Raw genomic sequence first — 57105 nt, forward strand, 5'->3', positions numbered from 1 at the left:
TACGTGGTCGTCCTCCGCCACGTCGAGCAGCGTGACCCGTAGCGGCGGCTCGGCGGTCAGGTCGAAGGTGCCGCCGGCGGCGGCCGTCACCTCCCGCTCCAGGTCCGGCGCCGCGACCGCGCGCACCGCGAACGGCACCCGGCACTCCTCAGGGGCCAGAACCCGCTGGTACGGCTCCCCGTCCACCTCGGTGAACACCGTGCGCAGCACCTCGTGCCGGGCCACCACGTCGCCGAAGGCCGCATCCAGGGCCCGCGCGTCCACCGTGCCGCGCAGCCGCAGCGCGACCGGGAGGGTGTAGGTGTCGCTCGGCCCCTCCACCTGATGCAGGAACCACAGTCGCCGCTGGGCGTAGGACACCGGCAGCGGCACGGGACGCTCGGTGACCCGGGACGGCTCCGGGCGGGCGGACGCCGCGCGCTCGGCCAGCCGGGCGGCGAGCGCGGCGATCGTCCGGGTCTCGAAGACGTCCCGCACCGAGCAGGCGGTGCCCCCGTCGCGGACCAGGGCGGCGAGCCGGGTGGCGAGCAGTGAGTGCCCGCCCAGCGCGAAGAAGTCGTCGTCGGCGCCGACGCCGGACACGCCCAGCACCTCGGCGAACACGTCGGCCAGCCGCTCCTCGACCGCGCCGCGCGGGGGCCGGGAGGTCTCCCGCGCCGCGAGCACCGGGGCGGGGAGCGCGGCCCGGTCCAGCTTGCCGTTGACGTTCGTCGGCAGCACGTCCAGCGGTACGACGGCCGCCGGGACCATGTAGTCGGGCAGGTCGGCCGCCAGGTCGCGGCGCAGGGCGGCCGGGTCCGCCGTACCGGTGACGTACGCGACCAGACGGGGTGCGCCGGGGGCGTCCTCGCGGACCACGGCCGCGGCCGAGGTGACCCCGGGCCGTGCCGTCAACGCCTCCTCGATCTCGCCGAGTTCGATGCGGAAGCCGCGCAGCTTGACCTGGTCGTCGGCGCGTCCGAGGAACTCCAGCAGGCCGTCCGGACGCCACCGGGCCAGGTCGCCGGTGCGGTACATGCGGGTGCCGGGCGGCCCGTAGGGGTCGGCGGTGAACCGCTCCGCGGTCAGGGCGTACCGGCCCAGATAGCCGCGCGCGCCCTGCGCACCCGACAGGTACAGCTCGCCGGGCACCCCGGGCGGCACCGGACGCAGCCGCGCGTCCAGGACGTGGGCGCGGGTGTTGTCCAGGGGGCGGCCGACGACCGGGGTGGCGCTGTCGGTGACCCGGGCCATGAGCGCGTCCACCGTGAACTCGGTCGGACCGTAGTAGTTGACCGTCTCCACGCCGGGCACGGCGGCCAGTTCCGTCCACAGCGCGGGCGGTACCGCCTCGCCGCCGAGCAGGAACAGCGGCGGGCGCCAGGTGCCGGCCAGCAGACCGGCGTCGAGCAGCTGGCGGGCGTAGGACGGGGTGACGTCCAGCGTGTCGATACGGTGCTCACGCACATAGGCGACCACCGCGTCCGCGTCCCGGCGGCCGAACTCGTCCAGGACGTGCAGTTCGTGCCCGGCGACCAGCCACAGCAACTGCTCCCAGGAGGAGTCGAACGCGAACGACGCCGTGTGCAGCGCCCGTACCCGGCGGCCCAGCCGCTCGGCGACCGGCCGGTACAGGGCGCGCTCGTGGTCCCGGTACAGGTTCGTCAGCCCGGTGTGGTGCAGGCCGACCCCCTTGGGGCGGCCGGTCGAGCCCGAGGTGTAGATGACGTAGGCGAGGTGGCCGGGGCCCGCCGTACGGGGGACGGGCAGGTCCAGGGCCGTGGCGAGGCGGGCCGTGAACGCCGGCTCGTCCAGCGGCAGCCGTGCCACGCCCGGCAGTTCGGGCACCGAGTCGATGACCGCGCCCGCCGTCAGCACGCACACCGGTGCCGCGTCCCGGAGCATGAACTCCAGCCGGTGCGCCGGGTGGTCCAGGTCCAGCGGGAGGTAGGCGCCGCCCGCGCGCAGGACGGCGAACGCGGCCACCACCGAGTCGGCCGAGCGCGGCAGGGCCAGCGCCACCACCGTGTCCGGGCCGACGCCCTCGGCGGCCAGCACCCGCGCCAGCCGCTCCACCCGGTCGTCCAGGCCGGTGAAGCTCAGCCGCTGCGCACCGCAGACCACGGCCGTCGCCCCCGGCGTGTGCGCGGCGCGCTGGGTAAGCAGTTCCGCCACGGTCCCCACCGGCACCGGGCGGGCGGTGGCGTTCCACTCCGCGAGCCGCTCGCGCTCCGTGTCATCGAGCAGCGCGTACCCGGAGAGGGGCAGCGCGGGGTCGGTCACGGCCTGCGCGAGCAGACGCAGGAGGCGGTCCGTCAGCCGCTCGACCGTGGGCCGGTCGAAGAGGTCGGCGGCGAAGAACACCTCCAGGTCGAGATCGTCGGCGTGGGCCGTGTCGGAGAACGTGAAGTCGAGGTCGAACTTCGTGGTGCCGGGGTCGATCCGGTCCACCCGGGTGTCCCGGCCGAACAGCCGGCGCACGTCCTGGGTGACCGTGCTGTGCGACACCATCGTCTGGAAGAGGGGGTGCCGGGCCAGGCCGCGGTGCGGGTTGACGGCCTCGACCACCGTGTCGAAGGGCAGGTCGGCGTGGTCCAGGGCGGTGAGGTCCGTGGCCCGCACCCGCTGGAGGAGTTCGGCGAAGGTGGGGTCGCCGCTCAGATCGGCGCGCAGGACCAGGGTGTTGACGAAGAAGCCGACGAGGTCGTCCAGCGCGGTGTCGGTGCGTCCGGCGACCGGGGTGCCGAGGGGGATGTCGTCCCCGGCGCCGAGCCGGTGCAGCAGGGCGGCGACCGCCGCGTGCACCACCATGAACACACTGGTGCCGCTCTCCCGCGCCAACCGCCGTATTTCGATGGCCAGTTCAGAGGGGAGTTCGCGGTGCACCATGCCGCCCGCGTGGCTCGGTTCGGCCGGACGCGGCCGGTCGGCGGGCAGCGTCAGCTCCTCGGGCAGCCCCGCCAGCGCCTTGCGCCAGTGGTCCGCCTCACGGGCGGCCGGCGAGTCCCCGGTGCCGTCGAGGAGGGCGCGCTGCCAGAGGGCGAAGTCCGCGTACTGGACGGGCAGTTCGGGGAACTCCGGGGCGGTGCCCGAGATCCTCGCAGCGTAGGCCGTCTCCAGGTCGCGCAGGAACGGGCCCATGGACCACTCGTCGCTCGCGATGTGGTGCAGCAGCACCACCAGCGCCTGCGCCCCGGTCGCCGGATCGCACAACAGCGTGACCCGGACCGGCGGTTCGGCCGCCAGGTCGAAGAGATGGCCGAGCGCCCGCTCGCTCTCGGCGTCGAAGCGCTCCTCGGCCATCACCACGACCCGCAGCCGTACGTCCGCCCGCTCGGGCGCGAGCACCCGCTGGTACGGCTCCCCGCCCGTCTCGGCGAACACCGTGCGCAGCGTCTCGTGCCGGGCCACGACGTCACCCAGCGCCGCGTCCAGGGCGCCTGGGTCCAGGGGCTCGGTGAAGCGGGCCGTGAAGGGGATGTTGTAGGCCGCGCTCGGGCCCTGCATCTGGTGCAGGAACCACAGCCGCCGCTGGGCGTGCGACAGCGGCAGCAGCTCCGGGCGGACGCCGGCCGTCAGCGGCGGACGACCCACGCTGTCCCGGCCGGCCAGCCGCTCGGCCAGCCCGGCGGCCGTACGCGCCTCGAACACGTCACGGATGCCGCACTCGGCGCCCAGCGTGCCGCGCACCCGGGCGATCACCCGCGCGGCGAGCAGCGAGTGGCCGCCGAGGGTGAAGAAGTCGTCGTCGGGGCCGACCGACGGCAGCCCGAGCACGTCGGCGAGGATGCCGGTCAGGATCTCCTCCCGGGCACCGCGCGGGGCGCGGGCCCCGGCCGTGGTCAGCCCGGACAGGTCGGGGGCGGGCAGCGCGCGCCGGTCCACCTTGCCGTTGGCGGTCAGCGGGAAGGCGTCGAGGACCACCACGGCCGACGGGACCATGTACTCCGGCAGCCGTTCGGCCGCCCGTTCCCGCAGCGTGACCGGGTCCGGCGCCTGGCCGTCGCCCGCCGGGACGACGTAGCCGACGAGGTGCCGGCTGCCGGGCACGTCCTCGCGGACGACGGCCACCGCGCGGCCCACGGTCTCCGCCGCGCCCAGCACGCTCTCGATCTCGCCGAGTTCGATGCGGAAGCCGCGCAGCTTGACCTGGTCGTCGGCCCGGCCGAGATACTCGATCCGCCCGTCCGGGCGGCGCCGCACCAGGTCGCCGGTGCGGTACATCCGGGTGCCGGGCGGCCCGTAGGGGTCGGCCACGAACCGCTCGGCGGTCAGGGCGTACCGGCCCAGGTAGCCGCGCGCGAGCTGGGCGCCGGCCAGGTACAGCTCGCCGGCCCGGCCTGCCGGGGTGTGCCGCAGGGCGCCGTCGAGGACGTGGGCGCGGGTGTTCCAGAACGGGGTGCCGATGTCGGGCGTGCCCGTGTGGTCGGGCGCGAGGTCGCTGGAGGTGGCCCAGACGGTGGCCTCGGTCGGACCGTAGACGTTGGTGACCCGGCGGGCGGTGCGGGCCAGCCGCTCGGCCAGGTCCGCCGGGACCGCCTCGCCGCCGACCAGGACGGACGTCCCGACCAGCGCCGCCGGGGTGCCGTCGGCGAGCAGCGCGTGCCACAGCGACGGCGTCGCCTGCATCACCGCCGGCCGGTGGGCGTCCACCAGCGCGGCGAGCGCCGCCGGGTCGCGTACGGTGTCCCGGTCCGCGAGGACCACGGTGGCGCCGCTGATCAGCGGCGTCCACAGCTCCAGCGCCGCGATGTCGAAGGAGATCGTGGTGACCGCGACCAGGGTGTCACCGGGGGACAGGGCCAGCTCGTGCGCCTGCATCCGCAGGAAGTTGGCGAGCGCCGCGTGCGGCACCACCACGCCCTTGGGGCGGCCGGTGGAGCCGGAGGTGTGGATCACGTACGCCGGGTGCCCGCCGTCCAGCGGCGCGAGCCGCTCGGCGTCGGCGACCGGGCTGGCGGGCAGCGCGGCGAGGGCGGCCAGGGTGTCGGGCGCGTCGAGTACGAGGGTCTCGGTGCCCGGCACGTCCGGCGCGCTCGGCGCGGCGGCCAGGGTGGTCAGCACGCACACTGGGCGGGCGTCGCGCACCATGTGGTCCAGCCGGTCGGCCGGGTAGTCGAGGTCCAGCGGCAGATAGGCGCCGCCCGCCTTCAGGACCGCCAGCAGCGCGACCAGCAGGTCCTCGGTGCGGGGCAGCGCGATGCCGACGTAGGACTCGGGGCCGACGCCGCGCGCGATCAGCAGCCGGGCGATCCGGTTCGCGCGCTCGTCCAGCTCCGCGTAGGCCAGTTGACAGCCGCCCGCGATGACGGCGGTCGCGGCGGGCTGGGCGGCGGCCTGTTCGGCGACCGCGTCCACGACCGTCCCCGGCGGCACCTCGCGGGCGGTGGCGGCGGCCGCGTCGTCCAGGGCGCGCCGGGTCCGGTCGTCCACCAGCTCGGGGCCGCCCACCGGGGTGCCGGGTCCGGCGGCGGCGAGTTCGGTCAGGAAGCGGTGGAACTCGGCACAGCGCGCGGCGAGTTGGTCCGCGTCGTAGGCGAGCGGGTTGGCGTCCAGCTCGAAGCGGATGTGTCCGTGCGCCGCGTCGTGGTACAGGCCGAGGGTGAGGTCGTGTACGGGCCCGGCGGCGATGTTGCGCGCGGTGCCGGGCGCGCCCGCGAAGTCCAGGGCGTAGTCGAAGGCCTTGATGTTCACCATCGGGCCGAGCACGCCCTGCTCCCGGCCGACGAGTCCGAGGTCGCGCCGGATGTCCTCGGCCCGGTAGCGCTGGTGGGCGCGCAGGTCGCGGACCAGGCCCGCGACCTCGGCCGTCAGCTCGCCGATGCCGGCACCGGGCCGGACCGGGACCCGCAGCGGCAGTACGTTCACCACCATCGCCGGCACCCACAGCGCCGCCGAACCCAGCCGGGACATGGCCGGCATGGACAGCAGGACGTCCCGGGAGCCGGTCGAGCGGTGCAGGAACGCGGCGAACGCCGCCGTCACCACGTCCGCCCAACTCGCCCGCGCCGCCCGGCCGATGGCGTGCAGACCGGCCGTCGCCTCGGGGGTCAGCACGACGCCGTCGCGCAGGAAGGTCTGCGAGGCGGGGTGCGCGGCACCGGCCAGCAGTTCGGGCTCGGGCCGGTCGGCGAGCCGGGACGACCAGAACTCCCGGTCCTCGGCGACCTTTCCGGAATCCCGGTAGTCCCGCTCCTCGGCGACCACGTCGGCCAGCGGACGGAACGGCGTGGGCTCCGGCTCCGCGCCCCGGACCAGGGCCGTGTACACCTGGGCGACGCGCCGGGCGACCAGGGAGAAGGCGTAGGCGTCGAGCGCGATGTGGTGGGCGCGCTGGTACCACAGGGCGCGGTCCGGGCCGACCAGGTGCAGCGCGTACGCGAACAGCGGTTCGGTGGCCGGGTCGAGGGGACGGCTCATGTCGGCGCGCATCAGCTCCAGCGCCGCCGCGTCGGGGTCACCGGCGTCCCGGTGGTCCACCACCCGCAGCACCGGGCCCCCGGGCACCTCGCCGTGCGGTGCCAGGAGTTGCCAGGGCTCGCCCGCCTCGTCCTCCTCGAACCGCACCGTGAGCGCCTCGCACTCCCGGACCGTGCGGCACACGGCCTCCTCGAAGGCGGCGACCTCGACCGGACCGTTGATCTCCACGTACTGCCCGACGTTGTAGACCGGGGAGTCGGGGGCCAGCCGCTGGCCGTACCAGACTCCGGTCTGGGCTCCCGTGAGGGGGAGTCGCCGCTGGGCACGCTCGGTCATGGGTCTCGCTCCAGGGTGGGGCGCGGCGCGATGGGGCATCGTCCGCAGGGGAGGGGCAGGAGTGCGCGGCGCCGCGGGGTCCGTACGGCGCGGTGGGCGGGTGGGAACCGGGGCGGCCGCCCGAGGGAAGCCCTTTGTCGGCAGGGGACTTGGCGGCGGGGAGGTCCCGGCCGGCCCCGATGGGTCGGAGCCTCGGCCGGTCCCGGCAGGACGGGCCCTCGACCGGTCCTCCGGCGGGGACGGGCCGGAGGACCTAGCCGGCGGTGGCCGGGACGTCCCGCTCGGGACCGGTCCCGGACGGGCCCTCGACAGCGGCCTCACCGGCCCCGGCGCCGGCAAGGGGACCGGCGTCGGTATCGGGACCGGTCCCGGTCTCGTCCTCGTCGCCCGGGAGGGTGGCCCGGCGCAGGCCCGGCACCAGGACGGCGGCCAGCACCGCGGCGACGGCGCACACCGCGCCGTTGACGACGGCCGCGCCGGCCGGGTTGAACCAGCGGGCCACCAGGGCCACTTCGGCGTCGCCGAGGACGTTGCCGGTGGTGCCCTGCGCGGTGACGACGCTGACCACGCGTCCGCGCAGCCGGTCCGGGGTGTTGTGCTGGACCAGGGCGTATTCGAGGATCTCGTAGACCGTGCCGGCGGCGCCGCCGACGGCCAGCATCAGTACGGCGATCCAGACGCTGTGGCTCAAGCCGAAGCCGATGGTGGCCAGGCCGCCGGTGAGCGCGGCGGTGAGCAGCAGCCGGCCGGGCCGCCGGTGCCGGACGACCCAGCCACTGGTGGCGGAGACGAGCACGGCGCCCACGGCCGGGGCGGTGTAGAGCAGGCCGAGGATCACGTCGCCGCCGCCGAAGCGGGTGGCGACCAGTTCCGGGAAGAGCACCACCGGCAGGTTGAACAGGACGGTGATCCCGCCGAGGCCGAGCAGTGCCCCCACCACGCGGTTGCGCAGCGCGAACTTGAAGGCCACGAGCGGGGAGCCGCCGTCCTCGCCGCTCTCGTCCGCGTCGTCGTCCGCGTCCGCGACCGGCGGCAGCGGCCGTACCCGCAGGATGAGCAGCGTGGTCACGGCGGTGGTGACGGCGGTGAAGGTGAACACCGGGCCGGGGCCGCCCGCGGCGAGCAGCACACCGCCGAGCAGCGGGGCGGAGATGGAGCCGATCTCACCGGTGAGGGAGATCAGCGCGCCGGCCGCCGGGAGCTGGTCGGGGCGTACCAGGGTGGGCGCCACCGCCATCAGGGCCGTGACGCTCACGCCGGTGGCGAGTCCGTCCAGGGCGACACAGCCGTAGATCCCCCACAGGCTGGGGTCGGCCAGGAACGCGTTGACCGCGAGTCCCGCGAAGGCCACCGCGGCGGACGCCCGTGCTCGCACGATGAGCCGTCTGCGGTCCGTGCGGTCGGCCATCCAGCCGCCCCACAGCGAGCCGAGCAGCACCGTCACGCTCATGATCATGCTGGCGACGGCGACGCTGAAGGTCGACTCGGTCAGGTCGTACACCTGCGCGGACAGGGCGACGGTCGCCATGCCGAGGCCGAACAGGGACACCACGCGGGCGACGAAGATGGCCCTGAAGTCCCTGCTGGTGCGCAGGGGTTCGATGTCGACCAGCAGGTCACGCGCCCGCACGGGGCGCTCCGGCGGGATCGAGGAGCGTGGCCCAGTCGGTCAGGGTCGGGCGCTCGGCGAGTTCGGCGAAGCCGACCTCCGCGCCGTCGGCCCGCCACCCCTCCACGAGCGTCATCATCCGGACGGAGTCCAGTCCCTGGTCGAACACGTTCTCGTCGACGGCCACCTCCTCGGCCTGGACGTAGAGCAGTCCGGCGAGGTCGTCGCGCAGGCGGTCGAGGGTGAAGGGCTGCGGTCTGGATACGTCGGTCATGGGTCTTCCTCTCCTGATCGATGTTTTTTCGTGGTGAGTTAGGTAAGCCTTACCTAACAATCATTCCTCGGTCGGGTCAAGTTCGGGACCGTGCGGCCAGGCCGGCCGGACGCATGTCGGTCCAGTGCTCGTCCACGTAGGCGAGGCAGCCCTGCCGGGAGTCCTCGCCGTGCGCGGCGGTCCAGCCCGCGGGCACCTCGGCGAACGCGGGCCACAGTGAGTGCTGGTCCTCGTCGTTGACGAGGACCAGGTAGCGGGCGTCGTCGTCCTCGAAGGGGTTGGTCGCGGGCATGGGTGATCTCCTCGTGGGGGTGGTGGGTGCGCGTGCGGATGCGTGCGGGTGTGCGGGGGAGGGTCTCGCACCGCCGCACACCGGACATTCACTTAGGTAAGGCTTGCCTAAAATTGCCCAAAGTCGGGTAGGTGTCAAGCCTGGTGGGGGCGCGTGGGCCGCGATGACCGAAGGGGGCGGCGGGGCGCACGCGGCTGTGCCGCTCGTGCCGCCCGCCACCGCAACGCGGCCCCTGGGCGGGGTCGTTGTCCGTCGCCGCCGCGGACGTTACCCGACGGCGCGCTCGGTCCGCTCCCGGACGTACGCGCCCGGGGTCCGGTCGAAGTGCCGCCGGAAGGCCAGGATGAAGCCGTTCGCACTGACGAAGCCGACCCGCGCCGCCACGGCTCCGACCTGGTGTCCCTCGGCCAGCAGGGCCAGGGAGTGGTTGAGCCGCGCCCGGGTGCGCCACTCCGAGAAGGACAGGCCGGTCTCCACCCGGAACGCCCTGCGCAGGCTGGTGGAGCTGGTGTACAGCGCCTCGGCCCACTCGGTCGCCGTCCGCGGGTCGCCCGGGTCGCGCAGCAGCGCCACGGCCACCGCGCGGGCCGCCGTGCTCGCGGGCCGGGGCAGCGGCAGCCGCTGCTCGTCACCGGCCAGTTCGGTGAAGACCGCGGCGTCCTCGGGCACGGCTCCCGAACTGCGCATCCGGGTCAGCAGCAGGCGGCGCCTGACCTCGCCGACGTGCACGACCGTCGCCCGCGTGTACGGCAGCGGGTACCGCTCCGCGTCGAAGGTCTCGCTGACCACCAGTGAGTCCGGCTCGAAGCGCGCGCTGTGCGGCACGCCCGCCGGCAGCCACAGGCCCACCGCCGGTGACAGCACGTGGTCCGTCTCCCGTGCCGTCACCACGATCCGGCCCAGCGGGACATACAGGAACTGGTGGAAGTCGTGCACGTGTGTGGGGTGGCCCTCGGTCGTGACGCCCGCGTCGTCCGCTCGTTCCGCCCGTCTGTGTCCCGGCTCCTCCGGGTCCGCGTGCTCCGTCTGCTTCGTCCGAACCGCACTCTGTGTCACGAGATCCCCCAGGTCTGCGGGGCCGGAAGACCGACCCCTGAATTCGAGGCCTGTGCCTCTGCGTTGTATTGACGCCAGGCAAGGTAAGGGTAACCTAACCTGCCGTACAACTCGTGAGGAGCAGAAGAAACCATGACATCCACGTCCCCGCCGGTGGCGACGTCGCCCCCGCCGGCCAGGACCCGCTTCTCCCGGGGCGCCGCCTGCCTGCTGCTGGCGGCGGTCGCGGTGGCGGCGACCCTGATCGCGAGCGTCGGCCTGGGCTCACGCCACATCTCCCCGCTCGACATCGTGCACATCCTGCTCCACCCGAACGGCGACGCGTACAACTCCCATGTGCTGTGGTCCGAGCGCATCCCGCGGACCTTCCTCGGGCTCCTCGTCGGCGCGGCGCTGGGCGCCGCCGGAATGATCATGCAGGCGCTGACCATGAACCCGCTGTCCGAGCCCGGCCTCCTCGGCATCGAGCAGGGCGCGGCCATGGCGGTCGTCGTCGGCATCCTCTACCTCGGAGTCACCGACCTCCAGGGCTACTTCTGGATGGCGCTGATCGGCGCCGCGCTCAGCGCCGTCCTGGTCTATCTCATCGGCACCCGTACCAACACCGGCAGTTCCACCATCGGCCTGATCCTGGCCGGGGTCGCGCTGGCCGCCGTGATGTCCTCACTGATCACGCTGATGGTCGTGCGCGACGACGCCGCCTTCGCCCATCTGCGGTTCTGGTCGGTCGGCCAACTCACCGGCCGCGCCGCGGTCCTGGACGACGTGCTGCCGTTCGCCGCCGTCGGACTGCTGCTCGCGCTGCCGCTGGGCCGCACCCTCAACATCCTCAGCCTCGGCGACGAGACCGCCCGCGGACTCGGCGTCCCCGTCGAACGCGCGCGCCTCGCCGCCGCGGCCGTCGCCGTCCTGCTGTGCGCCGCCGCCACCGCCGCCACCGGACCCGTCGCCTTCGTCGGACTCGTCGCCCCGCACTGCGCCCGCATGCTGGCCGGACCCGACCACCGCTGGTCGCTGCCGCTGTCCATGGCGCTCGGCGCCGTCCTGCTCACCGGCGCCGACACCGCCGGCCGCCTGATCATCGACCACGGCGAGATCCAGGTCGGCGTCATGACCGCGGCCGTCGGCACCCCCTTCTTCGTGTGGCTGGCCCGCCGCCGCGACCTGGTACGGGTGTGATGGCGACCGCGATCCGCAAGACCCCGCCCGCGCCCACCGTCTCCCCCCAGGCCACCGCCGCCCGGCTGCGCGCCCGGCGCCGCGCGCACAACCTGAGGACGGCCGCCGTCACCGCCGTACTCCTGGTACTGCTGCTCGGCCTCACCGCCGCCTCGGTGCTGCTCGGCGGAGTCGCCCACATCGACGCCGCCGACGTGCTGCCCGCCGCCCTCGGCCTGCGCACCGGGCTCGCCGACTACCTCATCTTCCAACTCCGCATGCCCCGCGCCCTCGCCGCGCTGCTGTCCGGCGCCCTGTTCGGCCTCGCCGGCGCCCTCTACCAGCGGCTCGTCCGCAACCCGCTGGCCACCCCGGACATCGTCGGCATCTCGGCCGGCGCCGGCGCGGGTGCCGCCACCGTGCTGCTGCTCGCCCCCGCCGCCTTCGCCTCCGGCCCGCCGCTGGCCGCGCTCGCCGGCGCCTTCACCCTGCTCGGCGCCGTGTACGCGCTCAGCTACCGGGGCGGTGTCGACACCTACCGGCTGGTCCTGGTCGGCATCGGGCTGAGCGCCGTGTGCACCGCCTACACCAACTACCTCTTCACCATCGCCGACCAGGACGACCTCGCCGTGGTGATGCGCTGGCTGATCGGCAGCACCAACGGCGCCGACTGGCCGGGTGTGCGCACCCTCGCCCTCGGCCTCGCCGGATGCCTGGCCTGCACCGCGCTGCTGCACCGGCCGCTGTCCGGCATGGCCCTCGGCGACCAGCTCGCCACCGGCCTCGGCACCCGGGTCCGGCCGGCCCGCGCCGCCGCCCTGCTGGTCGGCGCCGCCGCGGCGGCCCTCGCCACCAGCGTCGTCGGACCGATCGGCTTCGTCTCGCTGATCAGCGGCCCCATCGCCGGCTGGCTGGTCGGCGGCGAACGCGCCATCGCCCTCGCCCCGCTGGTCGGCGCGGTGATCGTCATCGGCGCCGACGTCCTCGCCCAGAACGCCCCCCTGATCAGCCCGGTGCCCACCGGGGTCCTCACCGCGCTGCTCGGCGCGCCCTACTTCGTCTGGCTGATCCTTCGGCGCAGGCAGGGAGCCGTCTCGTGAACGAACAGACCGTCACCACCGGCCCGCACGCGCTGGAGGCGCGCGGCATCACCGCCGGATACGGCGACACCCCCGTCATCGAGGAACTGTCGCTGACCGTCGAGACCGGGCGGGTCACCGCACTCGTCGGCCCGAACGCCTGCGGCAAGTCCACGCTGCTGAAGTCCATCGCCCGGCTGCTGCCCGTCGCCGCCGGCTCGGTGCTGCTCGACGGAGCGGACATCCACTCCCTGCGCACCCGGGACGTGGCCCGCCGGCTCGGCATCCTGCCGCAGTCCCCGATCGCGCCCGAGTCCATCACCGTCGGCGACCTGGTGTGGCGGGGCCGCCACCCGCACCGCCGGTTCGGGCAGCGCCGTACCGAGGCCGACGACCTGCTGATCGCCGAGGCCCTCGCGGCCACCGGCACCGCCGAGCTGACCGACCGCCCGGTCGACGCCCTGTCCGGCGGCCAGCGCCAGCGGGTGTGGATCGCGCTCGCCCTGGCCCAGGACACCCCGACCCTGCTCCTCGACGAGCCCACCACCTATCTGGACATCGCGCACCAGATCGAGGTGCTGGACCTGCTGGCCGACCTCAACGAACGCACCGGCAAGACCATCGTCCTCGTCTCCCACGACCTCAACCAGGCCGCCCTGTACGCGCACACGATCGTCGCCATGCGCGACGGCCGGATCGTGCGCCAGGGCCCGCCGGCAGATGTGCTCGACGAACGCACCGTGGCCGAGGTCTTCGGCCTGGACTGCGTCGTCGTGCCCCACCCCCGCACCGACCGGCCCCAGATCTTCCCGCTGGGCAGCCGCCACCTCATCCAGGAGAACAGAACGTGAACCGCCTTCCCAGACCAGCCGGCCGCCGCGGCGCCGTACGCACCCTCCTCGCCGTCGCCGCGGCCCTGGCCCTCGCCAGTGGCTGCTCGGGGTCCGGGGACGACAAGCCCGAGTCCAAGTCCGGCGCCGCCGACGCCGGTTCCGCGGCCTTCCCCGTCAAGCTCGGCAACGCCTGGGGCACCACCGAGGTCGCCAAGAAGCCGGTCCGGGTCGCCACCGTCTCCGACGGTGACACCGACATCGCCCTCGCCCTCGGCATCGTCCCGGTCATCACCCCGGACGCCGAGGACGGCGGCCCCGTCCCCGAGTACAAGCAGCAGGCCATCGAGAAGCTCGGGAAGACCGAGCTCAAGACGTACGACGACACCGACGGCACCGACTACGAGGCCATCGCCGAAGCCGCCCCGGACGTCATCCTCGGCGTCAACACCTGGTCGATGAACACCGACTACGCCAAGCTCAAGCCCATCGCCCCCGTCGTCACCTACGCCGACAAGAAGGACGCCGACACCCTCACCTGGCAGGACCGCCTGAAGACCGCCGCCAAGGCGCTCGGCATGACCGGCAAGGCCGAGCAGATCATCGCCGCCAACGAGAAGGCGTTCGGCGACGCGGCCAAGGCGCACCCGGAGTTCAAGGGCAAGACGTACACCTACGCGGTCGTCCACCCCGAGCAGATCACCTACGCCTCCTACGCCGACCAGGACCCGGGCGTCTTCGAGGGACTCGGCCTCACCAAGGCCCCCAACGCCAAGAAGTACAGCGCGAGCAAGAACGCCGTCAGCCTGGAGAACCTCGACCAACTGGAGGCCGACGTCCTGCTGGTCACCTACCCGTTCGGCGACAACGGCCTGGTGTCCGCCTCCGAACTGGGGAAGAACAAGCTCTTCAAGTCCCTCAAGGTGGTCAAGGGCAAGCACTACGCCGTCGTGCCGTCCGAGAACACCCTCGCCTCCGCCGTCGCCTACCCGGACGCGCTCAGCTCGCCCTGGGTCGCGAAGAAGCTGACGCCGATCCTCGCCGACGCCGTCGCCGGCAAGTAGCACCCGCGCCACCCGCCGGTGGACACCCGAACCGGCGGCCGGGCCCCCTCCCGGGGCCCGGCCGCCGGGCGGTGCCGTGCCCACCGGCCGCACCCGCGCCCCGCACCAGCGGGGACGCCCGTAGTGAGAAGGAGCCCCGCATGCCCACCCGCAGCCCCCGTTCGGTCGCCACGTTCCCCATCGTGCTCAGGGAACTGACCGTGCTGCGCGCCGAGAACATCACCCCGGGGATGCGCCGCCTCACCCTCGGCGGGGAACAGCTCCGCGCCTTCCGGCGGGACGGACTCGACCTGCCCGGGCTGCGCACCGAGGGCTTCGACGACCATGTGAAGTTCTTCTTCACCGACGAGGACGGGCGCCTCGTCCTGCCCCGGCAGAACGTCAGCAGCCTGGACTGGCCCGCCGACGGCCGGCCGGTCTCCAAGGACTACACCCCGGTCCGCTTCGACCCCGAGGCCGGCGAGATCGACTTCGACTTCGTCCGGCACGAGGGCGGCATCGCCTCCGGCTGGGCCGAACACGTCAAGCCCGGCGAGAGCGCCTGGATCGCCGGCCCCAAGATGTCCCACAGCCACCCGGAGGGCGCCGACTGGCTGCTGATCGTCGGCGACGAGACCGCGCTGCCCGCCATCGGCCGCTGGCTCGCGGAGATGCCCGAGGGCACCCGTGCCAAGGTCTTCATCGAGGTCGGCGAGGACAGCCACCGCCAGGACCTGCCCACCCGCGCCGACGCCGACATCGTCTGGCTCTCCCGCGCCGGCGCCCCCGCCGGCACCACCGACCTGCTGGAGCGGGCCGTCCGGGACACCGAGTGGCTGCCCGGCACCGTCTTCGCCTGGGTGGCCGGCGAGGCCGTCACCCTCAAGGGCATTCGCCGCCATCTGGTGACGGAACGTCAGGTGCCGCGCGAGCACCTGGACATCACCGGCTACTGGCGGCGCACCGAACCCGCCGCACCCGGCACCCCGGCGGTCGAGGAGGACGCGGAGGACGACGCCCACGAGCGGCTGCACGAGCTGACCGACCTCGCCCCCGGCTACGCCATCCGTGCCGCCGTCACCCTCGGCGTCTTCGAACTCGTCGCCGCCGGCGTCCGCGACCCGCGCGAACTGGCCGCCCGCACCGCCGCCGACCCCGCCACCCTCACCCCCCTGCTCGCCTACCTCGCCTCCCTCGACGTGCTCGCCGACGACGGGGACGGCGGCTACCGGCTCGCCGCGGTCGGCGAGGAACTCGTCGACGACGACCACTCCGCGTACGAGTACCACCTGGGCGGCGCCCAAGCCGCGCTCGACGCCTCCTTCAGCGGACTCCTGCACACCCTGCGCACCGGCGAGGCCGGCTACCGCACCCACGGCGGCGACACCCTGGCCGGCGCCATGGCCGACGACCCGCGCCTGGCCGGCACCGCGCGGGCGGCCGTCGAGGACCACGCCCGCTGGATCGCCCCCGGCGTGGCCGGCGCCCACGACTGGTCCGCCGTGTCCACGCTGACCGCGACCGGACACGGCTCGGCCACCGTCGTCAACGCCCTGGCCAAGTCCTTCCCCGCACTGCGCGCCCGGATCGCGGCGATGCCCTCCGCCCTGCGGGTGCTGCGCGAGGAACTGCTCGACACCGACGTGCTGCCGCGCGTCGAGCTGGTACCGCGCGCCTCCGGGGTACCCGAGGGCGCGCACACGCTGCTGATGTGCCGTCAGCTGGAATGGCTGGCCGACGACGACGCCGTACAGGTCCTCGCGGAGGCCGGCGCCGGGCTCGCGGCCGGCGGCACGCTGGTCCTCGTCGAACAGGTGACGCCGGCCGACGCCGACGACATCGACGCCGTCCTGCACCACCTGCGCCTCAAATGCGTCTTCGGCTCCGGCGTCCGGGACGCCGAGCACATCGCCGCCCTCGCCGAGCGGGCCGGCCTGACGGTGCGGGCCTGCCGGGACATCGGCTGGGACCACCGGCTGTGGGTCGCCGGCCGAGCGGACGGCTGACCCCGGCGACACGGGAGTACGGCCCGGTCGCGCCGCACGGCTCGACCGGGCCCCGCCTCACCCTCCGTCCAGGCTCTCCCGTGCCCAGGCCACGGCCTCCTCGAACCGCGCCACGCCGACGACCGGACACCCCCAGAACCTCACCGCCGCCTCGGGCGCCGGACTCCGCCCGCCCGCGAAGGCGAGCCCCCGGCAACGATCGCCCGGTGCCATCCGCAAGTTCTTTACCGCACGACCCATTTCTGTTCCCTGACCTCCTCCCCGAGCACCTCCGCCACGGCCTCGGTCAGCCGCGCGACCAGCAGCCGGCGGGTCTCCGGCGTGCCCCGCCACTCCGGGGACAGATGCAGTTGGACCCAGCCCACCCGCGGCGGCAACCTCGGACAGCGGGAACCAGGGTCGGCAGCCAGGCCCCGGCCGCGACCACGGCCCGGCGCACCCGCAGCGAGCCGGTCGGGGTCGTCACCTCGACGCCCCCGGCCACCGGACACAGGCCGGTGACCCGGCTTCCGGTCAGCACCCGGGCGCCCGCCGCCCGTGCCAGGTCCACGGCCGCCCGGATGGTCGCCTCCGGACGCACGATGCCCGCGCCGGGCTCCCACACCCCGATGTGGCCCTTCGGGACCGCCGTGTGCCCGGGGAAGCGTTCCTCCAGCTCGGCGGCGGACAGCGTCCGCACCTCGATGCCGTGCGCCGCGGCGGCGCGCAGCGTCCCGCCGGTGACCGGGCCGTCCGGCGGGCCGATGAGCAGTCCGCCGGAGGGGACGGACAGCTCCGCGCCCGAGGCCCGCTCCAGTTCGCCCCACAGGCGGGCCGACCGGCGGGCGAGCGGCACCAGGTCCGGGTGTTCCAGGCAGGTGATCCGGAACATCCGCGAACCGCCGTGCGAGCCGCCCCACGCGTGCCCCGGCGGATACCGGTCTACGCCGATCACGTCCACGCCCCGCACCGCGAGCTGCCACAGCGCCGCCGAACCCCAGGCGCCCAGGCCGATCACGGCGGCTTCCGCGTCCCAGCCACGCACGGACATGTCGTCCCTCACCTCCACGAGCGCCCGGACACCCGGACGGTCAGACGGACTTGAGCACCTCGTCGGTCGTGGTCACCACCGCGCAGCGGCCCGCCGCCCAGCGCAGGGCCGTCTCGTGGTCCTCGGGGGAGAAGTCGGCCACGGCGTCGGCGACCACGAAGGCCTGGAGGTCCCGCATCCACGCGTCGCAGGCCGTCATCATCACGCCGATGTGCGCGTACACCCCGACGATCACCAACTGGTCGCGGCCCGCGGCCCGCATCCGCTCGGCGAGGTCGGTACGGACGAACGCGCTGTACTTCCACTTGGTGAGCAGCGTGTCCCCGGCCGCGGGCGCCACGGACTCCGGAATCGCGAGGGCCGCCGGGTCGTCGGCGACCCCCGGGCCCCAGAAGTCGAGCTGGAGCCCGCGCTCCTCGGGCGTCTGGCCGCCGCGCTGCACCGAGTAGACGACCGGTATCCCGGCCCGGCGGCTCTCCGCCAGCAGCCGGGCCGTGTTGGCGAGCAGGCCGGTCAGCGGCTGCCCGCCCGCCGGGAAGGCCGACAGGAAGTGCTGCTGGAGGTCGTGCACGAGCAGCACCGCGCGTGCCGGGTCCACGGTCCAGGACACCCGGTTGACCGGCAGCCGGCCGGCGTCCGGGAGCGGGTAGGCGGTGATGGTCGGAAGTGCCATGCGGACACCGGCCTTTCAGGGCTGCTCGGGGAAGGCCGCGACCGAGCGCAGCCCCTTCTTGCTGACCTTGCCGACACCGGTGTGCGGGAAGGCGTCGACGAAGCGGACGAGGTCGGGGATCTTGTAGGCGGCGACACCGCGCTCGCGTACGAACGCCTTGATCTGTGCGGCCGTCGGCGGCTCGGCGTCCGCGCGCAGGATCACATGGGCGAGGGTGCGCTCGCCGAGGTACTCGTCGGGCACGGCGACCAGCGAGACGTCGTGCACCGACGGGTGGGCCAGGATGATGTTCTCGATCTCCTCCGGGGCGACCTTCTCCCCACCCCGGTTGATCTGGTCCTTGGCCCGGCCCTCCACCACCAGATGCCCGCTCGGCGTACGGCGCACGATGTCACCGGTGCGGTAGAACCCGTCCTCGGTGAACGCCGACTTGTTGTGCTCGGGCGCCCGCCAGTAGCCCCGGATGGTGTACGGGCCCCGGGTGAGCAGATGACCGAACTCGCCCTCGGCCACGTCCCGGTCGGAGTCGTCCACGATCCTGACCTCGTCGTCGGGGGAGATCGGCAGGCCCTGCGTGGTGACGACGGTCTCCGGATCGTCGTCCAGCCGGGTGTAGTTGACCAGCCCCTCCGCCATGCCGAAGACCTGCATCAGCTTGCAGCCGAGCGCGGGCTCCAGCCGCCGGGCCGCCTGCTCGCTGTACTTCGCCCCGCCGACCAGGACCAACTCCAGGCTGCTCAGGTCGCGTTCGCCGCGCGCGGCGCTGTCCGTCCACAGCAGGGCGAGCGGCGGCACCAGTCCGGTCATGGTCGCCCGCTCCCGCTCGATCAGCGCGAACGCGGTCGTCGGATCGGGCTTCGGGCACAGCACGACCGTACCCCCGGCGTACAGAGTGCCCAGCCAACCGGGGCTGCTCATGGGGAAGTTGTGGGCGGCCGGCAGGACGACGAGGAAGCGGGTGTCCGCGTCGACACCGCAGATCTCGTTGGAGCCGCGCAGCGAGTAGAGGTAGTCGTCGTGGGTGCGCGGGATCAGTTTGGACACCCCGGTCGTCCCGCCCGACAGCTGGAGGAAGGCCAGCTCGTGCGGTTGCGGGCCGGGCAGCGGCCCCGCCGGGTCGCGGGGCACCTCGGACAGTGCCGTGTGCGGGCCCGGCTCGCCGGCCACGAACACCTCCCGCAGGGCGGGGGAGTGGCGCCGGACACGGGTGGCGAGGTCGCGGTGGTCGAAACCGGCGTGCACGTCCGGGATCACATAGGCGACGGCCTCCGAGAAGGAGCAGAAGTGCGTGATCTCGGTCTCGCGGTGGGCCGGCAGCGCGAACACGGGCAGCGCGCCGATCCGGAACAGCGCGAACACCACCTCGGCGAACTCGCCGACGTTGGGCAGCTGGACGACCACCCGGTCCCCGCGGCCGATGCCACGCGCCGCGAACCCGGCCGCGAGCCGGCCGGCCGCCTCGTCCAGTTCCCGGTAGGTCCAGGTACGGCGCTCGGGCTCCGGGTCGACCAGGGCGATCCGGTCGGGATGGGCGACGGCTCGCTCCCGGAGCATCCCGCCGAAGGTCTCCCCCCGCCAGTGGCCGGCACGGCGGTAGCGCTCGGCGAACTCATCGGGCCAGGTCGGCGCGTCCACGCCGGGGGTCAGCGCCGAGGGCGTCCGAAGCGTCGGTTCGTTGGTCACAGCCAGGCTCCCACCGGGATCAGGGTGCAAGAGAAGAGAGGGAGGTCAGGCGCGCAGCGTGGCGCCGCCGTCCACGTACAGGTCGTGCAGGGTGATGTGCCGGGCGCGGTCGGAGACCAGGAAGGCGACGGCGTCCGCGATGTCGGACGGCTCGGCGATCCGGCCCAGCGGGATTCCGGTGCGGTACGAGGCCAGGTCCCCCTCGATCACGGCCCGTCGGCCGCTCTCGGCACCGTCCGGCGACCGCTCCCACAGGGCGACCTGCATGTCGGTCGCGGTGGAGCCGGGGGAGACGGTGTTGCAGCGCACCCCGTACGGCGCGACCTCCAGCCCGAGGCACTTGGTGAACATCACCGCGGCGGCCTTGGAGGCGGCGTAGGCGGCCATGCCGGCGCGCGGGACACCGGCCGCGTTGGAGGCGACGGTCACGATGCTGCCCCGGCCCCGGACGGTCATCCGGCGGGCGGCGGCCCGCGAGACGTGCAGGACGCCGTTGGTGTTGACGGCGAACACGGCCGCCCAGTCGGCGTCGTCCAGGTCCACGACGGCCGCACCGCGCAGGACGCCCGCCACGTTGACCGCGATGTCCAGGGGACCGAGGGACTCCTCGGCCTCGGCGACCAGTTCCTCCACCGCGTCCGCGTCGGTCACGTCCAGCGCGCGGGAGGTGACCCGGCCCTCGTGCCGCGCGGCCAGCTCCGCCACGCCCTCGGCGTGCACGTCGGTGGCGAGCACCCGCGCCCCCTGTCCGGCGAGCGCCTCGGCCACGGCGGCGCCGATACCCCGGGCGGCCCCCGTCACCAGGGCGAGCCGCCCGGCCAGCTCCGGTCCCGCGCTCATGCGGCCACCGCCCTCGGCCGGGTGACGCCGCGACGGTGGACGGAACGTGCCTGACTGCGGGGCGACATGGCCGCGGGGCCTCCGGGGAGCGAACGACGGACGTGGCCGTCGGTTCGACACCACGCCCCAGGGACTTAGGTGAGCCTAACCATAACTGTGTTCGCTTTCCCCTCCAACCACCGGTTCCGGCCCGCCCGGTCGGCGCCGGCACCGGTGATGGGATGATGATCGGCGACACAAGGCGACGGCGGTCCGAGGAAGCCGGTGGAAATCCGGCGCGGTCCCGCCACTGTGACCGGGGGCAGTCCATCCCGTCCCATGAGGGTGGCGGGAAGGGGGAGCGTCCGGGAGCCAGGAGACTCACGCGGTCGCCTCCTTCGACGACACCGGGGCGGATCTCCCCGGGAGGGGAGCGGGACGGCATGCCCGAGGAACCGATGGACGAGACGCCCGGCGACGCGGCGACCGGGCGAGCCGCCGCGAGCGCGCGAACAGCCGAAACCGGGCCAACGGCCGAAACCGGGCCAACGGCCGCGACCGGGCGAGCGGCCGCGACCGGGCCAATGGCCGCGAAGGGGCGAGCGGCCGGGACCGGGCGAGCCGCCGTCCCCTGCCGGGTCGTCGTGTGCCGGGACTGCTGCTGCGGCACGCCGAAAGTGCCCGGCATCGACCACGCCCAGCAGACCGCGCGGCTGCGGTCCGAGGTGCCGGTGCGCGTCTCGGGCTGCCTCGACGTGTGCGAACACGCCAACGTCGTCGTGGTCCAGCCCTCCACCGAGGGCCGCGCCGTCGGCGCCCGGCCGGTCTGGCTCGGTCTGGTCAACGACATGGACGCCACCGAGGACATCGTCGCCTGGGTACGGGCCGGCGGCCCCGGCGTGGCCCCCCTCCCCGAGATCCTCGGCCTCTACGGCATGACCCCGCCCCGCCGCTCCCCGAACCCCTGACCCCCCGCACGTCCTGGGACGGTTCACTCGCCGGAACCCGGTCGGCACGCCACGCGCGGATGGCCGGATCACGGCCCTGGATTTACTAGGACGTCCATCTATATAGTCGCGTCGAAGGCCCGCGGTGCAGGGAAGCCGGTGCGACTCCGGCACGGTCCCGCCACTGTGACCGGGGAGTACGCCGTCGAGCAGGACGCCACTGACGAGCAGGATGTCGGGAAGGCGGACGGCGCGCGCTGATCCGGGAGTCAGGATACCGGCCGCGGGATGTTCCGTGTTGTCCACGAGGATGGAGCTGACACGCATGGCACCGGTGCGTCTTCACGATCCCGGCCCGCGCGACCGTCGGTACGGCCCGCCCGGCACTCCCGCCGCCGTGGCCCCGGCCTGACGGACCCCGCCGGCAGCGTCCGCGCGCACCGCACGCGTCGTACGTCACCACGTCCGCGTGCCGGCCCCGCGCGCCCTCCCGGATCATCCCCACCCTCCCGGATCACCCCCACCTGACGAGAGCAGGCACCCATGATCCGCCCGCACCACCTCACCTCCGTACGCGAGTTGACCCACTTCGTCGGCGGCAAGCACCTCCCGGGAACCTCGGGCTCGCACGCCGACGTCCACGACCCGAACACCGGCGAGGTGCGGGCCCGCGTCCCGCTCGCCGACCGCGCCGAGACCGAGGCCGCGATCGGCGTCGCCGTCGAGGCGCAGCGCGCGTGGGGAGAGTGGAACCCGCAGCGCCGCGCCCGCGTGCTGCTGCGGTTCCTGCGCCTGGCCGAGCAGGAGAAGGACTCACTGGCCCGGCTGCTGTCGTCCGAGCACGGCAAGACGGTCGCCGACGCCCACGGCGACCTCCAACGCGGCCTGGAGGTCGTGGAGTTCGCAGCCGGTATCCCGCACCTGCTCAAGGGCGAGTTCACCGACAACGCGGGCACCGGCATCGACGTCCACTCCCTGCGCGCGCCCCTCGGCGTCGTCGCCGGGATCACCCCGTTCAACTTCCCCGCGATGATCCCGCTCTGGAAGGCGGCGCCCGCGCTGGCCTGCGGCAACGCCTTCATCCTCAAGCCCTCCGAACGCGACCCGTCCGTCCCGCTGCGGCTCGCCGAACTCTTCCTGGAGGCGGGCCTGCCGCCCGGCGTCCTCAACGTCGTCAACGGCGCCCGCGACACCGTCGACACCCTGCTGGCGGACCCGCGCGTCGCCGCCCTCGGCTTCGTCGGCTCCACCCCCGTCGCCGCGCACGTCTACGCCACCGCCGCCGCGCACGGCAAACGCGCCCAGTGCTTCGGCGGCGCCAAGAATCACCTGATCGTGATGCCCGACGCCGACCTCGACCAGGCCGTGGACGCGCTGATCGGCGCCGGATACGGCTCGGCGGGCGAGCGCTGCATGGCCGTCTCGGTGGCCGTGCCCGTCGGCGAGGACACCGCGAACGCCCTCGTCGCCCGCCTCGCCGAACGCATTCGCACCCTGCGCATCGGCCGCAGCGACGACCCCGAGGCCGACTTCGGACCCCTCATCGGCCGCGACGCCGTGGACCGCGTCCGCTCCTACATCGGCCTCGGCGTCGAGGAGGGCGCGGAACTCGTCGTGGACGGCCGTGACTTCGTACTCCCCGGGCACGAGAACGGCTTCTTCGCCGGCGCCTCCCTCTTCGACCGGGTCACCCCCGCGATGCGCGTCTACCAGGAAGAGATCTTCGGCCCGGTGCTGTGCGTCGTACGCGCCGCCGACTACGAGGAGGCCCTGCGCCTGCCCAGCGAGCACACCTACGGCAACGGCGTCGCGATCTTCACCCGGGACGGCGACACCGCCCGCGACTTCACCCGGCGCGTGCACACCGGCATGGTCGGCGTCAACGTGCCCATCCCGGTGCCCGTCGCCTACCACACCTTCGGCGGCTGGAAGCGCTCCGGGTTCGGAGACCTGGGCCAGCACGGGCCGGACGCGATCCGCTTCCACACCCGCACCAAGACCGTCACCTCCCGCTGGCCGGCCGCCGGTCTGCGCGAGGGCGCCGGTTTCACGATCCCCACGATGGGCTGAGCGCCGTATGACCTCCACCCTGCTCACCGAGGACCAGCAGGCCCTCGTCGAGACCACCCTCGACTTCGCCCAGGACCACCTGGCACCGCACGCGCTGGACTGGGACCGCGACAAGCACTTCCCCGTGGACGTCCTGCGCAAGGCGGCCGGGCTCGGGCTCGGCGGCGTCTACGTCCGCGAGGCGTCCGGCGGCTCGGGACTCACCCGCGCCGACGGCGTCCTCGTCTTCGAGACCCTCGCCACCGGCTGCGCCTCCATCGCCGGCTACCTGTCCATCCACAACATGGTCGCCTGGATGATCGACCGCTACGGCGACGACGCCCAGCGCGAACGCCTGCTGCCCCGCCTGTGCGCGATGGACGACCTCGCCGCGTACTGCCTGACCGAACCCGGCGCCGGCTCCGACGCCGCCGCCCTGGCCACCCGGGCCGTCCGGGACGGCGACCACTATGTGCTGAGCGGCGTCAAACAGTTCGTCTCCGGCGCGGGCGCCGCCCAGGTCTACGTGGTGATGGCCCGCACCGGCGGCACCGGCCCGGACGGCGTCTCGGCGTTCGTCGTCCACCGCGACGACCCCGGCCTCGGCTTCGGCCCGAACGAACGCAAGATGGGCTGGAACGCCCAGCCCACCCGGCAGGTGATCCTGGACGCCGTCCGGCTGCCCGCCGACCGGCTCCTCGGCCGTGCGGGCGACGGCTTCCGCATCGCCATGAGCGGCCTGAACGGCGGACGCCTCGGCATCGCCGCCTGCTCCCTCGGCGGCGCCCGCAGCGCCCTCGACCGCAGCCTCGCCCACCTCGCCGACCGGGAGGCGTTCGGCGCCCGCCTCCTCGACGCCCAGGCGCTGCGCTTCCGCCTCGCCGACATGGCCACCGAGCTGACCGCCGCCCGCGCCCTGGTGCGGCAGGCCGCCGGCGCCCTCGACGCCGGGGACCGGCAGGCGCCGTACCTGTGCGCGATGGCGAAGCGGTTCGCGACCGACACCGGGTACTCGGTCGCCGACCGCGCGCTCCAGCTGCACGGCGGCTACGGCTACCTCAGCGAGTACGGCATCGAGAAGATCGTCCGTGACCTGCGCGTCCACCAGATCCTGGAAGGAACCAACGAGATCATGCGCGTCATCGTGGCCCGTGGCCTGACGGAGGCGTTCGGATGACCGGCACCGAGGCACCCGTCCTCTTCCACACCGCCGGCCGGACCGCCCGCATCACGCTCAACCGGCCGAAGGCCCTCAACGCCCTCAACCACGAGATGGTGCGCCGCATCGGCGAGCAGCTCACCGCCTGGGAACACGACCCGGCCGTCGAGACCGTCGTCATCACCGGCGCGGGGGAGCGCGGGCTGTGCGCCGGCGGCGACATCCGCGCCGTCCACGACGACGCCCGGGACGGCGACGGCAGCGCCTCGGCCGCGTTCTGGCGCGACGAGTACCACCTCAACGCCCGCGTCGCCCGCTACCCGAAGCCGTACGTCGCGCTCATGGACGGCATCGTCATGGGCGGCGGCGTCGGCGTCTCCGCGCACGGCGCCGTCCGCGTCGTCACCGAACGCTCCCGGATCGCCATGCCCGAGACCGGCATCGGCTTCGTCCCCGACGTCGGCGGCACCCACCTCCTCGGCCTGGCACCCGGCGAGCTGGGCACCCATCTCGCGCTCACCGGCGCGCACATCGGTGCCGGCGACGCCCTGCTGTGCGGACTGGCCGACCACTACATGCCGGCCGCGTCCCTCGACGCCTTCCTCGCCGACCTGGCCGGCCTGCCCGTAAGGGACGCCCTCGCCCGCCACGTCCAGCCCCCGCCGGACGGCGACCTGGACCGGCGGCGCGAGTGGATCGACGCCTGCTACCCGGCCGGCACGGTCGAGGACATCGTGACCCGGCTGCTCGACCACGGCGACCCCGCCGCCAAGGAGGCCGCCGAGACCCTGCTCACCAGGTCGCCGACCTCCCTCAAGGTCACCCTCGCCGCCCTGCGCCGGGCCCGTCGGCTCGGCTCCCTGGAGGCGGTCCTCGACCAGGAGTACCGCGTCTCCTGCGCCACCCTGAGTACCCCCGACCTGGTGGAGGGCATCCGCGCCCAGGTCGTCGACAAGGACCGCCGGCCGCGCTGGTCGCCCGAGACCCTCGCCGAGGTCACCGACGCCGACGTGGAGCGCTTCTTCGCCCCGCTCGGCGACCGCGAACTCGGCCTCGCCGGACCCGGCGGCACTCCGGAGGTGGCCTGGTGAGCCGTACCGTCGCGGTCATCGGCCTCGGGCACATGGGCGCCCCCATGGCGGCCAGCCTGGTCAAGGCCGGACACCGGGTGCGCGGCCACGACCTGGTGCCCGAGGCGCTGGACGGCGCCGCCCGGGCGGGCGTCGAGCCCGCCGCCTCCGCCGCCGAGGCGGTGGCGGACGCCGAGACGGTCGTCACCATGCTGCCCACGGGCGGTCACGTCCTCGGCCTCTACGACACCGTCCTGGCCGCCGCCCGGCCCGGCACCCTCTTCGTGGACTGCTCCACCATCGACGTCGCCGACGCCCGCACCGCCCACGAACGCGCCGTCGCCGCCGGTATGCGCGCCCTGGACGCGCCCGTCTCCGGTGGTGTGGCCGGCGCCGAGGCCGCCACGCTCACCTTCATGGCCGGCGGCCCGGAAGCGGAGTTCGCCGAGGCCCGGCCGCTGCTGGAGGCCATGGGCCGCAAGGTGGTGCACTGCGGCGGCCCGGGCGCCGGACAGGCCGCCAAGATCTGCAACAACATGATCCTCGGCGTCTCCATGATCGCCGTGAGCGAGGCCTTCGTCCTGGGCGAGAGCCTCGGCCTCTCCCACCAGGCGCTGTACGACGTGGCGTCCACCGCGTCCGGACAGTGCTGGGCCCTCACCGCCAACTGCCCCGTCCCCGGCCCCGTACCGGCCAGCCCCGCCAACCGCGACTACCGCCCCGGCTTCGCCGCCGCCCTCATGGCCAAGGACCTGGGCCTCGCGGCCGACGCGGCCCGCGCGGGCGGTGTACGCGCGGAACTCGGGTTTCGGGCAGCCGACTTGTACGCGACGTACGCCGAACGCGTCGGCACCGGAGAGGACTTCTCCGGCATCGTACGCACCATCCGGGACCGGAGCGGAGACCAGACGTGACCACCACCCCGGACACCGGGTACGAGACGATCCTGGTCGAGCGCAAGGGGCGCGTCGCCCTGCTGACCCTCAACCGGCCCAAGGCGCTCAACGCCCTGAACCTCCAGGTGATGGCGGAGGTCGTGGCCGCCGCCGAGGCCCTCGACCGCGACCCCGACTGCGGCTGCCTCGTCATCACCGGCTCGGCCAGGGCGTTCGCGGCCGGCGCCGACATCAAGGAGATGCGGCCCCAGGGGTACCTGGACATGTACCTCGCCGACTGGTTCGCCGCCTGGGACCGGCTCGGGCACCTGCGCACCCCCACCGTGGCGGCGGTCGCCGGATACGCGCTCGGCGGCGGCTGCGAACTGGCGATGCTCTGCGACGTGCTGCTCGCGGCGGACACGGCCGTCTTCGGGCAGCCCGAGATCAAACTCGGGGTGCTCCCCGGCATCGGCGGCTCCCAGCGGCTGACCCGCGCGGTCGGCAAGGCCAAGGCCATGGAGCTGTGCCTGACCGGCCGCACCATGGACGCGGCCGAGGCCGAACGCGCCGGCCTGGTCTCCCGGGTCGTCCCCGCCGACGACCTGCTCGGCGAGGCGCTGGCCGTGGCCGACACGATCGCCGCGATGTCACTCCCGGTGGCGATGATGGTGAAGGAGGCGGTCGGCAGGGCCTTCGAGACCACGCTCGCGGAAGGCGTCCGCTTCGAACGCCGCCTGTTCCACGCGGCGTTCGCCACCGCCGACCAGAAGGAGGGCATGGCCGCCTTCATCGACAAGCGGCCACCGGAGTTCCGGCACCGGTGAGGGGGGCGCCGGCCCGTCCTGCGGGGCGGCGAACCGGCCACGCCGGACGGGGGCCGCTCCGCGACCCCGGTCACCCTCGGAGCACACCCTGCTCCCGCCCGGCGGCGGAAACGCGACATCGGTCGGCGGACCGGCCCGTGGCGCTCGCCGCCTGACGGGAGGAGGGTGGGCCCCATGCCATGGATCAGCCACCGGGCGGACGACTCCTGCCTGCTGCACGCCGCCGTCGTCGGAGCCGGGCCCACCCTGGTCCTCCTGCACGCCGGCGGCCCGGACCACCGGAGCATGCTCCCGCTGGCCGAACGGCTCGCGGACCGCCATCAGGTCGTCCTGCCGGACCTGCGCGGTTACGGCCGCTCGGTGTGCACCGACCCGGCCCGCTACACCTGGGCCCGCTACACGGCCGACGTGATCCGGCTCCTGGACCACCTGGGCGTCGCGCGTGCCGCGCTCGGCGGGGCGGGCCTCGGCTCCACCATCACGCTCAGGACGGCCGCCGCCCACCCGGACCGGGTGCGGGCCGCCGTACTGATCGGGGTCGAGGACATCGAGGAGGACGACGCCGCCGAGCAGGCCGAGATCCGCTACCTCGACGCGTTCGCCGCCCGGGTCGCCGCCGAGGGACTGCAGGCTGCCTGGGCACCCGTGCTCGACCAACTCCCGCCGGTCGTCGGAGAGATGGTGCGGGACGCCGTACCCCGTTCCGACCCCGCCAGCATCGCGGCGGCCGCGTCCATCGGGCACGACCGGGCCTTCCGGGGCGTCGCCGACCTCGCCGCCGTCACCGTGCCGACGCTGGTGTTCCCGGGCGCCGACCCACGGCACCCGACCGCACTCGCGCGGGAGGTGGCCGCCACCCTGCCCGGCGGCCGGCTTGCCTCGGCCGCGATCGACGCCCGGCTACGCACCGCCGAGGATCTGGCCGCCGCCCTCGCACCGGCCGTCCGCGCCTTCCTCGGCACCGGGACGGCGCCCTGAACCGGCCGCCTCCGCTCACTCGGTCCGGCCCGCGGCACCGGGCCGGTGCTCAGGGAACCTCTTCCAGCAGCCGGATGAGCGCGTGCAGGTGAGGGCTCAGCTCGTCCTCGTCCAGCCCGTCCGGCATCGGGGGCGGCTGCGGGGCCCTGCGGAACCGTGAGGTCTCGTTGGCGGCCCGCCAGGCGATGGCCAGGGCGCGGACGTCACCCCGGGCCAACTCGGCCCGCAGCGGCAGCAGTTCCTCCAGCCACGGCCCGGGATCGTGGTAGACGTAGGAAAGCTCACCGTCCGACTCCTCGCGGTGCAGGCGGAGCACGAGATCGTCACCGTCGACCGTGCCGGTCACGCCGAACCCGCCCTCGTACGCGGCCACCAGGGCACCGGACGCCGCCGGCAGCCGGAGCCACAGCGTGCGCGTTCCGCACTGGTCGAAGTGGAGCCCCGCGTCGACATACCGGCGGACGACGTCTTCCACCACTTTGGAGGACGGCCGCTCGTCGTACCCGGACCACCGGTCAAGGACGACGGAGTCAGACGTGACCTCGGCCCCGGGCAGCTCCGCGCGCAGCTCCAGCCTCTGCCGTTCGGTGAGCGGGCGGTCGAGTGCCCGGAACTCGTAGTACCAGTGCGTGGCCCGGCTCTTCCAGTCCCACGGCACCGACGTCAGCAGGGGGCCGGGAACCCGGCCGCGCACCTCTTCCCGGTACCGCGCCCAGCCTCGGACGGCACCCCGGACGAGGTCGCCGTCCGGGTCCAGCTCCATGCCGTCCTCCGTGTCCAGCCCGAGATCCCGCTCGGCCCGGTCCCGGCCCGGCGCGTCGTCGCCGTAGGTCTCCGTCAGGTACCAGCCGAGGAACGCCGAGCGGCGGGCCGCCTGTTGCTCGTCACCCGCGCGCCCGAGCTGTGCGTGGACGGCCCGCACCAGTCCCGCCGGGTCCGGGTGCTCGGTCCGCATGCGCGCCAGCTGGACGCGGAAGAGCTGGACGAGCGCCCCGATGTCGCGGTCCGCTTCCGGGCGGGTCCGGTAGGCGTCGGCCGGCGCGGCCAGCCGGGCCAGCGTCGCGGAGGTCAGCTCGGTCAGGAGGCGCGGGCAGGAGGCGGAGCGCAACGGTATCCGCTGCGGCTCCGCCGTCCCGCCGGTGCCGTCACCGGTGCCCGGTGGCTCCACCAGGAGCATCCCCGCCCGCTCGTCCAGCCACAGCCGGTACCGGCCCCCGCCGTGTGCCGCGTGGGCGGCGGTGATCCTGTCGAGTTCCCGTGCGTCCGCCCCCGTGGCGACGTGCTGATCCTGGCGCATGGATGAGGTCTCCCGTCCGGCTGGTGCCCGCTGCGGCCCCTGGGTTCACCATCGTGCCAACTCGTCCCGCTCTCCGCACGGTTACCCACGGCTTCGCCAACTCCCCTGGTGCCTCACACCTTGACGCCCCACCGGCGCCCACGAAGAATGACCGGCAGCCCTGACAACGTTGTCGAAAGGCGCATGATGAAACGACGCACCAGCCGTCACCGCCCGCGCGCCCTGGGCGTGTTGGCGGTGGCCGCACTGCTCGGCACGGCACTGGCGGCGCCCGCCGCGCACGCCACGGCGGGCGCCCCGGAACGCGCGGACCGGCTGACCGACCTGGTCAACCCGTTCATCGGCACGGAGAACGAGGGGAACACCTACCCCGGCGCGGCCGTGCCGTTCGGAATGGTCCAGTTCTCCCCGGACACCGGGCACAACACCGGCTACGACTACTCGCAGGACCACATCCGCGGCTTCTCCCTGGTCCACCTCTCCGGCGTCGGCTGCGGACTGGGCGGCGACCTCCCCGTACTGCCCACGACCGGCGACCTCACCAGCACGGACAACGCCACGTACGCCGCCCGCTTCAGCCACGACGACGAGAGCGCCTCGCCCGGCTACTACAAGGTCGGCCTGGACAGCGGCGTCGAGGCCGAACTGACCGCGACCGCGCGCACCGCCGTGCAGCGCTACACCTTCCCGGCCACCGGCAAGGCCAACGTGCTGCTCAACGCCGGGCAGTCACTGCACAGGACACTGCACACCGACGTCGAGATCCTCGACAACCGGACCGTGCGGACGGCCATCACGGGCAGCGGCTTCTGCCAGGACACCAAGCCCTACACGGTCTACACGATCACGCGCTTCGACCGCCCGTTCACCGCGTCCGGCACCTGGAAGGGCGCCGACGTCACCGAGGGCGCGAAGAGTTCACGCGCGGACGGCGAACGCAACGGCGCCTTCGTGCGCTTCGACACCACCAAGGACCGCACCGTCGAGGCGACCACCGCCCTGTCGTACGTCGACGCGAAGGGCGCGGCGCGCAACCTCCGCGCCGAGGGCGGCCGTTCCTTGGACCGGGCGCACCGGGCCGCACGCGACGCCTGGGAGGACCGGCTCGACGACGTCCGCGCCCAGGGCGGCGGTACGACCCTGCGGCGGACCTTCTACTCCTCGCTGTACCGCTCCTTCCTCGCCCCCAACATCGGCAGCGACGCCGACGGGCGCTACACCGGCTGGGACCAGCGCGTCCACCGCGCCAAGGGCTTCACCTACTACCAGAACTGGTCGCTGTGGGACACCTATCGCACCCAGACCCAGTTGCTGTCGCTGCTGGCGCCCCGCGAGGCGCGTGACATGGCGCTGTCCGTGCTCCGTGTCGAGAAGGACAGCGGCTGGCTGCCCAAATGGGGGTACGGCACGGTCGAGACCAACATCATGACCGGCGACCCCGTCACTCCCTTCCTCACCAACGCCTACCAGCAGGGCCTGCTGAGGGGACACGAGGAGGAGGCCTACCGGGCGCTGAAGAAGAACGCCGACGGCGTCCCGCCCGCCGACTCCGCCGCCGTCGGCCGCGAGGCCAACGAGGAGTACATCGCCGAGGGGTTCGCCCCCTACGTCAAGGACCGGCCGCACGCCAAGCCCGGCGACTCCGACTACGACCACGGCGCCTCGGCCACCCTGGAGTACGCCCTCTCCGACGCCATGCTCGGCCGGATGGCCAAGGACCTGGGGCACCGCGCGGACGCCCGGCGGTACGCGGAACGGTCGCGGAACTACCGGAAGATCTTCGACGAGTCGACCGGGTTCTTCCGCGCGCGGGACGCCTCGGGCGCCTTCACCGGACCGGCCGACCCGGCGCGGAGCGAGGGCTTCCACGAGGGGACGTCGTGGCAGTACCAGTGGCTGGTGCCGCAGGACCTGCCCGGCATGATCGGCCTGATCGGCGGGAAGAACGCGGCCAACGGCCGGCTCGACTCCTTCTTCGCCTACGACCGGCTGGTGGCCGACCCGGCGAAGACCGCCCGCGAGGTGTGGGTCAACGGGCCGTACGACTACTACAACGCCGACAAGTACAACCCGCAGAACGAGCCCGACCTGATAGCCCCGTACACCTACCTCTCGACCGGGCAGCCCTGGAAGACCACCGACGTGGTGCACGCCGCGCTGACCCTCTTCACCGACGCCCCGACCGGCATGACCGGCAACGACGACCTCGGCACCATGTCCGCCTGGAACGTGCTGTCGTCCATCGGCCTCTTCCCGGTCCAGCCCGGCACCGACACCTGGGGCCTGTCCACCCCCGTCTTCGCCCGCGTCGACCTCACCCTCGACCGCCGCTACTACCCCGAGGGCCGGCTGACCGTCCGGGCACCGGGCACCTCGGACTCGCAGCGGTACATCCAGTCCGCCCGCGCCGACGGGGCCGACTACGGCAGGACGTACCTCACCACAGGCCGGCTCCGCGGCCTGCGCGACCTGTCCTTCCGGGTCGGCTCGACGCCGTCCTCTTGGGGGACCGGGACGGACGCGGCGCCGCCCGTGGTGAACTGACGCCGCCTCCCCGCGGCGGCCCGGAGTCGCGGACCGCCCCCCGCGTGGCGTTCACGCCGCCGCGGTGAGGGCGGTCGCCGTGGCTATCGCCGTCTCCGCGCGGGCGTGGATGACCAGCCGGATTCCGCGCGTGTCGGCACCGGCCTCCAGCAGCCGTCGTACCGGGGCACCGCAGGCGGCCACCGACAGCACCACGCCGAGGTCGCTGCACAGACGGTGCGCGCGCAGCACGACACTGACCACGGCCTCCGTCGCGGCGTCATCGTCGAGCACGATCACGGCGAACGCCGGCCTGCGCACCCGGACCAGATCGCCGATGTCGGTCAGCAGGCCGGCCCGTCCGTCGACGCCGGGGTCTTCATGGACCGTGATGACGAGGACATCCTGCTGGAGGGAATGGGACATCATCACGGTTCTCGTCCTTTCGAGTGGCACCCGGCACGTCTCGGAGTACGGAGTACCGCGCAAGCGGTGCGTCATGCACGCGTCCGGTGACGGCCGGCGCACACGCCGTCCCGTGACCGCGGCGCACGCTTAGCCGCCGCTCACCTGGGCACTCGGGATCGGGCAGCCGTCCACGGCGGTGAGACGCCGGGGACCACGCCCGCTCTTTACTGTCCGTGAGGAGAAGCAGCACCATGTCGACCGCCCACGCCCCCGCGACCGCAGCAGCGCCCGCTTCCACGCGCCACGCCGACGCAGCCCGGGAAGGTGGTGCGTGATGTGCGGCCTTGCCGGAGAAATACGCTTCGACGGCGCGCGCCCCGACCCGGACGCGGTCCGGCGCATGAGCGACCGGCTCGCCCCCCGGGGCCCCGACGGTGCGGGAGCCTGGTCGCGCGGCCCGGCCGCGCTGGCCCACCGCAGGCTGAAGATCATCGACCTGTCGGACCTCGGAGCCCAGCCGATGACGGACGCGGAGGACGAGGTCACCGGCGTCTTCAACGGCTGCATCTACAACTACCAGGAGCTGCGCCGCGAGCTGCGCGGCCTGGGGCACCGCTTCGTCTCCACCTCCGACACCGAGGTCGTGCTGCGGGCGTACCGGCAGTGGGGGACCGCCTGCGTCGACCACCTGTACGGCATGTTCGCCTTCGCCCTGGTGGAGCACCGCACCGGCCGGCTGATCCTGGGCCGTGACCGGCTCGGCGTCAAGCCGCTGTACCTGGCCGAGACGCCCGGACGACTGCGGTTCGCCTCCTCGCTCCCGGCCCTCCTGGCGGCCGGCGACGTGGACACCTCGCTGGACCCGGTGGCCCTGCACCAGTACCTCAGCTGGCACGCCACCGTGGCGGCGCCGCGCACCATCCTGACCGGCGTCCGCAAGCTCCCGCCGGCCACCGTGCGCGTAGTCGAGCCGGACGGCCGCCACCAGGACCACCGCTACTGGCAGCCGTCGTACACCCGCCGCCCCGAACACGCCGGCATGGGCCCGAGCGAGTGGCGGGACGCGGTCCTGGAGGCGCTGCGCACCGCCGTCCGCCGCCGCATGGTCGCCGACGTGCCCGTGGGCGTGCTGCTCTCCGGCGGCCTGGACTCCAGCCTGATCGTGGCACTGCTGGCCGACGAGGGGCAGCGGGACCTGGCGACGTTCAGCGTGGGCTTCGAGTCCGAGGGCGGCGTCGAGGGCGACGAGTTCGCGTACTCGGACCTGATCGCCAAGGAGTTCGACACCGACCACCACCGGCTCATGGTGCCCTCCGCGCGGGTCTCGGCGGCCCTGGACGCAGCGATCGCGGCGATGAGCGAGCCGATGATCAGCCATGACACGGTCGCCTTCCACCTGCTGTCCGAGCAGGTGGCCAAGGAGGTGAAGGTCGTCCAGAGCGGCCAGGGCGCCGACGAGGTGTTCGCCGGATACCACTGGTACCCGGAACTCGCCGCGGCCCCCCGCGCGGACGCGGCCGACCAGTACGCGCGGACCTACTTCGACCGCGGACACGACGACCTCGCCGCCATGCTCGCCCCTGACCTGCTGCCCCCGGACGACGTCTCCGGCCGCTTCGTGCGGGAGCACATGGCGGTGCCCGGCGCCGAGACCTCCCTCGACGCGGCCCTGCGGCTCGACACGCACGTCATGCTGGTGGACGACCCGGTGAAGCGGGTCGACAACATGACGATGGACTGGGGCCTGGAAGCGCGCGTGCCCTTCCTCGACCACGAACTGGTGGAGCTGGCGGCCGCCTGCCCGCCGGAGCTCAAGCTGGCCGACGGCGGCAAAGGCGTGCTGAAGGAGGCGGGCAGGAAACTGCTGCCCCACGGTGTGGTGGACCGGCCCAAGGGCTACTTCCCCGTGCCGGCGATCACCCACATGGCCGGGCCCGTCCTGGAGCGGGTCCGCGAGGCACTGGGCGCCCCGGAGGCCAAGCGGCGCGGGCTCTTCCGGGAGTCCTGCCTCGCCGAACTGCTCGCGGCCCCCGACGAACACCGCACCAGGCGCGGGGCGAACACCCTGTGGCAGGTGGCCCTGCTGGAGATATGGCTGCAGACGCACGGCGTATGACGGACGGACACGACACGCTCGGCGCCGACGGCGCGACCCGCGCCGAGGGCGCGGGCGTCACGACGGACCAGCGGCCCGCGCCGCCGCCGACCGGGACGCCACGGCCGGACGCGAGCGCGGCGACCACCACGTCCCTGGCGTCCCCGGTGGACACGGACGGCCGCGCGCGGGCCCGGGCCGCGCCCGCCCGGGTGCCCCTGCCCGACGCCTCCGGTCCGCGTGACGCCGTCACACGGCTGATCGCCCACGGCTGCTGGTACCCGTCCGCCGACCCGGCCGGAACCCAGGTCGCCTTCATCTGCGACCGCGCGGGCGTACCCCAGCTGTGGGCGGGCTCCCTCGACGGCGACGACGTACGGCTGCTCGACGCCGGACCGGACCCCGTCCGGGAGGTGTCCTGGTCGCCCGACGGCCGCTGGATCGCCTACACCACGGTGCCCGGGGGCGGCGAGCACTCCCGGGTGCTGTGCGTACGCCCCGACGGCAGGGACCGGCACATCCTGGCCGGCGCCGAGCCGGGCACCTCGGCCTACCTCGGGTGCTGGGCGCACGACGGATCGGCCGTCGCGGTCACCGTCGCCGTCCCGTCCCCGCCGGGCCCGGTCACGGAAGGGACCGAGGCACCGGCCGAGCCGGACGGTTCCGTCGCCCGGCTGCCGGCCGGCTGGTCGGGCCGGGACGGGGGCGCCGTACACCTCGGAGCCGGCCCGCTCACCCCGACCCGACCGGACGCCACCACCGCCCTGCACACCGGCCCCGGCCGCGCGCGGACCCCGTCCGAGCTCGCCCCGGCGGCCGGTCATGGCGACGGGCTGTCCGCCTACCTGATCAACCCCGACGGTGTCGCCGCCCCGGTCCTCCTCGCCGCCGAGGAGGACGCGGCGACCCTGCGGGTGTGCGACCTCAGCCACGACGGCGCACTGGCCCTGCTGCGCCGGGGCCCCCGCGGACGCCGCGAAGCCGTCGTGCTGCGCACCGCCGACCTGGCGCCGACCTGCGTCTTCCGGGTGGCCGACGGCGATCCCTGGATCGGCAGGTTCTCGCCGCAGGCGGACACCCTGTGGCTGCGCAGCGACGCCGACCGCGAGTTCGCGGCCCTCGTCGCCGTCCGACTGGACCCCGATGGACGCCCCAGGGGCTCGTCCGTGGTGGCGGAGCGGGCGGGCAGCGACCTGGAACTGCTCGCGGGCGACCCCGGGGGCCGCGGCGCCGTACTGGCCTGGAACGCCGGGGGCGCCGGCGAGGTGGAGATCGTCGACACGCTGGCCCCCGGTGGCACCGGGCCGCTGCCGGTCCGGCCCGTCGCCCTGCCCCATGAGGTCGTGACGCGGATCGTCGACACCGGCGACGGGCACCCGGTCCTCGCCCTGTCCGGATCGCAGCGCCGGCCCGGCGTCTGGTGGCTGCGCGAGGGGGAGCACCCGGCGCGCACCCCCTGGTCGTCACGGGACGAGGACGCCGTCCCGCCGGGGCGCCCTCCGGTACGGCCCGTGCCGCTGCGCCCGACCGCGCGGGACGGGCTGCGGCTGCACGGCTGGTACTACCGCGCACCGGGACGCGGACCGGGCGAACCCGCCCCCTGCGTGATCCACCTCCACGGCGGGCCCGAGGAACAGGAACGCCCCGTCCTGAACCCGCTGTACCACGAGATCCTCGGGCGGGGGATCGACATCTTCGCGCCCGACGTGCGCGGATCGTCCGGGCACGGCCGGTCCTTCGTCGACGCCGACCTGGGCGGCGGCCGGTTCGCCGCCCTGGACGACGTGGCCGACTGCGCCGCCCACGCGGTGCTGGCCGGTCCCGCGGACCCGTCCCGCCTCGCCGTGATGGGCCGCTCCTACGGCGGGTACCTCACCTTCGCCTCCCTCGTACGGCATCCCGACCTGTTCCGCACCGGGGTGGCGGTCTGCGGCATGTCCGACTTCGCCACCTTCTTCGAGGGCACCGAACCGTGGATCGCGCAGTCCGCGGCACACAAGTACGGCCATCCGGAACGCGACCGGGACCTGCTGCGCTCGCTGTCCCCGATGACGTACGTCGACGCGCTGCGGGTGCCGGTACTGGCGGTCCACGGGGAACACGACACCAACGTGCCGCCGGGGGAGTCGGAGCAGTTCGTGCGGGCGGCACGCGAGCGCGGACTCACCGCGCAACTGCTCACGCTCCGCGACGAGGGACACGACTTCCTGCGCGCCGCCAACCGCCGGCTGTTCCGCCGGGCCGCCGCCGACTGGCTCCAGCGGCACCTGGGCGGCTGACGGCGGGGTGCCTCAGGAGAGGCTCGCGATCCAGGCGTCCACGGTCGTCACCCCGGCCTGGCGCGGGAACACCTTCTCCGTCAGCACGCGGTGGACCTCGGGGTCGGTGTCGGCGCAGCCGTCGGCCAGGACCGTCAGACGGTAGTCCAGGTCGGCGGCCTGGCGCAGCGTGGACAGCACGACACCGCTGGTGGCGAGGCCCGCCAGCACCAGGTGGCCGATACCGCCACCGCGCAGTACGAGGCTGAGGTCGCTGCCGGCGAAGGCGCTGACACGCTTTTTGGTCACGACGGCCTCGCCGGGCCGCGGTGCCACGTCGGCGTGGATGACGGCCCCCGGGTCGCCGTCGGCGAAGGCTCCCTCGGGCAGCGCGCCGAACATCGCGCTGGACCTGGCCTCCGGGCGGCCGACGCGGAAACCGACGACCACGTACACCACGGGCACGCCTGCTTCCCGGGCAGCGGCGACCGCACGGGCCAGCCGGCGCGTGTAGCCGGGGTCCAGGTCCGAGACGCGGTCGACGATGGCCCGCTGAAGATCCATCACGAGCAGGGCGGAGATGTTCACGGCGATTCCTGGGGGTCGGGGGGAACACGAGAGGTCACCGGCCTTCGGTCACCGGCCTTAGATCACCGGGCTTCGGTCTGGCCGGCGTCCGCGTCACGCTGTTCGCCGACGTGTCGAAGGGAGCGGTCGAAGAGGGTCACCAGGAGGAAGAGGACGCTGACGGCGAGCATGAAGACGGCGAGGTGGTGCAGGCCCCCGGTGTCGGCGCGGCGGCCGAAGAAGGCGCCGTTGGCGGCGGAGGCGACGATGGCACCGAGGTAGCCGAAGGTCCGCAGCAGCCCGGCCGAGGAGCCCATCCGCTCGGCGTCGGCCTGGTGGTAGACGGAGTTCTGCAGGGCGAGGCTGTTCAGACCCTGCGGCACCCCGAGGACGACCACGATGCCCAGCAGCATCCACAGCGGGCTGTCGGAGTGCAGCAGGAGCAGCAGCGCGCAGGCGGTGATCTGGCCGACGGCACCGACCAGCAGCTTGCCGCGGACCGCCGCGTGCCGGCCGGAGACGGCGGACACGACGATCGCGGTGGCGAACAGGGGAACCTGTGCCAGCCCCGCCTGCGAGGCGGTGAGCCCGCGTCCTTCCTCCGTCCACTGCGTGTAGCCGTAGAGGAACGCGTAGGTGACGACGTAGCAGAGCAGTGCTCTGACGTAGGTGGTGAGGAGCGGCCGGTTGCCCCCGAGGACGCGGACGTCGATGAAGGGCTGCCGCGCCCGCAGCTCGCGCCAGGTGAAACCGGCGCCCGCGACGACGACCAGGGCGAGCAGGTACCAGTCGCCCTCGCCCGGGTTCATGAGGAACAGCAGCAGGCAGACGAGCCCGACCGCGAAGAGGCCCATGCCCGGCAGGTCCAGGTCGGCCAGGCGGCGGCGCCCGTCGACACGCGGGGGAGCGGGGGTGGCGGGGATGCGCCGGGCGCCCAGGAAGAGGCCGGCTATCGCGAGGGGGATGTTGACGGCCAGCGTCGCACGCCAGCCGCCGACACCGATCAGCAGGCCGCCGAGGCTCGGACCGACGACGGCGATGGTCTGCGTGGTCACGGCGAGGGCGGTGAGGACGCCCGCGGGGCTCTCCCGGCCGGTGCGCCGGGCCTCGCTGCGCACCAGGTACATCGCCGCCGGATAGCCGGAACAGGTTCCGAACCCGAGCAGCACCCGGGCGGCGATGAGGACACCGAGGTTCGGGGCCAGCATGCCGACGACGCCGGCCACCCCGGTCAGCGCCGTGCCGGCCAGGAACAGCCGGCGTGGCCCGAAGAGGTCGATCAGCCGCCCCACGACGGGCTGCCCGATCGCGGTGGCGAGGTAGAGGGCGGAGATGAGCCACGCCGTACGGGAGGGCGGTGCGCCGAAGGCGGCGCCGATGGGCACCAACGACACCGAGATGATGGAGGAGTTGACCGGGTTGAGGGCCGCTCCCAGCATCATCGGCGCCATCAGACGCCGGTCGAAGCCCCCGTCGGCCGCCTTGCCCGTCTCGGGACGCGGGCGGCGCGGCAGGCGGTCCAGACCCCGGGTCACGAGCGCGCTATCCGGTCCAGCAGGGCCGCCGCCGCCAGCAGCGTGCGGCGCTCGGCCTCCGTGCACTCGTCCTCCATGGCGCGGGCGAGCCAGCCCTCACCGGCCCGGCGGCGCTCCTCCAGGAAGGAGCGGCCGCTGTCCGTGACGAAGACCAGCTGCCGCCGCCCGTCCGCCGGATCGGGACGCCGGCCGACCAGACCGCGCTCCACCAGCACACCGACGACGGTGGCCACCGACTGGTGCCGCACCCGCTCGGCGACGGCCAGGTCACCGACCGACGCCTCACCGTCCTTGTCCAGCCGGCTGAGGACGGACGTCTGCGAGGGGGTGAGGTCACCGCGGTCGTACGACTCGCGCATACGGCGCCTGAGCCGGCTGAACACCACGCGGATCTCGTGGGCGGCGGCCGCGGCCGACTCGGACGCGCCGGAGGTTTCGGTCATGCGGTCAGGCTAACTTGCGCAGTCTGGACTGCGCAACTGAGCCTGCGGACCTCGCCGGGTCCGACGGCCGGGCAAAGGAAAAGAGCCCCGCTCCGCGCGAGGCTCTTTTCCGGGGGCCGACATCGGCCGAAGGGGAAGGCGATGTCAGTGCTTGAAGACGTCCTTGGCCTTCTCCTTGGCCTCCCGGGCGTCGCCCTTGCTCTTCTCCGCCTGGCCCTCGGCGGCCATGCGGTCGTTTCCGAGAGCGCGGCCCAGGGATTCCTTGGTCGTGCCCTTGGCCTGCTCGGTCTTCGCCTTGGCCTTCTCGCCGGCAGTCATGGAATGCGCCTCCTGGAAGTCTCTTCTCCACTGTTGCGGTAACCGCCTCGTGCCCCGCCTTTCCCCTCACAAACAAGGTGCGGCCGACGAATGCGCGAAACTGCGCAGGGAATACGGACCGGCAGGAGGTCGATGCCCATGGTTCCCCTGCTGCTTGTTCTTCTGCTGATCCTGATCCTTTTCGGCGCCGGTTTCGCCGTCAACGTCCTGTGGTGGGTCGCGGTGGCCGTCCTGGTGCTGTGGCTGCTCGGCTTCGGCATGCGCTCCACCAACGCCGGCGGCACGCGCGGCCGTTGGTACCGCTGGTGACCTGACACCCCCCAGCACCACTCTTCCCCGAGGGCCTGGCCGCACCATGGCCGGGCCCTCGGAACGTGAACGCCCGCATAGAGCAGGCCAAGAGAGAAGCGCGCGGCCGGCGGCGTATCAGGGGACGGCGCAGCTCCGTCGGCTGCGGTCCCTGCGCGCCGCTCTCGCCGAGGACGTCCCGCGGGGAGCGGATCGCTGGACGGGCCGGGCGGCGCCTGCCGCCGCCCGGCCCGAGGCCACCACAGGGACTCTCACTGCGGCGGCCGGAAGCAGGCGACGACGGTCTTGCCGCGCGGGCACGGCCTGGCCTCCCACTCGTCCGCCAGGGCATCGACGAGGAACATCCCCCGACCGCCCAGGCGCTCGGCGCTGGGGGCCCGGGGTGTCGGCAGTTCGTCCGAGGCGTCGTGGACGGCGACGTGCAGACAGCTCTGGTCCCAGGTGAGAATGAGCTGCGCGTTGCTGTGAGCGTGCGTGTGGGCGTTGGTCACCAACTCCGACACGGTCAGCAGGACGGCGTCGACGGTCTCCGGGGAACGCTCGGCCCACCCCAGGGAGTTCAGGTGCTCACGTGCCCAGTCCCGCGCCGCCTTGATTTCGGTGTTCAACGGCAGAGAGCGAGCCCAGCCCACTGCCCGGAGTGAAGATCCGTCCACTGCATGCCCTTCCTGGTCCGCTGCGACCACGTCCGCCTACCCCGGGAAGCGGCGATCAGTGGTCGTCGGCCCCGGTGCCGTCACCGAGGGGAATCCCCAGACGTCCGGCCACGGTGGTGAGGGCCGGCCCCAGGGGCAGCGCGACCCGGGCGAGGGCGTGCCGGTCGCCCCGGGTGGGGTCCCGGTTGACGATGATCACCGGCTTCCCGGCCTGGGCGGCCTGGCGGACGAACCGCAGACCGGACATCACGGTCAGCGATGAGCCGAGGACCAGCAGGGCGGCCGATTCCCGGACCAGCTCGCGGCAGTGCTCGACGCGCCGGGGCGGCACGTTCTCGCCGAAGAAGACCACGTCCGGCTTCAGGACGCCGCCGCAGACGGCGCAGGGCACCACCTGGAAGTCCACGACCTGCTCGTCCGTGAGGTCCGCGTCACCGTCCGGGTTGATCCCCGCGGCCACCGGCTCGAAGCCCCGGTTGACCTCCTCCAGCCGCCGGGCGAGTTCACGGCGCGGGCTGAAGGCGCCGCAGGACAGGCAGACCACACGCGCCAGACTGCCGTGCAGCTCGACCACGCCCTCGCTGCCGGCCGCCTGGTGCAGTCCGTCGACGTTCTGCGTGATCACGCCGGAGAGCAGCCCGTGCCGCCCGAACGCCGTCACCGCCCGGTGCCCGGCATTGGGGCGGGCCCGCCCGAAGGTGCGCCAGCCGAGATGGCTCCGCGCCCAGTACCGGCGCCGGGCCCCGGCATCGGCGGTGAAGTCCTGGTAGGTCATCGGTGTGTGCCTGCTGAGGCTCCCGTGCTCCCCCCGGTAGTCGGGGATGCCCGACTCCGTCGAGATCCCCGCTCCGCTGAGCACCAGCACACCGCCCGCGCCCAGCGCGCCGACGACCGGTTCGAGATCGGTGGTCGCCGGCAGCAGGTGCTCCGCGGCGGGGGTCCAGCTGAGAGTGGGGCGCATGCGCATGCCGCCAGGGTACGAAACGGCACGCGATCCGTTACGGGTGACGGCGGCCGCCAGGCACGGCCGCCCGTGCCGTACCCCACCCCCCGGCCGCCGGCTCAGACGCCCCCGGCCGCCGGCATCCCGGGGGAGTGGCTGGAGCGGACGCGGAAGAGCCGCGGCTGCACCTCCGTCGCGATCTTCGCCGCCTGGTCCATGTGGACGCGCGCCTCGGGGCTGGCGAGCATCGCCTGGTAGTGCTCCTCCGTCTCCCACTGCGCGTAGTTGATCACGCGCTCGCCGTCCAGGGACGCGTGGAAGTTGGCGTGGACGAAGCCCGGCTGGTGCTTCATCGTCTCCTCCGTCGCACGGGCGAGCAGTGCGACCAGCTCGTCCTGACGGTCCGGGGACACGGTGAAGACGTTGATGAGCGTGGCCACCGGGCGCGCCGTGTCCACTTGAACGGTAATAGCCATGCCGCTATGCCTGCCCTTACGCGTCGCGGGGTCCCGCGCGGAGCCCCTCTTTCCCCCGATCGGAGCCGGGCGCCACGCCTCGGCCGACGGCGGTCTCCCGCGCACCGCGCGTCACGCGGAACTCGTAGCCCTCGGCGCCGTGCGGCGTCACCCACCCGCCGCCGCCCGGTCCCCGGTGGTGGCGCGAGACCCTGGTCAGGCGGCGGTGTCGGCGCGGCGGCCGAGTGTCGCGAAGAGCAGGAACCCGGCGCAGAAGAGGACACAGCCGATCGCCAGGAAGGGGACCGGGGTGTACTCGTCGGTGCAGGTCTGTCCGCCGGGCACGGCATGGCAGACGGTGCCGGGGCCGCCCCGGTTCAGATACGCGAGGTACAGGAGGGGCACCGCGAGGCCGGTCGCCAGCCCGGCGATCGCGTTCCTCGGGCCCCGCCACACCAGGAGACCCGCCGCCCCCGCCGCGACGAGGGCCAAGGCCAGCCCGGCCGACACCACGGTGGCCAGCCCTGTCGCGCCGCACGCGCCCACGGCCAGCCATCCCAGGAACCAGCCCCAGCCGCCCGCGCGACGTCCTCGCCGTCCTCGTTCCGCGACCGCATCGACGTGTGTCATGCCCGCCCCCCCCATTTCGTCCCGCCCGGCGCCGTTCCGGTGCAGCACCTCTCCGACGTACGACTACGACCAGGATCGGTGACGAATTTCCGCCCGGAGCAACCGCGTCGAATCGTACCGGCCCGAGCGGGCATACGGCGGGGAGCCGACGGCACAAGCTCTGGTGCGGGCCGTCATCGAGCGTGTGACGAAAGGGTGTCCATGTCGACTGCCGTACCCGAGGAATCCGCCGGAGTCCTGGGTGACCGACACGATGCTGTGACCATCTGCCGGGCAGCCCTCACGGTCGGCCGGCAACTCCCGCACACGCACCGCCTCGACGGGTCCGCGAGCGGCTCGGCCACCGCCTTCTCCAGGGCGCGCCGACGGCGGCGCGTCGACGCACCGGCCACCGGTCGCCCGGCACCGCGGCCGGCGGCCGGCCTCGCGTGGCACCAGCCCGGCCGTACCGTCGTCGTCCTCAACCCCACGGTGACGAACCGGGCCGACCGGGAAGCACTGCGCCGGGTGCTGGAGCGACACGGCCACCGGGCACCGGTGTTCGTCGCGACGACCGCCGCCGATCCCGGCGGCGGACAGGCGGCCGGTGCGGTCCGTGACGGCGCCGCACTCGTGGTGGTGTGCGGCGGCGACGGCACGCTCCGCGCCGCCGCCGACGCCCTGGCGGGCACCGGCGTCCCGCTGGCCCTGGTGCCCTGCGGGACCGGCAACCTCCTGGCCCGCAACCTCGGTCTGCCGCTCGGGCCGGCCGACGCCCTCGACGCCGCGCTGGGCGGCACCGTCCACCGCGTCGACCTGGGGCACGTCGAGGGTGACGGCCTCGGCTCCCGGCACTTCGCCGCCATGTCCGGGGCCGGCCTCGACGCCGCGATGGTGCGGTGGGCCAACGCGCACGACCGGCTGAAGTCCCGGCTCGGCTGGCCCGTCTACGCGCTCGCCGTCCTCCGCGAACTGCGCACCCCGCGCACCGGCGTCAGCATCCGGCTCGACGGCGCCCCCGCACTGCGCCGCACGGCCCGCATGGTGCTGGTCGGCAACATCGGCACCGTACAGGGCGGTGTCACGCTGCTCCCGGCCGCGCGGCCCGACGACGGACGGCTGGACCTGCTGCTCCTGGACCCCCGAGGCCCCGGCGACTGGCTGCGGGCGCTGTGGGCGCTGCTGCGTCCCGGAGCGGCGGCGGGAGCCGCACGGTCCGCGTCGCGCCGGCCGGCACCCGTGGAGCACTTCACCTTCCGGCACGCGGAGTTCACCTTCGACACCCCGCAGCCGCGTGAGCTGGACGGCGATCCGGTGTCCCCGGGCCGCCGTCTGAGCGTGACCGTCAGGCCGGCCGCCCTGACCATGCTGCTGCCGGAGCGGGGGAAGTGACGTGGGCACCGCCACGAAGGTCCCCGAGACGCGGGACATGAGCGGAGCGGAACTGTCCGGCGACGAGGCATGGGCGGCGCTGCGCCGCTACGGCGGCTGGTCCCTGCTGCGGGACGCCTTCGTCCGCTTCCGGTACGCCGACGGTTTCAGCCACTCGCGGGCACTGGCCCTCCAGACGGTCCTCGCGGTGGTGCCGCTGGCCATCGCGTTCGTCGGCCTGTCGACCGCGCTGCACACCGAGGACATCGGGAAACTGGCCGAACTCACCATCCACCGGATCGCCCGGGGGCCCAGTGCCGAGGTCGTCGACGACGCGCTCGAACGCAGCCGGTGCACGGCGGGTGACGGTGCCGTGGTCGCCCTCTGGTTCGGTGCCGTCTTCTCCCTGGTCAACGTCACCACCGCGATGTGCCAGATCGAGCGGGGAGCCAACCGGATCTACGGCAACGAACGCGACCGTCCCTTCCACCTGAAGTACCTGCGCGGGCTGCTGATGTCCGTCGGCGCCGGGTTCCCGCTCGGCCTCGGGTTCGTCGTCATGGTGGCCGGCGACGACCTGGCCGCGGCGGCGGTGACCGTCTACCACCTCGACAATGGCGCCCAGGCCGCCTGGGACGTCCTGCGCTGGCCGTTCGGGCTGCTCCTCGCCCTCATCTCCGCGAGTGCCGTCTTCCGCCGCTCACCGCGCCGCAGGCAACCCGGCTACACCTGGCTGGCGTTCGGCGCTGCCGTCTACCTGGTGCTGTGGTCGACCCTCACCTGGCTGCTGAGTCTCTACCTGAACCTCAGCGGCTCGTTCGACACTGTGTACGGCCCGCTGAGCGCCTTCATGTCCCTGCTGCTGTGGGCCTACCTGACCTCCATCGCCCTCTTCCTCGGGCTCGCCTTCGCCGCGCAACTGGAGGCCGCGCGCGGCCGCCGTCCCGGCCCCGTGCAGGAGGATCCGGGCGTCTGAGAGGCGCCGTACGGCCTCCCACCTGGTCCGTACCTGCCGTGACGGGCCGGTGAAGGAGGCGTGCGGGAGTTGTCGTATCTGTTCGACGCTCGTAGCGGATCTTGCCGCGACTGGGGTTGTCTCGTGTCCGCATCACCAACCCCCCACACTCCACAGGAGACTTGATGCACGCCTGAGTCACGCGGAGTGTGGACGCTCGGCAACACATGAATGTCATGCGCACGCCATTCGTGGCGCGGGTGGCCTCGACCGCCGCCCGAGCGCGAGCCGTTCATCGCCGTCCGGCCGGCCCCACACCGGCCGGACGTTCCCCCCACGAAGAGGAGCTTGTGTGACCTCCCGACACACCCGTCGACAGAGCACCGCCGTGGCCGCGGCCACCGCCGTCGTCGCCGCGACCCTGCTGGGCACGGCCCTGACCACCTCGGCCACCGCCCAGCCGGCGGACCGTGACGCCCGCCCGGCCGCGGCCCCGGCCTCGCTGTCCGCCGCTGCCCGTACCACCCTGATCCACCAGGCCCAGGCCGACGCGGCCGGCACCGCCCGGTCCATAGGCCTCGGCGCCAAGGAGAAGCTGGTCGTCAAGGACGTCGTCAGAGACACCGACGGCACCGTCCACACCCGCTACGAGCGCAGCTACGCCGGCCTGCCGGTGCTCGGCGGCGACCTGGTGGTCCACACCGCCAAGTCGGGCAGGACCGAGGGTGTCACCAAGGCGACCACGTCCGCCGTCAAGGTGGCCTCGCTGAAGCCGCGGATCACCGCGGCCAAGGCCGGGAAGCAGGCGGTGTCCGCCGCCAAGACCCTCGGCTCCGCCAAGTCCGCCGCGGACAGTGCCCGCAAGGTGATCTGGGCGGCGGCCGGCAAGCCCGTGCTGGCGTACGAGACGGTGGTCGGCGGTCTCCAGGACGACGGCACCCCGAACCAGCTGCACGTCATCACCGACGCGGCCACCGGCAAGAAGCTCTTCGCCTACCAGGGCATCGAGACCGGCGTCGGGAACACCCAGTACAGCGGGAAGGTGGACCTGAGCACGACCCAGTCGGGCTCCTCCTACACGCTCACCGACGGCACCCGGGGCGGTCACAAGACCTACAACCTCGACCACGGCACCTCCGGCACCGGCACCCTGTTCTCCCAGTCCGAGGACACCTGGGGCGACGGCAAGGCCTCGAACGCCGCGACCGCCGCCGCCGACGCGGCCTACGGCGCCCAGGCCACCTGGGACTTCTACAAGAACACCTTCGGCCGCAGCGGCATCAAGAACGACGGCAAGGCCGCCTACTCCCGGGTGCACTACGGCAACGCGTACGTGAACGCGTTCTGGGACGACAGCTGCTTCTGCATGACGTACGGCGACGGCACCGACGACAGCGCCCCGCTCACCTCGCTGGACGTCGCCGGCCACGAGATGAGCCACGGCGTCACCGCCGACACCGCCGGCCTGGAGTACTCGGGCGAGTCGGGCGGCCTCAACGAGGCCACCTCGGACATCTTCGGCACCGGTGTGGAGTTCGCTGCGAACAACTCCTCGGACGTCGGTGACTACCTCATCGGCGAGAAGATCGACATCAACGGCGACGGCACCCCGCTGCGCTACATGGACAAGCCCAGCAAGGACGGCGGTTCCGCCGACTCCTGGTCCTCCGGAGTCGGCGACAAGGACGTGCACTACTCGTCCGGCGTCGCCAACCACTTCTTCTACCTGCTGTCCGAGGGCAGCGGCGCGAAGACCATCAACGGCGTGAACTACGACTCGCCCACCCAGGACGGCTCCACCGTCACCGGCATCGGCCGGGACAAGGCGCTCCAGATCTGGTACAAGGCGCTGACCACGTACTTCACGTCGACGACCGACTACGCGGGTGCCCGTACCGGCACCCTCAAGGCGGCATCCGACCTGTACGGCGAGTCCAGCACCGAGTACAAGGCGGTCGAGGCGGCCTGGACCGGGGTCGGCGTCAAGTGACCTGAGCACGCCCGCGCCACGGGCGGCGTCCGGCATCCCCGGCCGCCGCCTTCGGGCTCGCGAGGCGCCTCACGGCATCACCGTCGCCTCCGTGGCCATCTCGATGACCCTGTCGAGACCGCCGTCGGCCAGCGCCTGACGCTGCCGGTCCGCGCCGGTGCCCTGTTGCAGCAGGCGGTGGACCAGGGCACTGACCTCGCGGCTGTCCCCCGCCTGTTCGAGCGCGGAACCGGCGTGCTCCAGCAGCCGGTACACCACGTCCCCGGCGCGACGGCGGCTGCCGTCGGGGCCGATCAGATCCTGGCCGAGGCCGTGCCGGGCGGCCTGCCACATCGCCGCCTTCAGCAGTTCGGGAGCCATCCGCGGTGCCGCACGCTCCGCGGCGGCGTCCCGCAGCGCCGTCTCGACCAGGCCGCGCACCAACCCCGCGAACATCACGGCGTCGTCGGCCCGCAACTGGACGTCCAGACAGCGGATCTCGACGGTGGGATAGCGCTCGCACAGCCGGACCTGCCAGTACAGCTGACCCCGGTCCGCTATGACGCCGGCGGACACCAGGTCCCGCGCCCGGCGGTCGTAGTCGGCGTCGTCGGTGAAGTGCGGCGGGATGCCGCTGACCGGCCAGCGGTCGAAGACGATGGTGCGCCAGCTCGCGAAGCCCGTGTCGTGCCCGTCCCACAGCGGAGCGTTCGACCCCATCGCGGTCAGCGTGGGCAGCCAGGGCCGAAGCCGGTTCATCACTTCCACGCCGGCCCGCCGGTCGGGCACCGCGACATGGACGTGCATGCCGTTGACGAGCTGCTCGGCCACCAGCTGCGGAGCCTGCCTGCGCATGGCCTTGTAGCGGGCCTTGTCGGTGACCGGCACGGGGATGTCGTGTGTCGTGGGCGCGGTGCCGACGGCCATGATCCGGCAGCCGTGCGTCCGGGCCGCCTCGGCGACGGCGTGCCGCAGCCGCAGCAGGTGGCCGCCGACCTCCTCCAGGGAATCGCAGACGGGGGTGGCCACCTCCACCTGGGCCTGCAACAGCTCCAGCTGGACCTCGCCGGCCGCGACGAACGGCTCCAGACCGGCGGCGATCCGAACCTTCTCGGCGTTCGGGCTCAGCCGGCCCGTGGCCGCGTCGACGAGCAGGTATTCCTCTTCCACGCCGACGGTCGTCATGCAGAGCCTTCCGCTGGGCACCGCCCACTGCCGGGGCGGTGCGATCCTCACCGAGCCCTCGGACGGCCCGGCGGACACCGCGCCTGTCCGAGGGTGCGGCACACAAGTGCCGTACATTCCGCCTCCTCAAACGTGGCGGCACGGAGAGGGAGGTGCGCCTACGCGGTGTGATGGCGGGGGCGGGGATACCTGGGAGTCGCTGAGGGTGTCGATGTTGGCACAAGCGGTAATCGCCTCCGGTGCGTCGCGTCGGCCGGTCGGCCGGGTGGTTCCGGCCACCTGGCGGATGTCGCGGCCCGGCCCGGCCGGGGACTCTGGAGCTTCCGGCGTGACGACGTACCGTCGGCCCTGCCCGCACCGGTGCCCGGCGCCTCGGCGCCGCACCGGGCGACGAAGGAGGTCGGTGTCATGGCGATCCGTCTGACGTTCCTGTGCGCCCCCGGCGACTATGCCGCCCTCAACCCCGTCCTCGGTGACGTGCCCCCCAGTGAGCGCGGCCTGCGTGAGGCGCGGGCGGTGAGGCTGCCGTCGTACGAACTGGCCCTGCGGACCCCCTCGCCGCGCTGCGAGCGGACCGCCGACGCCCTCGGCCTGCCCTCGGTGGCGGAGCCCGCGCTGCGGGACATCGACCTCGGCGCGTGGTGCGGCCGTACCCTGGACGACATCGCCGCGACCGACCCCGACGGCTTCACCGCCTGGTTCACCGACCCGGACGCCGCCCCGCACGGAGGCGAGTCCGTACGGCAGCTCTGCCGGCGGGTGTCGGCCTGGCTGGGCGCCCTGCCGCCCGGCACGGGCCACGTGCTGGCCCTCACCGAGGCGGCGGTGGTGCGGGCCGCGCACATCCACGCGCTCGCCCTGCCGGCCCGAGGCTTCTGGCACTTCCCCGCACCGCCCCTCTCCACGGTCACCCTCACCCGGCGCGACGGCCGCTGGGATGTCGGCTCGGCGGGCCCCGAGGAACGGGACGCCGACCGGCTGATCCGCTTCCCGAGGCCCGGGACCCCGGAGCGCCCGCGCGGCCGGCGGCGGGACGACGGGCCGGTGCGGACCGCCTCGGCGGGGTGAGTCCGGGCCGGCGGGGGATTGCGGCCGGGCCGCCGGGGCAGGCGCTCCGGGGAACGACGGACGGCGGGGGAGAGGCGAGCACGCACATGACCGACACAGGCACGGAGACGTCGGAGCGACGGGACCCGGCGACGGCCGCGACACCACCCTTGCGGCCGGCCGGCTACGACCCGGCCGACTACGCCGCGTCCGTGCGGCACGCCGCCGACGAAGCCGGAGTGTCACCCCTGCTGGTGATGACCGTGCTGCACAACGAGGCGTACAAGCCGCACCACCCCCTGCTGGAGCGGCTGTGGCAGTGGTGGAAGCCGGGGGCGTCCTTCGGCGTGGCCAACATGCACCGTGCGGCGTTCGAACGGGTACGGCGGACCCACGGGCTGCCGGGCCGCTGGCAGGACCTGCGCGACGACCCCGGCTTCGCCATCCGCGCGGCGGCCCTGCACCTGAAGGACCTCGACGGCGCCCTTCCCCGTCGGCACGCCCGCCGCTACACCCGCGACGAACTCCTCGCCCTGGGCTACAACACGGGCGAACGCAACATGCGCGCCTTCGCCAGGGGCGTCCCGCCGGGCCCGGCAGCACGGTCGTACCTGCGCCGCTACCGCGCCTACCGGGACCGGGCCGCGGACGCGCTGGCGGACCAGAACGCGTGAACGGCCCCGAGGTCGTCCGACCGGGCGACCTGGGTGCCCCCGCGCCGAGCCTGGAGCGCACGGAACTCGTCGGCTTCCGGGTGCGTCTGGACGCCGGCGCGCTCCGCACCGAAGTCGTCGTCGGGGCCTTCGCGCCCGAGTGAGCGGAGTCCGGCCCGACGGGAGGGCTGGACCGTCGCCCTCCGGGTAGCCGCAAGGCCAGAGGGGTCCGCGGCGGGCCCACCGTGAGGGAGGGAGCGGCATGTCCGTGACGGAACGGATCAGGCGGTTCGTGAACAGCCCGCAGGGGCGTCGGGCGATGGAGAAGGTGCGGGAGGCGGCGGCCGACCCGCGCCGCCGCGCACAGGCACAGCGACTCATCAGCCGCCTGGGCAACCGCCGCTGAGGCGACGACCACCGGCGGTCAGGAAGCCGACGTCGAGGGGAAGAGGCGCCCCAGCAGCCGGTGGGCGTGCGGAGTGACGGTCCAGCGGTCCTCCCACGCCCTCGGGCCGGGAGCGCTGCGCGGCGGTCCTTCGGGGGAGCCGCCCAGGGGCAGTACGGCGAAGCAGCGCTTCCCGCCCTCGGCGGGCTCGCACCCCCGCATGACGCCGAGCGCGTCGAGGAGGGCCAGGCCGCGCCCCCGCTCGGCGTAGGGCTCAGGCTCCGGGAGGGCAGGCGGAACCGGGCTGCCGTCGGTCACCCCGACGATCAGGAACCCGGCGTCCAGGATCAGTTCCGCGCTGAGCCGGCCCCCCACGTGCAGCAGACCGTTGGTCAGCAGTTCGGAGGCCGTCAGCTCCAGCCTGGCGCCGTCCTCGTCGTCGAGGGCGACTCCCCACCACCGCACGGCCGCGCGCATCCGTCGTCGTACGGTGTGCACTGCGGCCGGTGTGGCGTCGAAGGTCCAGCGGATGCGGGGCATGCTCTCTCCTCGGCGGCGTGCGTCGTCTGCCGCCGCCGTGTGTTCGGTGGTCAGTGCGGGGAGTGTCCGGTCCGCCACGCGATCCCGTGGATTCCGGCGCCGCACTTGGCGGGGAGGACGTGGACGCTGTGCGACGCGTCGAGGGCGAGCGGGCGCAGGTCCTGGCGCTCCGCCCCGGAGGCGTCCCGGTAGTAGCCGTAGACCGCCGACGGCAGGCGCCGGGGGTGGAAGAAGATGTGCAGGAGGTACTGCCGTACCGGGACCGGCAGGGTCCTCTCGTGGTGAGTGGAGGGCTTCCAGCGCGGGCCGACGTCGAGGGTGTAGTCGACGATCGCCGTCTCGCCCCGGCGCAGCACGCGGCCGAAGCCGATGTCGAAGACCGCGGAGCCGAACTCCTGGCGGAAGCGCAGGGTTTCCAGCCGGCCGCAGTGGACGTTCACCTGCACCGAGGGCGTCTCCAGGTCGTCGAGGTTGTGGTGCGCGGTCAGATGCCGTACCCCGTCGTGGGTGGCCCGTACGACGTGGCTGACCGTGTACCGCGCGATGCACCCCTGCGCGTCCACCCGCACCGTCTCCTGGACGGAGAGGGTGACCAGGTGCTCGTTGAACCGGTAGGCGTCGGCGCCCAGGGCCCGTTCGAGCGGTGCGCCGGGACTCAGGATGCGCGACCAGGCTTCGGACATCTCGCTCGTGCCGGTGACCGCCCGGCCCCGGGGGCGGCGGTGGGCCAGCAGCGACTGGAGCGCCCCGCGCGGCACGTCCAGGATGGTCTCCAGCTCCGCCACGGCCCGCAGCGACTCGTGCCGCTCGGGCTGGCTGCGCCCGCGCTGCCAGTGGCTCAGCGTCACCGGGCTCACCGCGACGCCCCGCTCGCCGAGATGGTGGTGCAGCCGCTGGAGCGACAGCCCACTGGCCTTCAGCGCCTCGCGGAAGGCCTCGCCGAACGTGGCGGGGGCCGGCGGCCGGGTGTCGTCGGCGTGGTCTGCCGAGGGCCGGTGATCCGGCTGGTCCATGGGCACTCCCGGGACAGCGGTGGGCGCGGAGGCCGGCGGGACCGCCACGGTGGCCCGGGGCGGTCCCGCCCGGCGGATCACCGCCGGATGCTACCGGTCCGGTTCCCGCCGGCTCGGCGCGGCGTCTGGGGAGGCCGCCGCGACGAGGCCCGTGGGGGGACGGGTCAGGCGGTGTTGAGGGTCAGGCCGTAGTACTGGAGCGTGTCGCCGAGGGGCTGGAAGTAGGACGTGCCCTGTCCGTAGACGCCGTCGCACTGGTTGTCGGTCCGGCCGCCGGAGGTCATGCCCTGGCCCTGGTCGCCCGAGACCCAGGCACCGCCGCTGTCACCGCCGAGGACGCAGACGTTGCTCAGACCGAGGTTGGTCACGAGCGTCGCCGGCTGGCCGGGGTCGGTGTACGTCACCGAGTAGTCGTACGACTTGACGGAGCCGCAGGTCCAGTGCGAGGTGGCGCCGGACTTGCAGACGTCGGAGCCCACCGCGGCCCGCCGGCTGCCCTTGACGGCGACGTCGGCACCGTTGTTCCAGGTGCCGATCCGGGTGGCGATGGCGGTGCCGGAGTCGACCGAGGCGAGCCCCATGTCCACGCTGTTCTGCCCGTGGTGGAACCGGGTCCTGGTGCCCTTGGCGAAGTGGCTGCCGTCGTAGTACAGGTCGGGAAGGCTCTCGACGCAGTGCCCGGCGGTCACCAGCACCTGCTGTCCGGAGGAGGTGCGGGCGCCGAAGCCGACCGAGCAGTAGTGGTTGCCGTAGTCCATCCGGCTGCCCGGGTAGACGGTGCCGGCCGTCGAGACGGCCCGGCCGCCGTCGTGCCGCACGGCGACCGCCGAGCCGAAGGAGGCGGCCTTCCGCAGGAACGCCGCGGTGCCGGCCGCCGAGGTGTCGCGGACCTGGACGACGACCTTGTCGGAGGCGGGGTCCACGCCCCAGCCCGATACGCCGGCGGGCGTGACGATCTCGGCGTACTTGTCCAACGCGTCCTTGACGGAGGCCAGTTCACCGGCGCTGTGCGGGGCTATGCGCGCCTTGAGGCCGGCCGCCTCGACCGGGCGGGCGGTGGCGGCACCGGTGACGTTCACCGTCAGCCGGCCCGCGCCGTCGAAGAAGGCGCCGCGCGGGTCCGCGCCCGAGGTGCGCAGCGCCGTCTGCTGGCGGGCCTGCGAGTCCAATCTCCGTACGGCCGCGGCGTCGCTGACGCCGAGCGAGCCGGCCAGCGCGTGCACCATCTGCTGCTGGTAACGCCCGCTGGAAGCGGCGGAGTTCTGCGGGGTGGCGCCCTGCGCCGGGACCGCACTCGCGGACAGGACCAACGCCGCCGTGGCGGCGCCGGAGGCCAGGATTGCGCGTAGACGAAGCACCTTGTCTCCATTTCCGGACGGCCGCCGACGGCGGCCCGTGGGGGAAGTGCGGATTACGTCCGGGGGGGCCGGCCGAATCCGCAGGAGAACTGTCCTGGCGCATGCGTGTCCCTGACAAGGTCAGCGGGCGACGCAAAAATTAACAGAACCGCGACTAACTGTTTTTGTCAGCCGTTCGAATTGCCCCCGGGGATCCCGCCCCGGGGGTCCTCGTCCGCGTGCGCGTCCTCGTCCGCGTACACGCGCCGCAGCAGGCCGGCCGGGTCCGGCTGCGCCTGGAGGCCGTCGAGCAGCAGCAGCCACAGGTCGTGCAGCCGCTGCTCGATGTGCGCGCGGCCGTCCAGGGCGTCGGAGACGGTGTGCAGCCCGAAGAAGGCGCAGACGACGCCGTGGGCCGCGGCGGGCGGCACCACGCGGGGGCCCAGCTCGCCGTTGTCCCGTGCCTCGGTGAGGAGTTCGGTGACCACGTCGATCCAGTCCACGAAGGGTGCGGGCAGCGGAGCCGGGATGGCCCGGTGCTCCATCCAGAGCCGGGAGCCCGCGCGCACCACCACGTCGTCACGGAACGCGCGGGCCACCGTGAAGCTGAGGGCCACCAGCTTCTCCAGGGCCGGCCGGTCGGCGGACCGGTGCCGGCTGATCATGCGCGGCCACGAGGCGAAGTGCTCCTCGATGACCGCGAGGGCCAGCTTTTCCTTGCTGGCGTAGTGGAAGTAGATGGCGCCGCTGGTGCGTCCGGAGAGCGCGCTGATATCGCTGATGCTGGTCCCGGCATAACCGCGTTCGTCGAACAGGTGTGCCGCGGTTTCCAGGAGGGTCTGCCGTGTGATTTTCGCCTGCACGCGTCACAACCCGTTTCGAGGATGGAGTTCCTGTTTCGCTGGTATGCAATCTAACGCCTCGCCGCTGCACGTGAAGCCGTGTCGGTGTGCGGGATGCCCCGACTTGGGGTCTGCTGAGGCCATGGACGCTCGACACGGTGGCGCCACCGGAGAACCGCGGGACCTGAGCTGGTCGCGGACGGTTCCCCGGGAACTGGTGCACCGGGTCTCGGTGGCGGAGGTGCTGCTCACCGACGTGCTGCGCGTCGACGAGGAGCACTTCGCGGCGGCGGCCTGCTGGCCCCGGTCTCATCCGACGTTCCCGGTCGACGGCCCCGCCCTCCACCATCCCCTGCTGGTCGTCGAGACGTTGCGCCAGCTCGGCATCTTCATCCCGCTCCGCCACTTCGGCGTGCCGGCCGACGCCCGGCTGCTCATCACGGATCTCCTCTTCACGTCCGAGCCGGCGGACCAGCCCCGGGTCGGTCATGGGGCGACGGAGGTCACCTGCCGGGTGCGGGTGACCGGGGTGCGGACCGACGGAGAGGGGACGGTCACGGCGCTCCGGCTCGACGTGCGCTTCCTGGCGGGCGGAGTGCCGTTCGCCAGGGCGGGCGGCGGTGCCCGGTTCCTGTCACCCGAACGGTACGCCGCGGTACGCCGGCCGTTGGCCCCGCCCCGGCACCGCAGGACACACGTGCAGCGGCCCGATCCGGCGATGCTCGGCCTGGCCCACGCCCGGGACCTGGTCGTCGGGCTGATCGGCGGACCGGGGCAGGCCGGCCCGGAGGATCCCCACCGCCCCGCCCCGCCCCGGAGCCTGGTGGTGGACGCGGCCGACCCGTTGCACCCGTTCTTCTTCGACCACCCCTCCGACCACGTCCCCGGCGTGGTCCTGCTGGAAGCCGCCCGGCAGGCCGCGGCGCTCGCCAGCGGCGGGACCCTCCTCCGGCCGACCGGGGGCCGGCTCGCGGCCCCGCACTTCACCGAGTTCAGCCCGGCCGCCCGGATCGTCTGCGTCCCCCACCACCGCACCTGCGTGTTCCGGATCGAACAGCTGGGGCAGCGTTGCGCCTTCGGTGTTTTGCACTACGCGTCACCCCACCGAGTGTAACCAGCCGCAAGTCGTTGACTCCGATGAGTGACGGGGCCTAGCGTAACGATCGTTATGTCCCGTGGTCGGACGCGGTCCGTGTGCTGTCCCCTGAGCATGTGCACAGCCGATTCCGCCTGCCCGACACCGCGCACCGTCGGCCGGACGGCCCGGTGCCTCTGGACGGCAGTGCCCGTCACCCGGCGGACCCAGGTACTCACGGGCACACTCCAACCGAAAGCACGCCCATGACGCTCCATCGCATCCTGTCCTGGACACCCGCGGCCGTCGTCTTCGACTGCGACGGCACCCTGATGGACACCGAACGACACTGGGTGGAGGCCCGTCGGCAGACCTTCGACGCGGCCGGACTCACACCCCCGACCGACTTCGCCGAGCGGGCCAAGGGCCTGCACTACACCGAGTGCGGACAACTCATGGCCGACGAGACGGGCCGCCCCGAACTGGGCCCCGAACTCGCCGGCGAACTGCTGCGGCGCTTCCGGGTCCTGGTGCGCAGCAAGCCCCTGACGATGCCCGGCGCGCCGGAACTGGTCGAGGCCGCGGCCGCCTTCGCGCCCCTCGCCGTCGCCAGCAACTGCCCCCGCGAGGTCGTGGAGTCCAGCCTGGACAGCGCCGGCCTCCTGCACCGCTTCCAGACGGTGGTGGTCCCGGACGACGCGGTCCGGCCCAAGCCGTACCCGGACGTCTATCTGGCCGCCACCCAGGCCTGCGGGGCCTACCCGGGCGAGACCATGGCCGTCGAGGACACCCGGTGCGGGATCGTCGCCGCCGTCCGGGCCGGCCTCCGGGTGGTGGGCGCGGGCCCCTGGCCCGGCGAGGAGACGGCGTCCCTGGTCGACCTGTGGGTGGAGACCCTCGCGGACCCGCAGATCAGCGGCTGGGCCGCCCAGCGGTCCTCGGTGCGCACGCCCCCGCAGGCGACCCGGGCACCGTCCGAGGACCGGCTGCGGTCCGGGGCCCACTGAGCGGGAGCGGTCCCTCGGTTCAGCGGGCGCGCTCGTACTCGGCCTGGGGCAGCGGGGTGTGCTTCTTCCCGCTGCCGGGACGGTCCGTGGAAGCCGAGAAGACGGACGGGGCCAGAGGGAGGCCCGCGTGCTCCGCCCACCGCATCGTCATGCGCGACAAGGCCGGCCCGGAGAGCAACCCGGACTCCGGCGCGCGGACGATCGCCCAGTAGAGTGCGCCTCTGTCGTCCCCTGACCTTGAGGTATCGAACCGTGGCCCCCGCTCGACCCGCACCGCCCCCCGCCGTCACCGTCGTCGGGATCGGTGCCGACGGCTGGCAGGGACTGCCCGAGGGCTCCCGAGCGGAACTGCGCGCGGCCGAGGTCCTCCTCGGGGGTCCGCGCCAGCTGGACCTGCTGCCGCCCGAGTGCGGTGGGGAGCGCGTCGGCTGGCCCAGCCCGCTGCGCCCCGCCGTCGCCGGGCTGCTCGCCGCCCACGCGGGGCGCCGGCTGGTCGTCCTGGCCAGCGGCGACCCGATGTTCTACGGCATCGGACGCGCCCTCGCCGAGGAGGCGGGCGCGCTGCGGGTGCTGCCCCACCCGTCGTCGGTCTCCCACGCCACCGCCCGCCTGGGCTGGCCGCGGGAGGACACCGAGGTCGTCACGCTCGTCGGCCGCCCCGCCGCCCGGCTCGCCGCCGCCCTGCACGACGGCCGGCGTCTCCTCGTCCTCAGTGCCGGCGCCGGCACCCCCGCCGAGGTCGCCGCCCTCCTGCGGGACCGCGGCTTCGGACCGAGCCGGATGCGCGTGCTGGAGCAGCTCGGCGGGCACCGGGAACGCGTGAGCGCCGAGGCCACCGCCGACGACTGGGCGGAGGCCGGCCCGTCCGGCGATCCGCTCAACATCGTCGCCGTCGAGTGCCGCCGGGCACCGAGCGCCCTGCGCCTCGGCGCGGTGCCCGGACTGCCCGACGAGGCCTACGAGCACGACGGACAGCTCACCAAGAGGCACGTCCGGGCCGCCACGCTCGGCGCCCTCGCCCCGGCCCCCGGCGAACTGCTGTGGGACATCGGCGGCGGCTCCGGCTCGATCGCCGTCGAGTGGATGCGCACCCACCCCTCCTGCCGGGCGATCACCGT

General features: G+C 73.7%; 51 protein-coding genes and 2 riboswitches (1 of these 53 only partly in view). Of the genes, 26 read left to right on the top strand and 25 right to left on the bottom strand.

The annotated features are described in order from the left end of the window. From NX794_RS19300 to NX794_RS19320, 5 genes are all read right to left on the bottom strand, one after another. Positions 1–6735 (bottom strand): non-ribosomal peptide synthetase (locus NX794_RS19300; protein ID WP_258779825.1); only part of this gene is annotated, 6735 nt, incomplete at its 3' end. 253 nt (positions 6736–6988) lie between these two features. After that, positions 6989–8365 carry an enterobactin transporter EntS gene (gene entS, locus NX794_RS19305; protein WP_258779826.1) on the bottom strand — a complete coding sequence of 459 codons (1377 nt, stop codon included), beginning with the start codon at positions 8363–8365 and terminating at the stop codon, positions 6989–6991. Further along, entirely contained in the window at positions 8352–8618 is a 267-nt protein-coding gene (locus NX794_RS19310; protein WP_258779827.1) for a phosphopantetheine-binding protein, read from the bottom strand. Before NX794_RS19310 ends, entS begins: the two co-directional genes overlap by 14 nt. A gap of 76 nt (positions 8619–8694) precedes the next feature. Then, positions 8695–8910 (bottom strand): MbtH family protein, encoded by a 216-nt coding sequence (locus tag NX794_RS19315; protein WP_258779828.1) that lies wholly within the window; start codon positions 8908–8910, stop codon positions 8695–8697. A gap of 267 nt (positions 8911–9177) precedes the next feature. Next, positions 9178–9846, bottom strand: coding sequence for a helix-turn-helix transcriptional regulator (locus NX794_RS19320; protein WP_428985929.1), 669 nt, complete (start codon positions 9844–9846; stop codon positions 9178–9180). Between the two features lie 252 nt (positions 9847–10098). Between NX794_RS19320 and NX794_RS19325 the strand changes: the two genes are divergently transcribed. The 5 genes from NX794_RS19325 (at position 10099) to NX794_RS19345 (ending at position 16082) form a co-directional block, all read left to right on the top strand. Further along, positions 10099–11145 (top strand): FecCD family ABC transporter permease, encoded by a 1047-nt coding sequence (locus tag NX794_RS19325; protein WP_258779830.1) that lies wholly within the window; start codon positions 10099–10101, stop codon positions 11143–11145. Further along, on the top strand, positions 11145–12224 hold the full coding sequence (locus tag NX794_RS19330; protein ID WP_258779831.1) for a FecCD family ABC transporter permease: 1080 nt from the start codon (positions 11145–11147) through the stop codon (positions 12222–12224). Before NX794_RS19325 ends, NX794_RS19330 begins: the two co-directional genes overlap by 1 nt. Beyond that, complete coding sequence (locus NX794_RS19335) at positions 12221–13054, top strand: ABC transporter ATP-binding protein (protein ID WP_258779832.1); 834 nt, start codon at positions 12221–12223, stop codon at positions 13052–13054. The genes NX794_RS19330 and NX794_RS19335 overlap by 4 nt, the downstream gene beginning before the upstream one ends. Continuing rightward, entirely contained in the window at positions 13051–14097 is a 1047-nt protein-coding gene (locus NX794_RS19340; RefSeq protein WP_258779833.1) for an ABC transporter substrate-binding protein, read from the top strand. The genes NX794_RS19335 and NX794_RS19340 overlap by 4 nt, the downstream gene beginning before the upstream one ends. A 140-nt stretch (positions 14098–14237) precedes the next feature. Continuing rightward, on the top strand, positions 14238–16082 hold the full coding sequence (locus tag NX794_RS19345) for an SIP domain-containing protein (protein ID WP_258779834.1): 1845 nt from the start codon (positions 14238–14240) through the stop codon (positions 16080–16082). Positions 16083–16368: 286 nt separating this feature from the next. Here NX794_RS19345 and NX794_RS19350 read toward each other — a convergent pair whose 3' ends face one another. Genes NX794_RS19350 through NX794_RS19365 form a run of 4 tightly spaced genes read right to left on the bottom strand, consistent with a single transcriptional unit; the run spans position 16369 to position 20308 of the window. Next, a complete protein-coding gene (locus NX794_RS19350; protein WP_258779835.1) occupies positions 16369–17112 on the bottom strand; it encodes an FAD-dependent oxidoreductase in 744 nt (247 codons plus the stop codon). A 40-nt stretch (positions 17113–17152) separates the two neighbouring features. Continuing rightward, positions 17153–17785, bottom strand: a complete 633-nt coding sequence (locus NX794_RS19355; RefSeq protein ID WP_258779836.1) for an isochorismatase family protein — start codon at positions 17783–17785, stop codon at positions 17153–17155. Positions 17786–17800: 15 nt separating this feature from the next. Further along, on the bottom strand, positions 17801–19468 hold the full coding sequence (locus NX794_RS19360; protein ID WP_309506005.1) for a (2,3-dihydroxybenzoyl)adenylate synthase: 1668 nt from the start codon (positions 19466–19468) through the stop codon (positions 17801–17803). A gap of 45 nt (positions 19469–19513) precedes the next feature. Then, complete coding sequence (locus tag NX794_RS19365) at positions 19514–20308, bottom strand: 2,3-dihydro-2,3-dihydroxybenzoate dehydrogenase (protein WP_258779837.1); 795 nt, start codon at positions 20306–20308, stop codon at positions 19514–19516. Between the two features lie 254 nt (positions 20309–20562). Continuing rightward, a riboswitch (cobalamin riboswitch) is annotated at positions 20563–20670 on the top strand. A gap of 201 nt (positions 20671–20871) precedes the next feature. Between NX794_RS19365 and NX794_RS19370 the strand changes: the two genes are divergently transcribed. The 7 genes from NX794_RS19370 (at position 20872) to NX794_RS19400 (ending at position 28192) form a co-directional block, all read left to right on the top strand. Continuing rightward, positions 20872–21255 (top strand): (2Fe-2S) ferredoxin domain-containing protein, encoded by a 384-nt coding sequence (locus NX794_RS19370; RefSeq protein WP_258779838.1) that lies wholly within the window; start codon positions 20872–20874, stop codon positions 21253–21255. A 105-nt stretch (positions 21256–21360) separates the two neighbouring features. Then, positions 21361–21534, top strand: a riboswitch (cobalamin riboswitch). A gap of 243 nt (positions 21535–21777) precedes the next feature. Next, positions 21778–23304: a CoA-acylating methylmalonate-semialdehyde dehydrogenase gene (locus NX794_RS19375; protein WP_258779839.1), complete on the top strand. Its 1527-nt coding sequence runs from the start codon at positions 21778–21780 to the stop codon at positions 23302–23304. 7 nt (positions 23305–23311) lie between these two features. Next, positions 23312–24460, top strand: a complete 1149-nt coding sequence (locus tag NX794_RS19380; protein WP_258779840.1) for an acyl-CoA dehydrogenase family protein — start codon at positions 23312–23314, stop codon at positions 24458–24460. After that, positions 24457–25533, top strand: coding sequence for an enoyl-CoA hydratase/isomerase family protein (locus NX794_RS19385; RefSeq protein WP_258779841.1), 1077 nt, complete (start codon positions 24457–24459; stop codon positions 25531–25533). Before NX794_RS19380 ends, NX794_RS19385 begins: the two co-directional genes overlap by 4 nt. Continuing rightward, complete coding sequence (gene mmsB, locus NX794_RS19390; RefSeq protein WP_258779842.1) at positions 25530–26426, top strand: 3-hydroxyisobutyrate dehydrogenase; 897 nt, start codon at positions 25530–25532, stop codon at positions 26424–26426. Before NX794_RS19385 ends, mmsB begins: the two co-directional genes overlap by 4 nt. Beyond that, the gene (locus NX794_RS19395; RefSeq protein ID WP_258779843.1) at positions 26423–27214 is read left to right on the top strand and encodes an enoyl-CoA hydratase; all 792 of its coding nucleotides are present in this window, start codon (positions 26423–26425) and stop codon (positions 27212–27214) included. Before mmsB ends, NX794_RS19395 begins: the two co-directional genes overlap by 4 nt. Before the next feature lie 174 nt (positions 27215–27388). Then, positions 27389–28192: an alpha/beta fold hydrolase gene (locus NX794_RS19400; protein WP_258779844.1), complete on the top strand. Its 804-nt coding sequence runs from the start codon at positions 27389–27391 to the stop codon at positions 28190–28192. Positions 28193–28241: 49 nt separating this feature from the next. Here the strand turns inward: NX794_RS19400 and NX794_RS19405 are convergent, their stop codons facing one another. Continuing rightward, the gene (locus tag NX794_RS19405; RefSeq protein WP_258779845.1) at positions 28242–29489 is read right to left on the bottom strand and encodes a hypothetical protein; all 1248 of its coding nucleotides are present in this window, start codon (positions 29487–29489) and stop codon (positions 28242–28244) included. A 186-nt stretch (positions 29490–29675) separates the two neighbouring features. Here NX794_RS19405 and NX794_RS19410 point away from each other — a divergent pair, with 186 nt between their 5' ends. Then, positions 29676–32033, top strand: a complete 2358-nt coding sequence (locus tag NX794_RS19410; RefSeq protein ID WP_258779964.1) for a GH92 family glycosyl hydrolase — start codon at positions 29676–29678, stop codon at positions 32031–32033. Between the two features lie 51 nt (positions 32034–32084). Here the strand turns inward: NX794_RS19410 and NX794_RS19415 are convergent, their stop codons facing one another. Then, complete coding sequence (locus NX794_RS19415) at positions 32085–32441, bottom strand: hypothetical protein (RefSeq protein ID WP_258779965.1); 357 nt, start codon at positions 32439–32441, stop codon at positions 32085–32087. Between the two features lie 313 nt (positions 32442–32754). Between NX794_RS19415 and NX794_RS19420 the strand changes: the two genes are divergently transcribed. Both NX794_RS19420 and NX794_RS19425 read left to right on the top strand, forming a co-directional pair. After that, complete coding sequence (locus NX794_RS19420; protein ID WP_258779846.1) at positions 32755–34536, top strand: N-acetylglutaminylglutamine amidotransferase; 1782 nt, start codon at positions 32755–32757, stop codon at positions 34534–34536. Continuing rightward, on the top strand, positions 34533–36794 hold the full coding sequence (locus NX794_RS19425) for a S9 family peptidase (protein ID WP_258779847.1): 2262 nt from the start codon (positions 34533–34535) through the stop codon (positions 36792–36794). Before NX794_RS19420 ends, NX794_RS19425 begins: the two co-directional genes overlap by 4 nt. Before the next feature lie 12 nt (positions 36795–36806). Here the strand turns inward: NX794_RS19425 and NX794_RS19430 are convergent, their stop codons facing one another. The 4 genes from NX794_RS19430 to NX794_RS19445 all read right to left on the bottom strand — a co-directional run bounded on the left by NX794_RS19430 (position 36807) and on the right by NX794_RS19445 (position 39636). After that, positions 36807–37361, bottom strand: a complete 555-nt coding sequence (locus tag NX794_RS19430) for a cysteine hydrolase family protein (RefSeq protein WP_258779848.1) — start codon at positions 37359–37361, stop codon at positions 36807–36809. A gap of 62 nt (positions 37362–37423) precedes the next feature. Further along, positions 37424–38791, bottom strand: coding sequence for an MFS transporter (locus NX794_RS19435; RefSeq protein ID WP_258779966.1), 1368 nt, complete (start codon positions 38789–38791; stop codon positions 37424–37426). A gap of 80 nt (positions 38792–38871) precedes the next feature. After that, entirely contained in the window at positions 38872–39318 is a 447-nt protein-coding gene (locus NX794_RS19440; protein ID WP_258779849.1) for a MarR family winged helix-turn-helix transcriptional regulator, read from the bottom strand. 144 nt (positions 39319–39462) lie between these two features. After that, positions 39463–39636 carry a CsbD family protein gene (locus tag NX794_RS19445; protein WP_258779850.1) on the bottom strand — a complete coding sequence of 58 codons (174 nt, stop codon included), beginning with the start codon at positions 39634–39636 and terminating at the stop codon, positions 39463–39465. A 138-nt stretch (positions 39637–39774) separates the two neighbouring features. Here NX794_RS19445 and NX794_RS19450 point away from each other — a divergent pair, with 138 nt between their 5' ends. Beyond that, on the top strand, positions 39775–39945 hold the full coding sequence (locus tag NX794_RS19450; protein WP_258779967.1) for a hydrophobic protein: 171 nt from the start codon (positions 39775–39777) through the stop codon (positions 39943–39945). Positions 39946–40196: 251 nt separating this feature from the next. Here NX794_RS19450 and NX794_RS19455 read toward each other — a convergent pair whose 3' ends face one another. From NX794_RS19455 to NX794_RS19470, 4 genes are all read right to left on the bottom strand, one after another. Beyond that, the gene (locus NX794_RS19455; RefSeq protein ID WP_258779851.1) at positions 40197–40601 is read right to left on the bottom strand and encodes an ATP-binding protein; all 405 of its coding nucleotides are present in this window, start codon (positions 40599–40601) and stop codon (positions 40197–40199) included. 55 nt (positions 40602–40656) lie between these two features. Beyond that, a complete protein-coding gene (locus NX794_RS19460; protein WP_258779852.1) occupies positions 40657–41568 on the bottom strand; it encodes an NAD-dependent protein deacetylase in 912 nt (303 codons plus the stop codon). Positions 41569–41663: 95 nt separating this feature from the next. Continuing rightward, on the bottom strand, positions 41664–42002 hold the full coding sequence (locus NX794_RS19465) for an antibiotic biosynthesis monooxygenase family protein (protein WP_428985930.1): 339 nt from the start codon (positions 42000–42002) through the stop codon (positions 41664–41666). Between the two features lie 213 nt (positions 42003–42215). Next, complete coding sequence (locus tag NX794_RS19470; RefSeq protein ID WP_258779854.1) at positions 42216–42629, bottom strand: hypothetical protein; 414 nt, start codon at positions 42627–42629, stop codon at positions 42216–42218. Positions 42630–42830: 201 nt separating this feature from the next. Here NX794_RS19470 and NX794_RS19475 point away from each other — a divergent pair, with 201 nt between their 5' ends. From NX794_RS19475 to NX794_RS19485, 3 genes are all read left to right on the top strand, one after another. Beyond that, the gene (locus NX794_RS19475; RefSeq protein ID WP_428985931.1) at positions 42831–44000 is read left to right on the top strand and encodes a diacylglycerol/lipid kinase family protein; all 1170 of its coding nucleotides are present in this window, start codon (positions 42831–42833) and stop codon (positions 43998–44000) included. A gap of 1 nt (position 44001) precedes the next feature. Beyond that, positions 44002–44955 (top strand): YihY/virulence factor BrkB family protein, encoded by a 954-nt coding sequence (locus tag NX794_RS19480; protein WP_258779855.1) that lies wholly within the window; start codon positions 44002–44004, stop codon positions 44953–44955. Between the two features lie 331 nt (positions 44956–45286). After that, a complete protein-coding gene (locus NX794_RS19485; RefSeq protein ID WP_258779856.1) occupies positions 45287–46924 on the top strand; it encodes a M4 family metallopeptidase in 1638 nt (545 codons plus the stop codon). A 69-nt stretch (positions 46925–46993) separates the two neighbouring features. Here NX794_RS19485 and NX794_RS19490 read toward each other — a convergent pair whose 3' ends face one another. Then, on the bottom strand, positions 46994–48088 hold the full coding sequence (locus NX794_RS19490; RefSeq protein ID WP_258779857.1) for a carboxylate-amine ligase: 1095 nt from the start codon (positions 48086–48088) through the stop codon (positions 46994–46996). 408 nt (positions 48089–48496) lie between these two features. Here NX794_RS19490 and NX794_RS19495 point away from each other — a divergent pair, with 408 nt between their 5' ends. The 4 genes from NX794_RS19495 to NX794_RS19510 all read left to right on the top strand — a co-directional run bounded on the left by NX794_RS19495 (position 48497) and on the right by NX794_RS19510 (position 50194). Next, on the top strand, positions 48497–49156 hold the full coding sequence (locus tag NX794_RS19495) for a histidine phosphatase family protein (RefSeq protein WP_258779858.1): 660 nt from the start codon (positions 48497–48499) through the stop codon (positions 49154–49156). Positions 49157–49242: 86 nt separating this feature from the next. Further along, a complete protein-coding gene (locus NX794_RS19500; protein WP_258779859.1) occupies positions 49243–49809 on the top strand; it encodes a lysozyme family protein in 567 nt (188 codons plus the stop codon). Continuing rightward, positions 49806–49952: a hypothetical protein gene (locus tag NX794_RS19505; protein ID WP_258779860.1), complete on the top strand. Its 147-nt coding sequence runs from the start codon at positions 49806–49808 to the stop codon at positions 49950–49952. The genes NX794_RS19500 and NX794_RS19505 overlap by 4 nt, the downstream gene beginning before the upstream one ends. A gap of 98 nt (positions 49953–50050) precedes the next feature. After that, positions 50051–50194 (top strand): hypothetical protein, encoded by a 144-nt coding sequence (locus tag NX794_RS19510; protein ID WP_258779861.1) that lies wholly within the window; start codon positions 50051–50053, stop codon positions 50192–50194. Between the two features lie 18 nt (positions 50195–50212). Here the strand turns inward: NX794_RS19510 and NX794_RS19515 are convergent, their stop codons facing one another. The 4 genes from NX794_RS19515 to NX794_RS19530 form a co-directional block, all read right to left on the bottom strand. Continuing rightward, positions 50213–50713 (bottom strand): ATP-binding protein, encoded by a 501-nt coding sequence (locus tag NX794_RS19515; RefSeq protein WP_258779862.1) that lies wholly within the window; start codon positions 50711–50713, stop codon positions 50213–50215. A gap of 50 nt (positions 50714–50763) precedes the next feature. Then, positions 50764–51726 carry a helix-turn-helix domain-containing protein gene (locus NX794_RS19520; RefSeq protein ID WP_258779863.1) on the bottom strand — a complete coding sequence of 321 codons (963 nt, stop codon included), beginning with the start codon at positions 51724–51726 and terminating at the stop codon, positions 50764–50766. A gap of 164 nt (positions 51727–51890) precedes the next feature. After that, positions 51891–53084, bottom strand: coding sequence for a S1 family peptidase (locus NX794_RS19525; protein WP_258779864.1), 1194 nt, complete (start codon positions 53082–53084; stop codon positions 51891–51893). Between the two features lie 167 nt (positions 53085–53251). Then, positions 53252–53926, bottom strand: coding sequence for a ScbR family autoregulator-binding transcription factor (locus NX794_RS19530; RefSeq protein WP_258779865.1), 675 nt, complete (start codon positions 53924–53926; stop codon positions 53252–53254). A 121-nt stretch (positions 53927–54047) separates the two neighbouring features. On the opposite strand from NX794_RS19530, the gene NX794_RS19535 reads away from it, so the two are divergent. Both NX794_RS19535 and NX794_RS19540 read left to right on the top strand, forming a co-directional pair. Next, positions 54048–55019 (top strand): ScbA/BarX family gamma-butyrolactone biosynthesis protein, encoded by a 972-nt coding sequence (locus tag NX794_RS19535; RefSeq protein WP_258779866.1) that lies wholly within the window; start codon positions 54048–54050, stop codon positions 55017–55019. A 227-nt stretch (positions 55020–55246) separates the two neighbouring features. Further along, the gene (locus NX794_RS19540) at positions 55247–55987 is read left to right on the top strand and encodes an HAD family hydrolase (RefSeq protein WP_258779867.1); all 741 of its coding nucleotides are present in this window, start codon (positions 55247–55249) and stop codon (positions 55985–55987) included. Between the two features lie 19 nt (positions 55988–56006). Here NX794_RS19540 and NX794_RS19545 read toward each other — a convergent pair whose 3' ends face one another. Then, on the bottom strand, positions 56007–56138 hold the full coding sequence (locus NX794_RS19545) for a hypothetical protein (protein WP_258779868.1): 132 nt from the start codon (positions 56136–56138) through the stop codon (positions 56007–56009). A 101-nt stretch (positions 56139–56239) separates the two neighbouring features. Between NX794_RS19545 and cbiE the strand changes: the two genes are divergently transcribed. After that, positions 56240–57105: the 5' portion of a precorrin-6y C5,15-methyltransferase (decarboxylating) subunit CbiE gene (gene cbiE / locus NX794_RS19550; RefSeq protein ID WP_258779869.1), read on the top strand. The gene runs 397 nt beyond the window's last position; 866 of the gene's 1263 nt are visible here — the first part of the coding sequence; its start codon is at positions 56240–56242; its stop codon lies beyond the right edge, outside the window.

Origin of the sequence: Streptomyces pyxinicus, assembly GCF_024753135.1 — a bacterium.
In the GTDB taxonomy this organism is placed as follows: domain Bacteria; phylum Actinomycetota; class Actinomycetes; order Streptomycetales; family Streptomycetaceae; genus Streptomyces; species Streptomyces pyxinicus.

Bases quoted from the DNA above. Each gene is read 5' to 3' on its own strand.
- NX794_RS19310 (WP_258779827.1), bottom strand. From the start codon at position 8,618: ATGACCGACGTATCCAGACCGCAGCCCTTCACCCTCGACCGCCTGCGC.
- NX794_RS19315 (WP_258779828.1), bottom strand. From the start codon at position 8,910: ATGCCCGCGACCAACCCCTTCGAGGACGACGACGCCCGCTACCTGGTC.
- NX794_RS19325 (WP_258779830.1), top strand. From the start codon at position 10,099: ATGACATCCACGTCCCCGCCGGTGGCGACGTCGCCCCCGCCGGCCAGG.
- NX794_RS19330 (WP_258779831.1), top strand. From the start codon at position 11,145: ATGGCGACCGCGATCCGCAAGACCCCGCCCGCGCCCACCGTCTCCCCC.
- NX794_RS19345 (WP_258779834.1), top strand. From the start codon at position 14,238: ATGCCCACCCGCAGCCCCCGTTCGGTCGCCACGTTCCCCATCGTGCTC.
- NX794_RS19350 (WP_258779835.1), bottom strand. From the start codon at position 17,112: ATGTCCGTGCGTGGCTGGGACGCGGAAGCCGCCGTGATCGGCCTGGGC.
- NX794_RS19355 (WP_258779836.1), bottom strand. From the start codon at position 17,785: ATGGCACTTCCGACCATCACCGCCTACCCGCTCCCGGACGCCGGCCGG.
- NX794_RS19365 (WP_258779837.1), bottom strand. From the start codon at position 20,308: ATGAGCGCGGGACCGGAGCTGGCCGGGCGGCTCGCCCTGGTGACGGGG.
- NX794_RS19370 (WP_258779838.1), top strand. From the start codon at position 20,872: ATGGCCGCGAAGGGGCGAGCGGCCGGGACCGGGCGAGCCGCCGTCCCC.
- NX794_RS19375 (WP_258779839.1), top strand. From the start codon at position 21,778: ATGATCCGCCCGCACCACCTCACCTCCGTACGCGAGTTGACCCACTTC.
- NX794_RS19380 (WP_258779840.1), top strand. From the start codon at position 23,312: ATGACCTCCACCCTGCTCACCGAGGACCAGCAGGCCCTCGTCGAGACC.
- NX794_RS19385 (WP_258779841.1), top strand. From the start codon at position 24,457: ATGACCGGCACCGAGGCACCCGTCCTCTTCCACACCGCCGGCCGGACC.
- NX794_RS19400 (WP_258779844.1), top strand. From the start codon at position 27,389: ATGCCATGGATCAGCCACCGGGCGGACGACTCCTGCCTGCTGCACGCC.
- NX794_RS19405 (WP_258779845.1), bottom strand. From the start codon at position 29,489: ATGCGCCAGGATCAGCACGTCGCCACGGGGGCGGACGCACGGGAACTC.
- NX794_RS19410 (WP_258779964.1), top strand. From the start codon at position 29,676: ATGAAACGACGCACCAGCCGTCACCGCCCGCGCGCCCTGGGCGTGTTG.
- NX794_RS19415 (WP_258779965.1), bottom strand. From the start codon at position 32,441: ATGATGTCCCATTCCCTCCAGCAGGATGTCCTCGTCATCACGGTCCAT.
- NX794_RS19420 (WP_258779846.1), top strand. From the start codon at position 32,755: ATGTGCGGCCTTGCCGGAGAAATACGCTTCGACGGCGCGCGCCCCGAC.
- NX794_RS19425 (WP_258779847.1), top strand. From the start codon at position 34,533: ATGACGGACGGACACGACACGCTCGGCGCCGACGGCGCGACCCGCGCC.
- NX794_RS19435 (WP_258779966.1), bottom strand. From the start codon at position 38,791: ATGGCGCCGATGATGCTGGGAGCGGCCCTCAACCCGGTCAACTCCTCC.
- NX794_RS19440 (WP_258779849.1), bottom strand. From the start codon at position 39,318: ATGACCGAAACCTCCGGCGCGTCCGAGTCGGCCGCGGCCGCCGCCCAC.
- NX794_RS19445 (WP_258779850.1), bottom strand. From the start codon at position 39,636: ATGACTGCCGGCGAGAAGGCCAAGGCGAAGACCGAGCAGGCCAAGGGC.
- NX794_RS19450 (WP_258779967.1), top strand. From the start codon at position 39,775: ATGGTTCCCCTGCTGCTTGTTCTTCTGCTGATCCTGATCCTTTTCGGC.
- NX794_RS19460 (WP_258779852.1), bottom strand. From the start codon at position 41,568: ATGCGCATGCGCCCCACTCTCAGCTGGACCCCCGCCGCGGAGCACCTG.
- NX794_RS19470 (WP_258779854.1), bottom strand. From the start codon at position 42,629: ATGACACACGTCGATGCGGTCGCGGAACGAGGACGGCGAGGACGTCGC.
- NX794_RS19475 (WP_428985931.1), top strand. From the start codon at position 42,831: ATGTCGACTGCCGTACCCGAGGAATCCGCCGGAGTCCTGGGTGACCGA.
- NX794_RS19490 (WP_258779857.1), bottom strand. From the start codon at position 48,088: ATGACGACCGTCGGCGTGGAAGAGGAATACCTGCTCGTCGACGCGGCC.
- NX794_RS19495 (WP_258779858.1), top strand. From the start codon at position 48,497: ATGGCGATCCGTCTGACGTTCCTGTGCGCCCCCGGCGACTATGCCGCC.
- NX794_RS19500 (WP_258779859.1), top strand. From the start codon at position 49,243: ATGACCGACACAGGCACGGAGACGTCGGAGCGACGGGACCCGGCGACG.
- NX794_RS19510 (WP_258779861.1), top strand. From the start codon at position 50,051: ATGTCCGTGACGGAACGGATCAGGCGGTTCGTGAACAGCCCGCAGGGG.
- NX794_RS19515 (WP_258779862.1), bottom strand. From the start codon at position 50,713: ATGCCCCGCATCCGCTGGACCTTCGACGCCACACCGGCCGCAGTGCAC.
- NX794_RS19520 (WP_258779863.1), bottom strand. From the start codon at position 51,726: ATGGACCAGCCGGATCACCGGCCCTCGGCAGACCACGCCGACGACACC.
- NX794_RS19535 (WP_258779866.1), top strand. From the start codon at position 54,048: ATGGACGCTCGACACGGTGGCGCCACCGGAGAACCGCGGGACCTGAGC.
- NX794_RS19540 (WP_258779867.1), top strand. From the start codon at position 55,247: ATGACGCTCCATCGCATCCTGTCCTGGACACCCGCGGCCGTCGTCTTC.
- NX794_RS19545 (WP_258779868.1), bottom strand. From the start codon at position 56,138: ATGACGATGCGGTGGGCGGAGCACGCGGGCCTCCCTCTGGCCCCGTCC.